Raw genomic sequence first — 57,671 nt, 5'->3', positions numbered from 1 at the left:
AGCATTACAGAACAGTGGTCAAAAAGGTCATCGTGTTGATTACTCATTAGATATGGTGGATGGCAAGCGCACGATTGAATGGGCAAAAACATTGGGGAGCCTAATGAGCTTTTGTTTAGTTGTTGATGAATCAGAGCTCGATAAACTTGCTTTTGGTATCATGGATTCACTCGCTGACTATATTGCTAATTGGCTCGAGCGTATAGATGAAACTACAGGTTTAAATGCTGTTGTTTTAGCTGGCAGTGATTTTGCCAATGAAGTGTTGACTGAACGTCTATCACTCCGTGTGGGTAAAAACTTTACCATTACGGTTAACCGTCAATTAGAACTCGACGGTAGTAACCTAAGTGCTGGCGCGTTATATTTAAAAATGCGTCGTCGTTAATTAAATAAAAATAATAAAGCTCTACTGTTATAGAGCTTTATTATTAAGTTTACGTTCTAATATTTATATTCAATGGTTATTTTAAATTATGATGAACATCTATAGATGATGCATTAAGGCTTTACATGCTTTATCGCCACTACTTAACATCAATAAGTTTTTAAATTGGCAGACTTCAAACCAATTCGTTCCATGTTGATCTAATACCTCTGCTTCAAAAACATCTAAAGTAATATTATTACTACGGCTATATTGATATAACTCAACCTTTTCACCTTCCCATCCATCCATTGCACCTATAGATTTAAAATTTAATTCTTTTTCCTTTTTAAAACCCCAACTAACTGTTTCATCGATATTTGTTAAAACAGCCTCATCGTTAAAGCCAATGGCACTAAAATGCAGTGGGCCAACATCAACTTTTGATTTATCTTTAAACTGACTTACTATATAAGCTGAATCTTTTTTATTTTTCGCTTGAATTAAACAGTTATGATAACTATATATGGATTTAACTTTTATCGGTTTATTATTAATAATAAGATCAGTGTTATTCATATTTAAACACGTTTCTTTGTTCTCTTGAGTAAAAAATGTAATCATATTAAAATCGGCATCATAAGCTGCAACACTATTTCCCATATTACTAATTACCATAGGAAATAAACCAACTTTATTGCTTTTCCATACCTCTGAATTAAATGATGCTGCATTTCCCTTAGTTGTTAAAAGAGCAAGCACCATCACTATAATTATATTTCGCAATTTTAATCCACTGTCAAAACTCAATTGATTGTTATACTTCATATCCATCCTATTTCTTACTTTGATAGTGTAACCAAAACTCACGCCATACCTCACCAGGCTGTCCAGAACCAATACAGTGATCATCAATCCTTATTACAGGTTTAAGTTCTTCAATAGAATTAGAGACCCATACTTCATCAGCTTTTTTCAATGTGTTTGCATCAGGGGCTATTTCATAGACTTGATAACGCAATTCTTTAGCTATTTGAAGAATGATATGCCGCGTAATTCCCGGTAAAATATTATCAATCGGAGGAGTATAAATGACCTTATCTTTGACCATAAACAAATTACTGCTAGCAGCTTCAACTACGCATCCATTACGGATAAATAACGCTTCATCCTGTGGTCTCCCCTCTAAATAAAGTTGCTGATATGCCATCACATTCGCTAATAAGCTCGTTGCTTTTATATGACAATTCTGCCATCGCTTATCAGTTTGTAATGTTGCAGAACAACCTGGATATGAAAGATCAACAGTAGAAGTAAATGGAGTTGTAAAGATCAAAATTGACGGCGCAACCTTGATAGGAAAACGATGATTTCTCGATTCTTCAACTCCTCGTGTTACTTGGATATAAATCATCTGAGTTGCTTCAACTTCAATAATTATATTACTTATCAGCTCTCTCCAATAGAGTAAGCTATAAGGTGATTTAATACCAACTGCACTTAAACCATTCAATAAACGCTGAAGATGAAGTTCGCCCTCTAGCATCTTTCCGCCATATACAGGTATAACCTCATAAATACTATCACCAAATAAAAAGCCGCGATCAAACGGTGATATCGCAACTTCATTTAAAGGCATGTATTTACCATTAAAAAATGCCAAGCTCATATTATTCCTCTCAGTCATTCTTATAATCATCAAACTACCTAATGGCATAAGATTATGCGATGATTATGCTATGAACAAACGACTTATGGTTATTCAATCATGACAAAAAGTTATACTAGGCATCGTTATCAACAGCTACCATCACAGCAATCCATCCGTGTTTTTGAGTCTGCGGCACGCCACTTGAACTTTACACTGGCGGCAGAAGAACTTTCGATTACACAAAGTGGTGTTAGCAAACAAATAAAAGGTTTAGAACGATTTTTAAATACATCTCTCTTTATAAGAAAAGGGCAAAAGATTGATTTAACAGACACTGGACGTTTATTTTATACAGGCTGCATAGAGGCATTAGACTGCCTTCAACAAGCTATTGACACGATTCAAGGGCAAGCTGGTCAATTACGCTTACAGGCACCGCCAACCTTTGCGAGTCGCTGGTTAATTCCACGTATGGAGCTACTTCACAAAAACCTACCTGAACTATCACTGCATATCGAAACGACGTGGTTACGGACTATCCAAGACTATATTCAAACAGAGCCCAATCAATTAGTCATTCATGCTTGTATTAATTACCCATTTAATAATTTGCGAACTGAATTACTACGCGAAGAATCGCTATTTGTCGTCGTTTCACCTGATTACCTTGCACGCAATGGTCAGATAAAGTCAGCACAAGATCTTGTTAATCATACTTTACTGCATACTCGATTAGATGGTCACATTCATTGGGAAGCGTGGGCTAATGCTATGCACCTCCATGATTTAGATACAACAATAGGTTATGAGTTTGAAACATTGGATATGGCATTGTCTGCTGCAGAAAATGGTTTAGGCGTTTTAGTCTGTGACTTTCTATTTGCTTTTGAAGCACTCACTAATGGGCGCCTCGTCATCCCGTTTAGCATGCCAATAGTAACAGGATTACGATATGTGCTTCTCAGTCAACCCAATAGACACTATCAGGCATTACAGCAGAATTATCTTAACTGGCTATATCAACAAATTAAGCAAGATAATCAAGAAATGGAACAATACCTTATAGATCTCGGCTTCGATACTTCTGAGCGTAGAAAAGGCATTTTATGAACATAACGTTAGTCACATTAAGATTAGCTTGCTCTAAAAGCAGCATGGTGCAAGATAAAGAAATCAAATGAATATTTATAATCAGTCATTCATTTAATAATGAGAACAGCTAAAATATCGTCATTATTTTGACGAAGATTGTGTATTAATTACAAATACGCAACATGATCAACATAAAAAACTAGACACCAAGGCACCAAGATCTCAAAATAATTATAATGTGATTTTAATTATCTTTAGAATCATCTAGATTGATTTCATACCTAGCCGGTAATTAGGCCCTTTGCCTAGAAATAATCAGAATGCATTGATTATTAAGCCTCATTTAACGATGGGGCTTTTTTTTACCCCTATCAAAGCCATGATTTCCCTTGCATTTAATATGGCTTATTTTTCATTTAATAGCATAATGTAGCAACACATCTTTCTTATATCACTACACTTTATAGTGATAGAAAAGTCAAAATAAATAGTCAGCCAATACTCACGCGTAGCTTTAACTTGTTAATAAAAGGTAAATTCATTAACTGGTAATATAATCTTGAATTGCATAACGACGTTACCCTTGAAATCTCTTAAACCAATTGAAAGATATTTAATCAAAAATATTTTCAATTGTACTCACAAAGGCTCCGTAATAATTTAAGTGACATTGTCACATGCAAAATCATAAATATAGACATTAGACTTTATAATAGTCCCTAAGTGTTAATGGTTATGGGTTAGAAATTCTCTTCTCGCGCGCTATATTCCTAAAGCTCACTAAGAACTCGAGATTTGAGATGATTCAAACAAGGTTATGCGGCACAAATCAATCTTGCATCAATTGGATTGAATAACAAATAACAAACAGAACGAATAAAAAAGGCAGTACCGATTAAATCAGTACTGCCTTTTTATTAGAAAACATCTTTAAACGTGATGTTACTCAAGTTCTAGCTGCATTAGCATTAAATCTTCTCCATCAATAACCTGTGTACGATTACTTTGGCAATGGTTGCAAATAATGCTGCGCTCGTTATGGGTGGTTTCTTGACCACACTCGAAACATGATAATACTAATGGTTGGAGCTGCATTTCAAATATAGCGTCATGACAAACCCCTTCTAACTTAAAGGTTTGAAAGGCTGTGTCTAATAACGCAGGTTCAACACCACTTAAAATGCCGACTTTTATAGCAACACGAGTCACTTTAGTCGCCTCATTATCTTCTGCATGTTGTTCGCATTGTTCAATTAAAGCACCAACAATGGAATATTCATGCATTAACAGATCCTCGGAAGTAACTCACCTTACGGTAGATCTAAATAACGACGACTGCCCCATCCGCTAGTTAAAATTACGCGACCTGCATAATCGTCACTGACTTCACCGATAATGGCAGCATCACCACACGCAGCAAATGCGCTTAATACTTCTAATGCTTTTTCTGCTTGTTCTTGTGGTAGTGCGATAATAAATGTTCCTTCGTTTGCAAGATCAAACGGTTCAAAACCGTATAACTCACAAAGCCCACGTACCTCTTCACTAACAGGCACATCATCTTCAACCACATTGATGCCAATGTCAGACGCCTGCGCCCATTCGTTAAGTACCGCAGACAAACCACCACGCGTGGCATCACGCATTGCATGAATATCAAGATCAGCGGCAATTAATGCCTCAACAGCAGGCCATAAGGTATTGCAATCACTGATAAGTTCAGACTCTAGCGTTAGCCCTTCACGTGCCATTAAAATAGCGGCGCCATGTCGACCAATATCACGAGAAACAATGATTGCATCACCCTGTTTTAGGTTACGTACCGAAATATCAGGTTGAGTAATAGTGCCAACACCAGTGGTATTGATGAACAAACCATCCGCACAACCTTTCGGCACAACTTTAGTATCACCACACACGATTTTAGCGCCAGAAATACTGAGCTCATTTGCCATGCTATCAACAATCGTTTTTAGATTAGCAACATCAAAGCCTTCTTCGATGATCACACTGCAACTCAAATACTGAGGTTTTGCGCCCATCATTGCAAGGTCGTTCACCGTACCTGCAATGGCTAATTTACCGATATTGCCACCAGCAAAAAACAATGGCGAAACCGTAAAAGAATCAGTAGTAAAAGCTGTTTTACCATCCAGTGTTAAAACCGCAGCATCTTCTTCATTACGAAGGATGTCGTTATCAAACGCTTTAAAGAATAAGCCTTTGATTAGCTTATTCATTTCCTGACCACCGCCACCATGACTTAATTGAATCGACTTGGACGTAGATAGGGTTGTTAAATCAATATCAGTCATTATTAAACACCTCGGTAACGGAAATAAGCATTACATGCACCTTCAGAGCTCACCATACAGCTACCTAGTGGTGTTTGCGGTGTACAACCACGTCCAAAGACTTTGCAATCTTGAGGTTTAGCTAGGCCGCGAAGAATATCACCGCATTGACATGCTTTATGATCATCAATCGGTGTCATAGGTAAGCAGTCTGCAAAAATAATTTCAGCATCACGGTGTTGATAAGCAGCATTGAGTTTTAAAGCTGAGTTAGCAATAGGCCCTAAGCCACGCCAGCGGAAACTATCACGCACATCAAAACAACGTTTAACCGCTTGTTGAGCAATCATATTCCCCTCTTCTGTTACTGCACGCGTATATTGCACATCGAGTTCCGGTTCGCCTGCGATTTTTTGTTTAGTGATACGTAGAATAGATTCCATGACATCAACGGGCTCAAAACCTGCAACCACAACAGGTGTATTGTATTTATCTACCAATGGACGATAAATCTTCGCCCCTTCAATCACACTCACATGTGACGGACCAATAAATGCATTCACTTTAACCCCTGGATCAGCCATTACCGCATCAACTGCTGGCGGCACTAATACATGATTAATGTGAAAATAGAGATTATTGATTTGGCGTTGCTCGGCCAGCTCAACTAAAACTGCGGTCATAGGTGTTGAGGTTTCAAAACCAATGGCGAAGAAAACCACCTCTTTATCTGGGTTTTCTGTCGCAATAGCTAAGCAATCAAGCGGATCGTAGATCGGTCGAATATCACAGCCTTTAGCACGATATTGCGCCAAACTACCTTTTGAACCCGGAACGCGGATCATATCGCCAAGGGTAACTAAAATAACGTTGGGTTGGCATGCCAGTGCGGCGGCATGATCAATACGCTCTTTGGGCATGACACAAACAGGACAACCGGGACCATGAATAAAATCAATATTCTCAGGCAGTAACTGCTTTAAACCATACTTCATGATGGTATGTGTATGGCCGCCACACACTTCCATCACTTTTAAAGGCTCTGGTAATTGTGGCGCAATGGCTTTTATTTGCTCGGCTAAACTCAGTACAGTATCAGCATCACGAAAGCCTTGATATAGCTGTTTTAATTCAAAACTCATAATGCTAATGGCCCTGCTTCTGCTAACAGTAAGCGATACATTTCTAAACTTTCTTGAGCATCTTTATCATCAATTTTGCTCATCACAAAACCAATATGGATTAATACATAATCCCCTAACGCCAAAGGCTCAGTTAATAGATGACAGCTTACTGTTCGCTTAACTCCCATGGTATCAACCGTGACACTATTTTCTTCTGGATGTAACTCAACAACCTGAGAAGGAATCGATAAACACATGATAATTATCCTTCAATAAGATTGTTGTTAATCCATGATACAAGCGGTTGGAAGCTTTCAAGATCGTGGGTTGATAATGAAATAACTTCAACATTAGGGTTAAGTTTTTGTAGTTGCGCTTTTGCTTCTTCAATACTGAAATCAAAATACGGTAATAAATCACACTTAGTGATAAGAACTACATCAGCGCGGCGGAACATCACTGGGTATTTTTCAATTTTGTCATCGCCTTCTGGTACTGAGAGCAAAACGATATTTTTATGAGTACCCACATCGTAACTCGCTGGACAAACAAGATTACCGACGTTTTCAACAAAACAAATATCAAGATCATCTAATTCAATATGATGAAGTGCGGAATGCACCATAAACGCATCAAGATGGCAGGCCGAGCCTGTTTGAATTTGGTATGCATTAATACCCTGTGCTTTTAATCGTTCAGCGTCGAGTGATGTTTCTAAGTCACCTTCAACAACTGCATATTTCAGCGGCGTATACTGATGCAGATGTTCTAATAGCGAAGTTTTACCACTGCCAGGGCTACTCATTAAATTAAATGCAGTCACATTTTTTGCATTAAAATGTGCACGATTATGTGCCGCTTCTACATCATTTTTATCTAGGATTTTATGAATAACTGATAATGTTTTTTTATCATTAAGCTGAGGGTTTGCTTGTAATTGGTGATGATCACCACCAGCGAGTGAACAACCGCAATCTTGACACATAGGAGCTCCAACCAACATCAGTTTACCGACTAAAAGAGATAAGAGGTAAACATTAAAATACTAAAAGGTATAAAGTGGTTATTTAATCAACCATAACCAAAAATTTATCTTTAATTATCTATGCTATAGAAGAATATTGCAATTGTATGACGATTTATTTGTGTAGAACTATGATTTACGATATTAGTAATAAAAGTTAATGCGCAAGCAATACGAGCAATTGTCAGATTATATTCAGGCTTACTGACTATCATCTGACAATACAGATTGAAACGCATCGTATATTAGCGATATCAACATAATTAAAGAGAAATTCATATGCATACTAAAACATCAAGCTTAAAATCAAAGCTACTAAAAGCTGCTGTTCCTCTAGCACTTGCATGCGTATTTACCGCAGCTCCTGCTATGGCAAAAGAGACTGCCGTTGTTCCAGCTGCTGCTCCTCAAATTACAGCTCAGCAGCAAAATATTGCTAACCGTATTGGTGTAATTCAACAAGAGCTTGCGGGTATCCGTCATCAGACTCTTCAATCTCACCCTGAATTAGTGAAAGAGCTAAAAGCTTACGAAACAGCTTTTAACAACAAAGTAAAAGAGAAAGGTTACAACCCAGAGAAGCTAATCAAACGCGCTCAAGAAATCCAACTTGAAGCACGTAAAGGTGATTTATCTAATGCGAAGCGTACTGAGCTTATCAAAGAATTTACCAGCATTCGTACGGAATTAGCGAAACAACAGAAATCTATCCTGTCTGATTCTGCAATTAGCAAGCAAGACAAACAAGTACAAAAAGATGTACTTACAGCGATGAAAAAGCAAGATCCTAAAGCAGAGAAACTGCTTACTGAATTAGATAGCTTAGTGAAACAATTTAAAAGTTAATTATTACTATTAATGAATAAAAAAGGATAGCCATGGCTATCCTTTTTTTATTTATTAGCTTTTCTATAAATTATTAATGACAAAAAAGTTAAAAAAAAAAATCATATTCTCATTGCTAATAAACATTATTATTACTAAGGTTAATCACGAAAGAGCTTAATAACTACCCCAACTGTTACAATCATTCCAACAGAAAGGTAATATTATGATTTTATTAGTAAAACTATCAATATCAATATTGTTATTCACCTTTTCAGCATTCTCCTATGCTATATCTCCTCCCATCAATCCCCCTGAAAAATATAAATATAGCGTTCAGGTTGATACCTATAACACAAATACATTAACAAGCATCAACTGCCAAGGTACGTTAATCAGTCCTAGTTGGGTATTAACCGGATTAAAATGTATTGAAAATGACAGTTCAGCTAAAACCTATGTCGCTGCTATGGCTGATTACTTCGATGTGACTTATCTAATATCAGTCAAAAAAGCCTATAAATTTAAGAAGAAAAAATTTGTTCTTCTTCAATTAGATGAACCTATTACAACAAGTTCAAACGTTATGCTCTCAGACATTACCCTTTTACGTGAACCTCTTTTACCTGAGCATGGTCGTTTTTCAGCAGAAATTGTTAAAGACCGCTACGAAAGCACAACATTTAACATCAAAGGTAAAAAAAAGAAAACGCTTCGCCATAATACAAGACCTGTTGAATTCGAGAAAGATTTGAAAGGTAGTGCATGGGTAATAAAAACGCATAACTTGGGTGATGTACAAATTGGTTTGACTCACACTCGTTACCTAGCAATTCAAACAGCCAGTATTGCGAATAAAATCGACCGTATTATTCGCCAAAACTCTGGTGAAACAGTCAATTGGATTGATCGCCAAACGTTATTAGATACGCTTGCTTGTGAAGCTGAAGGTACCTGCGTTGAACGTTAATCCTGAGTGTCCTGAGGGTGTACTAGATTGTGGTGATGTATGTGATTGGAATAATTGCTCTGTTCCGGAAGTGATCACAGTTGAATCTACAGCGTATCGTGCACCATACATCATCAACAATGGCGTAATGACGATTAATAACCGACTGCTAATGAGTTAAACATGTTGTTTATAAGCTCTTTCAATTAACTCAAAGCAAAAAAAGAGTGGCTATAAAGCCACTCTTTTCTTTTATTCTAATAAGTTACAAGCACAAAGGTTTATCTTGACTTAGCATTCTCATGCCTTTAACAATTTTAAATAACCAATAAAACGCAGCTACAATAGCAATGGTACCACCTACAAATGGCAGAACATTTAACACACTATTCATGACATCGTGAAGCATTGAACCTTGCAACCAATAATCAGCGCCGGCAGCTATACCCGTTGTTGTTGCCGCTGTTACACCCAATAACACGAAAAATGTAAAGAACAAAAAGAAGCTACGGATAATGGAATAATAGTGACTATATGTTAGCTCATCAGTACCTTTGTTTAATTGGTACCCTGCATAAATGATTGCCACAATACCTGAGGTAAGCAGTGTAAACGGAGTAAGAAAGCTTGCAATATACGCAAACCACACGCCTTTTTTATTATCTTGTGTCATAACGTTAATCCAAATCTGCAATAAAGGTAATGATTTCCCTCCGATTATCACAGGTATTTCAGCGACTTCAAGTATCGCTGAAAATTAGAATGATCGGGATCAAAACAGGCTATTTACACTTCACTAAAGTCTGCTATAACACCCTAAACAAACAAATGCCCGTACATTTCTGCACAGGCATTTATAAGAGAGTGGCTTGAAATGCTATAGTTTTTCTTCTGCCGACTCGATCTCACTGCCGTCTTTAACGCGACGGTGACCTTCTTGTAGATGAACAAAATCTACTAAATCATCACCACTCACTTGGAATGCTTGGCCAAAGCCTTTAACAAATAAACCTTGAGTCGGTGCTAAACGGAACAATGAAAAGTCTTCTAAACCACTTAAGCCTTCTACAATTTCACCGAAACGAGTTTGCAACGCAGCCACCCCTTGATGCCAACGCTCAGATTTACGCTCAATCACACTTACATCAGCTTCAAAGGTTAGACGCTTACGGGCATAAAGTACTTTAGATGCAGATTCGTCTTCAATCATCATTAAAGAGACTTGCGGATTTTCAAGTAGATTTCTTGCATGTTTAGCAATTTGGCTAATTAGCACATAATAACCATCATCAAGCAAAGCAAACGGTGCATAGCTCACATTGGGTTTACCGTTCGCATCTACCGTTGCTAATTGTAGCGTTTGGCATGCTTCGCGGAATTCTTTAATCTCAGGACCAAGGCGATTTTGCAAACGTTCCTGTTTTACTTCACTCATGATATTTCTTCCTCAATTTGACTAGCTTTATTTTGACCTAGTTCTTCGACTAAATTTATTTAATTTGTTTTAACAACTTAAATTTCTCAATTTGCTCTGGGAACAAGTTACGTTGTTTGTCTCTACCTAAATAGACTTTAAATACACATTCACCTGTTACGGCAAAAAAACCGATGAAGTAACTTTCCTGCCCCATAAAGGGTTTACTGACGAGCGCGACGTCCGAGACATGCTCTAAACGCAAGTGACCATGTAACTCGCCCTCTTTACCCATTAAATTATAATATCCACGCGCCTCTTTGCCTTTCGGGAATGCTGCTTTTACTTCAAAAATAGAGCCCATTGAATGCACAATCGTAGTCACCGGTCCCCATTCAGGTAACGATTCTAAAATTGTTTTTGCTAAATGGCCTGGCAATAAGCACACCATCTCATCAGGGTAAGACATAACAATCTCACCTTCTGTTACGCCTAATTGCTCTGAGATCGAAACAGCATGAAGCTTAGGATTTTCAGCTAATAAAGCAGCGACTTTCAATTTCAATTCTTCACGAGTGTATTGCTCAAACACCTTGGTTTTCCTTCTTTTAGATATTTTTCTATATAGCTTGCTTCTATAGAAAAAAACTATTTATTGCGTCCATAAATTCTATGCATTTTTACTTTAACCTTTGTTACTTACACGCTCTTTATTGAGCAAGTCTAAGTTTTACATTATCGGCTAGCTTTGCTCATGATATTAATGATTAAATAATATTGCAAATGATAATTGATATTATTCGCATTTCATGGATAATGAGGTTATACGTGTTATAAACGTTAGTATTACATTTATAAAATAAACCTAACCCATTGAATAAAATTAATTATATTAAGAAATACACCATGCTAAAAACCGCAATTAAACATTTAGTTCACATTCCTTCATCTGTTCAATAAGGCTTATATTGTGAATATTAAACGTTATCTCATTGCTGGCTGTGCTTCTATTCTCTTTAACAGCCTTATTGTGTCAGCAATGCCAGAGAAGAAGATCATTACAGTCCCTCTTGAACAGTCGACAAGCGTGGCCGTCAACTTAGTATCACTGCCTAATATAAAGCCAGAACCCATCATTGAACCTGCTAGGGTGCAACCACCCGCCGTAGTGACTCCTCAACCTGTTGCTAAAACTACGCCAACACCAAAAACAACAATGAAAAAGTTGGTAAAAAAATCAGAACCTGAAAAGAAAACACTTAAGGCTCCTATTCAAACCAAGAAGAAAGCCCCGAAAAAAATAGAAAAGAAGCCAGTAGTAACGAAAAATATTCAGAAGAAAGTTGAGAAAAAAACAGCGACTAAAAACGTAACAAATGCCCAACGAAAAACTGAGAAATTTGAACTTAAACCAACAAATTCTAGCAAGCCTGTATCATCAAAACTGGCATTAAATAAGCCAGCTACAGCTAAAAAAACAACGGTTGGAGCAAATTCACCTCAACTTGTCTCAAAACCCACGTTTGCCACTAAACCTTCCCCTGTGAAGTATCCACGATTAGCAAAACGTCGTGGAATTGAAGGCACTGTCTTAGTTGAAGTACTGATTGCAAAAGATGGTCATCAAGTTAAACAGAAATTGATTAAATCGTCTGGCGCTAGTGTGCTTGATAATGCGGCACTTAAAGCGATTAAAAAGTGGCGTTTTTCACCCCATATTGTTGACGGTATTGCTATTGCACACCGTGTTCAAATTCCCGTTCGTTTCAAATTGGATTAAATCATGCCTTTTATTGACAACCTTAACCAACAACTTGGCCTAATGGCCTGGCCTCTTGTTATTTGTTCTGTGCTCACTGTTATGATTTTAATTGAGCGTCTGTTTCAAGTTTTGTTATGTACCGGTGTAGGCAAAACAAAAGTTACAGCACTCCTTGCTCGACAAAATCGTCACGACGAACACGCGCTTGATAAGTTAACCGAAGAGCTAAAACAGCAACGTCCTTTGCTTTATAAAGGGATTGCGATGTTAATTGCGCATCGCAATTTCACGAAACCCTTACGTGAAGATGCCGCTGCTATTTGGTTAATACAAAAACGTACTGAATTACGTTCAGGTTTACGTCTATTAAGTCTGATTGGTGTTATTAGTCCGTTACTTGGTTTACTCGGTACAGTACTTGGCTTAATTGATATGTTTACTGGTATTTCCCATTCCACAGGCTCTGTGACTCCCAGCGACCTTGCTGATGGCCTTGGTCTTGCTATGCGAACAACGGCTGCTGGTTTGATCATCGCACTACCTGCCATTACTGGTGCACAACTACTTGGGCTATGGGCAGATAATATTACGGCTAAATTAGAACACAGCTTAAACCGTTGTAACCTTTGGCTTGAAGGAATGAATGTTGACGCTGAAAACGGGAAAACATCAGCCTGTGATACCTGTGAGCAAAACCCTGCCGTTAATGGGACTGCATCATGATCAAAGCCAACAGTAGCGTTTTCCAAACTGAGGAAATGAATCCAGATCTGACTCCATTACTGGATATTATTTTTATTGTCATGGTGTTTTTACTGTTAACTGCCACAGTAAAAATTAAAGCCCTCGATGTTGATTTACCACAAACAGCAACGAAAACATTACAGACAACCCAAGCCGATCCTATCGCTATTAATTTAGTCTCAGAAGCACCTTATTGGGCACTACAAGGTAAGAAAATCAATCAATGGGATGACTTCAAAACAGCCTTGTTGCAAGAAGTGAAAGCTAACCCAACGAAACCCGTTGTGGTTGGTGCAGATAAAGCAGCCTCTGTTGAACAAATGCTCAAATTACTCGCTTTCTTGCAAGAAAATAATATCAAAGCGACTCAGCTACTTATGGAAGAATCAAACAATGAATAAACACTCTCTATTAAAAACCTCTTTATTGACGCTAGTGTTAGGACTTAGTAGCTACGCACAAGCAGATACTGACTCAGCAGCTGAGAAAAATAAAATCATCAGTGCTGGTGCTTCAGTTACTCAAATCATTAACGCCCTAGGTGCTAAAGATCAATTAGTCGCCGTTGATTTAACAAGTAAAGGATTTGTGGATAAATCTACCCCTAAAGTAGGTTACCACCGCCAGCTTTCAGCAGAGAACTTAATGTCTTTATCTCCAACTCACCTTATTGGTTCTGATGAAATGGGGCCACAGAGCACGCTTAACCTGCTTGAGCAATCAGGTGTTGAAGTTGACACTGTTAATTCAGGGGAGACGGTCAAAGATCTACTCATACGTATCGATCAGATTGCTAAACTCACTGATCATCAAGATCGTGCTGAAAAGCTGAAACAGAAACTTAATGTTCAGCTCAATAAAATTAATACTGTTACAACCAATATTAAGACCCCTAAAAAAGTCTTGTTCTTAATGATCCATGATGGACGCCCAATTACCATTGCTGGAAGCAATACCACAGCAGATAGCATCATTACACTTGCTGGTGCTAAAAACCCTGCAGCAGCATCAATCAGTAACTACAAGCCTATTTCAGGTGAAGCTATTGTTACCATGCAACCAGATATTATTTTGTTGAGCACGCGCACTGCCAGTAAGATCAAAAACATGCAAGATCTTATTGCCAAAATGCCATTGATTGCCGCAACACCAGCTGCAACAAATAATGCATTACTTACAATAAAAGGTACTGCGCTAATCGGTGGTTTAGGGCTCGAAAGTGTTGATGAAGCTTTAAAGCTTAATCAGGCTATTTATCCTTAAATTACGCCTCTATCATCCCTATTTATTCGTGCGTAAGGTTGTTGTTACATGCATGCAAAACGCTTCTCAGCCCATCATATTTATATATTAAGTACAGCTTTACTTATTTTTGCTGGGCTTTCATCTATTGTTATTGGTCCTATGGCGATCAGTTATAAACAAAGTTTGTTAGCACTATTACCTGGTGATCATGAACTTGCTAAACATGTCAGCCTAGTGATCCATCAAATTCGTTTACCACGTACCCTACTCTGCTTTGCTATTGGTGCAATTTTAGCGATATGTGGCGCTGTACTACAGGGACTCTTTCGCAACCCGCTTGCTGATCCGGGGATCATCGGTATCACTGGCGGTGCAGGCTTAGGTGCTGCATTAGCCATTGTCTTATTTGCTCCACTCACCGCGTCATTCCCTCAGCTTTTAAACTTCGCTATTGTGCCTATTTTTGCCTTTGTTGGCGGCGCAATCAGCACAATTTTAGTTTATCGCCTTGGTACTGATAAAAACGGGACATCGGTGATGATCATGCTACTCGCTGGTGTCGCAATAACCGCGATTTCAGGCGCAGGATTAGGGTTACTCAATTATGTTGCCGACGATCAAGCCTTACGTGACTTATCATTGTGGTCAATGGGTTCACTGGCTGGCGCAACATGGACAGGCATTATTCTAGCCTATTGCACATTCGGTTTACTGTTTATCTACTTTTATCGTCATACCAGCAATTTAAACGCATTGTTATTAGGCGAAGCTGAAGCTCGACATATGGGTGTTAACACGCAAAAACTAAAGCGTAATTTAATTATTACGTGTGCTGCGGGAGTGGGTATTACTGTTGCCGTTTGTGGACCAATTGGCTTTATTGGGTTGGTTATTCCTCATGTGGGTAGAATGCTAACAGGTCCAAATCATAAAACCTTATTACCAATTTCAGCTTTACTTGGCGGATTAATCCTCTTGGTTGCCGATATGATTGCTCGAAGCGCATTCTCACCGCAAGAACTGCCGGTTGGGATCATCACCGCCATGTTAGGCGCGCCTTTCTTTATCTATTTGTTAGTCAATCAAAAGAGTCAGATGTCATGATGTTAAGTAATTCAGAAAAGGTCGATTTTACAGTAAGTAGCGACAAAGTCTGTGTTATTCAGGCTCGCGACTTATCATTACAATTTGGTGATAAAGTCCTACTAGATCATCTTGATATTGATATTCATGCAGGAGAAGTCACCGCATTACTTGGGCCAAATGGTGCAGGTAAAAGTACCCTTTTAAAAGTCTTATGTGGTGAAATCACACCAAAATCAGGCACGGTCTCTTTCTTTGATCAACCTCTTAATAATTGGGCTCGGGAGGAATTGGCATGTCACTTAGGTGTACTCCCACAACATAGCGCATTATCTTTTGCCTTTACCGCTAAAGAAGTTGTCGAGCTAGGCGCAATTCCTTTGCAACTCACGTCGCCTGAGCTGAAAGATGCGACAGCATCAAGCATGCAATACGTTGATATTAGCAATTTAGCTAAGCGTCTCTACCCCACCTTATCGGGTGGTGAAAAACAGCGTGTACATCTTGCTCGAGTTTTAACTCAACTGAGTAAAGCAGGTGATAAATGTATCTTAATGTTAGATGAACCAACCTCAGCACTCGATCTCGCCCACCAGCATCACACCTTACAAATTGCCCAAAATATGGCTATGCAAGGCGCTGCTGTGATTGTGGTATTGCACGATTTGAACCTTGCAGCACAATACACTGATCGGATGATTTTCCTTAATGAAGGAAAAATAAAAGCCGATGGCACACCAACAGAAGTGCTTACTCCTGAAATAATAGATATGTTATATGGTTGGCCCGTAAGTGTTCATACCCATCCAACGGCTGATTTTCCTTACCTTTTATCAGCCAATCATTCTGCTTTTTAATGTGTTAACTGTTTATGGCTATATGTAGACAGTAAAATATCGCTACTAGCATGACAAACATCGAGTTTTTACGTTTAATGATCAATTAATTCAATCAAGTTGAATAGAAAGATTGCACAACGCAAAACACACAGTAAAATGTGAGCGCAAGCGATTACACATGTAAAAAGTGTAAGAAAAGTTTCTATCTTCTAATGCCGCATTTTACTGCGGCTTTAGCTGTTTATGATCCAATGTAATTGCAATACCCAATAACTCGGTATCAAAACCTTTGTCAGATCCAAATCTGACCATGATAAGAAGAATAAATATGGCAACCATTAAAGACGTTGCACGTATGGCTGGTGTATCAACTACAACAGTGTCGCACGTGATTAATAAAACACGCTTTGTTGCAGAAGCAACGCAACAAAAAGTATTGGCTGCAGTTGATGAACTAAACTACGCCCCAAGTGCAGTAGCACGTAGCTTAAAATGTAACACTACACGTACTATCGGTATGTTGGTCACTAAATCAACGAACCCATTTTTTGCCGAAGTTGTGCATGGTGTTGAAGAGTATTGTTATGGTGCAGGTTACACACTAATCCTATGCAACACTGAAGGTAACTTAGAAAAGCAACGCGATTACCTTCGTATGCTTTCTGAAAAACGTGTTGATGGCCTATTGGTAATGTGCAGCGATCTGGATCAAATGCTACTCGATTTACTTGAGCGTAAAAATGATCTGCCTATGGTTATCATGGACTGGGGCCCAGAAAGTCCACACACAGATAATATTCTAGATAACGCTGAAAACGGCGGTTACATCGCGACTAAACACTTTATTGAAAATGGTCATAACAAAATTGGCTGTTTATCTGGACAAGTTGATAAATCTACTTGTCAAGAGCGCCTAAAGGGCTTCCGTAAAGCGATGACAGAAGCAGATCTCACTGTTAATAATGATTGGCTACTTGACGGTGATTTTGAGTGTGAGTCAGCCGTTGAAGCTGCCCAGAAGTTTATCGCAATGGAAGATCGCCCTACTGCTATCTTCTGCTTTAACGACATTATGGCAATGGCTCTGATCAGTACCTTTGAGCAGGCAGGTCTGCGTGTTCCTGATGATATCTCAATCATTGGTTACGATAACATTGATCTTGCGCCCTACTTTGCGCCGCCGCTAACAACTATCCACCAACCTAAACGTCGTTTAGGTAAAAAGGCTATCGAAATCTTGCTAGAGCGCGTGAAAGACAAGAATCATGAGCGCCAAACTTTTGAGATGACACCTGAACTTGTTGAGAGAAAATCGGTTAAAGATCTCAACTAATAAAATTTATCTTTCTATGTTAAGGAAAAGCCGATAAGTTAACCTTGTTGGCTTTTTTTTACTGATAAAAAAACAATCATGAGTATTTATAATTATTAAGCTTATTTAAATAAGCCAAGAAAAATACCTGAACCAATATCACACTTTTGAGGGCTTAGATTTAATATTAAAAGTATTATTTAATATAACTTTATATAGTCACGAACTGGCAAATTAATTGAAAGATTAAGACGCAAAACCACCGGCCTAAAAATTATGTTAATAATTCAAGGTAGCGGGGTTACCGAAGGATTATTATTGAACCGACAATATGATGACGTAAACTTAACAATATATTGACAGTATCAATGTATAGATTAATTAATCTATTTCCTCGCTCTTAATGTTTAGGTGACACTCATATTTTTTCACCGAGTAGAAGCATGGATAAACCAATATTAAAAGATTCATTAAAATTATTTGACCATTTTGGTTCAATAAAATCACGGTCGATGTTTGGCATTTTTTCTGGTGATACAATGTTTGCATTAGTTGTGAACGATAAACTTCACTTACGTGCAAATGCTGAAACTGAAATGGAATTCAAACAAGCTGGCTTAGAACCCTACGTTTATAAGAAACGTGGTTTCCCTGTTGTAACCAAGCACTATGCAATACCCGATCAATGGTGGGATGAACCCACAAGGATTGTAGCTCAAGGTAGGTATTCACTGGATGCAGCAGAAAAAGACAAGCAAGAAAAGGAGAGTTGCATACCTGACCGAATTAAAGATTTACCTAATCTACGATTATCAAATGAGAGAATGCTCAAAAAAGCAGGCATAAACACTATTGAACAACTTCTAACAGTGGGCTCTCTTGGCGCATATAAAGCACTTCAGGAATCACAGAAAAGTCCATTGAGTATTGAACTGCTTTGGGCATTGGAAGGCGCAATTAGCGGACAGCATTGGTCAGTTATTCCTGAACAACGTCGAAATGAACTATTATCTGCGCTATCGTAAAAATATAAGTTATCCAAAATATACAATACTTAGGAATAAAAGGTTCTCATTCTTTTATTTCTAAGTATACCTTTCAGATATAATTTTATCATTATCCTTACTTCTCCTTTTATAAACTTTAATACTTATTTAGTTTATCTTCATAGTGATATAATTTTGCAATTATCTTAATTCCTCCCCGTTTTAAATTCCTTGATTTATATAAATGATAATTATATTTATTTATATTCCATGCTTAATTATTAGTTAATACAACCAATAACATATCTTTTCACTGAGAGAGAACTTAACGTTTTAAATTTTCTTATCTCCTGCTGCTTTTTTCATCAACCAATTGAAGAAAAAGAAATATTTATCATTAAATGAAATACAATGTCTTTTCTCAAGGTCTACATGTTTACGACTGCTACTGACTAAGATCGTATAAAACCCTATTTTTAGGACGTTTTTTAAGGAGAAACATGCGTATTTCGATCAAAAAAATTGATTCTTTATGGGTAAAGCCCTTGCTATGGCTTCAAGCCCGCCATTATGGCCAAGCATTAAACCCAGCCAAGCTATGGGGACGTAAACCTACCTTATTCTGGTTAGTCGCTGGATTTTTTGGTTTTCTCGACCGAAAAAAGTCACCAATTCAAGATGTCATGCGATCTTTAGTCTGTGTGCGTGTTTCACAATTAAACGATTGTGCCTTTTGTGTTGATGCCAATGGTATGAAGCTCGCCGAACGTTGTGATTCAGAAGATAAAATTAAAGCTCTCGCCAATTGGCAGCACTCACCGCTGTTTACAGATCAAGAGCGTGCTGTATTGACTTACACTGAAGCGATGACGATAACAGGTAAACGAGTAACAGATGAAATGCTTGTCGCACTACAAGAATGGTATAGCAGCGATGATATTATTGAGCTAACGGCTTTAGTTAGCTTTCAGAATTTGTCCGCGAAATTTAACACTGCGCTCGATGTGCCAGCGCAAGGCTTTTGTTCTCTTCCTATTACGCCTAACGATATTGCCCAAGATAACGTGCAAGCATCAGATAAAAACATAACGAAGAAGGATCAGGCAAGTGAATAAGAAAAAAACGCTATTGCTACTGGTCATTGTCAGCCTTATTGCGTTATGGCTACATTTTGACCTAGGCCAATACCTTACCCTTGAGTTCATCAAGCAAGAGCAATTAGCCCTACAAGCAAAAATTGAAAGTCAGCTTTTCACTGCTTACTTATCTTTCTTTGTACTCTATATTGCCGTGACAGCCCTTTCCTTACCCGGCGCTGCAATTTTAACGCTGCTTGGAGCGGCATTATTTGGCTTTTGGCCTAGCCTTATTATTATTTCTTTTGCCAGCACGATAGGTGCAACATTGGCTTTTCTATCAAGCCGCTACATTTTACAGGACTGGGTACAGCAGCGGTTTGGACAACGCCTCACTACCATTAATCAAGGGATTGAAAACGAAGGCGCATTTTATCTATTAACGCTGCGTTTAATCCCTGTGGTGCCGTTTTTTCTGATCAATTTACTGATGGGTTTAACTCCGATTAAAACTCGTACCTTCTTCTTTGTCAGTCAGCTTGGCATGCTGGCTGGAACCGCTATTTATGTGAATGCCGGTACCCAACTGAGTAACATTAATAGTTTGAGTGAAATCATCTCATTTTCAGTATTGATATCTCTTGTATTACTCGGGATCTTCCCACTGCTCGCAAAAGCTCTTATTAACTACATCAAAAGCCAAAAGGTTTATAGCGGTTGGCAAAAGCCTACAGCATTTGATCAAAACCTAGTGGTGATTGGTGCGGGTGCTGGCGGTTTAGTTAGCTCCTATATCGCGGCAGCCGTAAAAGCGGAGGTCACATTAATTGAGCGTCATAAAATGGGTGGCGACTGCTTAAACACAGGTTGTGTGCCATCTAAAGCATTGATCCGTGTAGCTCATAGTGCTTATGAGCTGCAACAGGCACAACAATTTGGTATTGAAGCTAAAATTGGAAAAATTGACTTTAAAGCTGTTATGGCACGTGTTCACAACGTTATCAAAGATATCGAACCGCATGATTCAGTTGAACGTTACAGCAAGCTTGGTGTGCATTGTGTCCAAGGTGACGCGACGATTTTGTCGCCTTGGGAAATAGAAGTTAACGGCAAAGTGATCACCACTCGTAACATTATTATCGCAACAGGAGCTTCCCCACTGTTGCCCAGTATTTCAGGCTTAAACACAGTTAATCCATTAACGTCCGATAACCTATGGCAACTAGATACTTTACCTGAAAAATTATTGATTTTAGGTGGTGGTCCTATTGGTTGTGAATTGGCTCAAGCGTTTAATCGTCTTGGCGCTTCTGTCACCTTAGTTGAAATGGCAGAACAGTTACTTAATCGTGAAGATAAAGACGCGGCCGATTTAATCTATCAAAAACTAACGCATGAAGGTGTTAGAGTTCTTCTTAAACACAAAGCCATTAGTTTTGTAGAGAAAGGGGCTGCGCAATATCACCACGTTAAGCTTGATGATCTTACGACAGAGCAAACGATCGACGTTGAATTTGATCAGGTTATTGTAGCGTTAGGTCGCGTTGCTAATACCAAAGGCTTTGGTTTAGAGCGCCTAAAATTAGCAACAAACCCACAAGGTACTATCAAAGTTAATCACTACCTACAAACGCAATATCCTAATATATACGCTGTGGGTGATGTGGCAGGTCCTTTCCAATTAACTCATGCTGCAGCGCATCAAGCATGGTATGCCTCAGTTAATAGTTTATTTGGTACATTCAAAAAGTTTAAAGCTGATTACTCGGTATTACCTGCCGTTACATATACTGCGCCAGAGTTAGCTCGAGTTGGTCTCAATGAAAAAGAAGCTATTTCACAAAATATCGATTATCGAACATATACTTACCCTATATCCGATTTAGATCGTGCAATTGCAGATAATGCTGCTGAAGGTTTCGTTAAAGTCCTAACGCCACCCAATAGCGATAAGATTTTAGGGGTCACGATTGTCGGTCATCATGGTGGTGAACTACTGGCAGAATTTACCTTAGCAATGCGCTATAAACTGGGATTGAATAAGATTTTATCGACGATTCACCCTTATCCCACCATGAGTGAAGCCACTAAATATACGGCTGGTGTATGGAAACAAGCCAACGCCCCACAAAAGTTATTGGCAATAGTTAAGCGTTATCATCAATGGATGCGTAAATAAGTCACTCGATACAAGGAATTAAAAAGGACGAAACTCTGATGATGAAAAAAAATGTATTAAAAACCTGGTCAAAAGGTATCGCGTTATCGTTAACAATTTCTAGTTTCGCTTACGCTGAAGAAACGAAAGCACCTGCAAATGAAAGTCAAAGCTGGCAACAGATTGAACATAAAGCCAAAGGTCAAACGGTCTACTTCAATGCATGGGGTGGCAGTCAAGAAATCAACGACTACTTAAAATGGGCCGATAAACAATTACAAAAACGTTACAACGTATCTCTAAAACAAGTCAAAGTCACCGATATCGCTGAAACGACCCAACGCCTTCTGGCAGAAAAAACAGCGGGGAAAAATACCAATGGTGGAGTTGATTTAGTTTGGATCAATGGTGAAAACTTTCGTTCAATGAAGCAACACCACCTCTTGTACGGCCCTTTTACTCAACAACTGCCCAATTGGAAGTATGTTGATACTAAGCTACCTATTGATCAAGATTTCAGCGAGCCTACAGAAGGCTATGAAGCGCCTTGGGGGGTTGGGCAATTGGTATTCATTTACGATACCACTAAGTTAAAAAATTCACCACAAAGCTTTAAACAACTATTAGCATTGGCACAGGAAAACCCAGGTAAAATTAGCTACCCTCGCCCGCCAGAGTTTCACGGCAGTAGCTTTTTAAAAGCAGCCTTGCTTGAACTCACAACAGATAAACAAGCGTTATACCAACCTTTGTCGTTACCAGCTGAAAAAACGCTATTTGATAACGTGACAGCACCGCTTTGGCACTATTTAGATCAGCTTCATAAAGTGGCATGGCGTGGCGGTAAACAGTTCCCAGCGGGCACTGCAGAAACCGTACAACTGCTTGACGATCAACAATTATTAGTAGCTGTTACCTTTAATCCCAACGCCGCCTCAGCTGCAATTGAGAACGGTAATTTAACCGAAAAAGCAAAAACCTATGCCTTCAAGCAAGGAGCATTAACGAATATTCACTTTTTAGCGGTACCGTGGAATGCATCAGCAAAAGAAGGGGCACTGGTTGCGATAAACTTTTTAATGAGCCCAGAAGCACAAGCGCGTAAATCAGACACCAAGATTTGGGGCGATCCAACAGTGCTAAAAGCTGAAGCCTTTAGCCAATTAGCTGAACCTTATAAGAGTCAATCTTTTGAGCTTTATCCATCTATTGCTGAGCCTAACCCTACATGGCTAATGGCTATTGAGCATGAGTGGCAAAAGCGTTACGGACACTAAGCTTTATAATTGTTGGTTTAACTCTTATTAAAACAGCCAGCCCATTACTTTGCTCTGCTTATTAATCAGCAAACTCGGTGATGTACTGGCTTTTTTATTAAGCCTTTTCTAATTCGATTTGTGTGTTAGGCTCAAACTCTTTATTTATCATCCAGCATGCTATCCACGCTGTAATGGGCGCCACAATAATAAGTGACAAACTGCCAATTAACGTTCGCGCAATTTCTGCTGCCACGACTTTCATGTTAATGATTTGCATCACATCATTACCACGACTTGCAAACAGCATAATCATTGTCAAAAAACTGCCTGAATAGGCTAACAATAAAGTCGTTGTCATCGTACCGATCACCGCATTGCCAACTCGAAAACCTGATTTAAGCAAATCCATTTGATTCATTTCTGGCGCATTGATTTTTAGCTCTTCCATCGTAGCAGCCATTTCCATGGCGACATCCATTGCCGCCCCACTCGCACCAATTAAAATGGCTGCATACAAAATATCTAGCATGTTTAAATACATGCCCGTTTCAAACAATAAGGGTTGAGCTAACGGTTGTGTCATACCGTCTAAATGGAGTAACTTGCCGACCAGCACACACAAGATCATAGTAACAATTAATCCAATAATCGTGCCTGCCAATGCCGACTTTCCTTTTGCCGTCCAGCCCGCAACTGACAAAATGATCAAGCTACACAACATTAATAAACACACGGCAGTTACTAACAAAGGTGAATAACCTGCCATAAGTCCAGGGATCAGAAGCTCTACAATGATCACAATAGATCCAATGAACGACAGTAACGCTTTGGCACCTACTTTTCGTGCATAAAGTATCAAGCCTAAGCTAAAAGCGATTGCTAAACCGATTAATGCAGGAAGACGATAACGAGATATCACTCTTGTACGTGTGTGATCATTATCAGCTATCGCAACTAAAACGCTATCACCAACCTGATAATATTCATCATATTCCATCGCACCATTTATCAAATTATATGCGACGACTTTTTTATCATTACTCAGCGTTAAATCTAACGCCTGTTCTCCCAGTCGATTGCTGCCAATAATAGTGACTTTGCTGTTATCAACTGCAGTAACTTCGCCTACTTTGTATTGTGACCCAATCACACCTTGACTAAACATTTCACAACACGTCACCAGAAGAACGATAAAGGCTAAAATCACACCGCGCATGTTTGTTTCCAACTCTCTTTAAGGAAAACGAAAAAAGGCTGTCCAAGACAGCCTTTACCTAAAAATCAGTACTTAACTACCAATTTTTGTGTTCATTAATGTTGCTAATGTTTTCGCCACTTGGGTGTTATCTTCAAAGTTGCCAAACTTCTCAGCACCGACACCGACTGCAGAAAGCGGTAATTGTGTCGCGGTATGCGCATAGCTTGTCCAGTAAACACCTGCTCGTTGTGAAGTGATGTGCGCTACAGCGATAGCTACCGGATCATACCCACCATAAGTCGCGTCATTATGCGTGCTGTAACCATCAAAATCGGTGATGTTTTTAGCTCGAAGCTCATCATCAATATCCATCGCATGGTTTAACGTTTGCAGCTCTTCTGTAGTCAACAACTTCAAACCAAAGTGTTGATCAATATGCTTCATGAAGGCTTTACGATCGCCTTTATAAACACCTTGAAGCTTGTCTTCGATAGACTCATCAACACCTTTTAGCTTATCTAACTGTACAAAATAGTTCTCACCTAAGCCTAAGCCCATACCACCAGTTTCATGATCGCCCGCAACAATAATTAGCGTTTCATCTTTATGATGCTCATAAAAATCTACTGCCGCTTTTACCGCTTGATCGAATGCGATCGTATCTTGAATTACCGTTGATACATCATTGGCATGTGCCGCATGATCAATTCGACCGCCTTCAACCAACATGAAGAAACCGTCAGGATCGTACTTCAATGTTTCAATCGCTTTTGACGTCATCTGCGCTAAAGATGGCGTACTAAGATCTTTCTTACGATCAATTTCATAAGGAAGATGCGATGAGGCAAAAGAGGCGAAAACCTTTTGCGAGTTAGTTGGATGAAATGCTAAGAAATCAGACGACGAATCAGCACCAACAAAAGTGTGGTAGCCTTTTTGTTTAAACCCATCAACAAGGTTCTTACCATCTTTACGTTTACTGCCTTCACCATTAATAAAGTGACGATAGCCACCACCAGCAAAGAAATCGACATTCGATGCTAGGTAATCATTGGCAATTTCGTTTTCGTTATCACGGCTAATGTTTTTAGCAACAAAAGTTGCAGGTGTCGCATGTGTTAAACGTGTAGTGGTAACAATACCTGTTGCCATACCTTTGTCTTTAGCTGCATCCAATGTTGAGCGTAACTTATGCCCTTTTGGATCCATTGCAATTACGCCATTATCGGTTTTTACACCCGTAGCTAATGCTGTACCCGCAGCTGCTGAATCAGTCACTAAGGTATTGGCTGAATGAGTGGTAATGATCCCTGCTACAGGCATTGAATTAATAGCTAAACGTTGTGTCTCATCCCCATTTTGTTGCTGCAAGTAGTATTCACTGATCTGACGTTGGGCTGTGCCCATACCGTCACCAATCATAAAGAAAACATATTTCGGAGCATCTGCTGCATGAGCACTTAAAGAAAGAAGTAAAGATGATGCAATTAAAGTGGGCTTTAAAATAGACATTGCTAACTCGCTGTTTTTATTGAATGCGAGCAACCTACATTGCGTTTATTAAACAATTCTTACAAAACACATTATATTCTGTGAGGGTATTATGAATGGAATCAATATCACTTTTTTAACGCATCCATTCATGATGAAGCTGCTCACTGTCGCCTAAGTAATCGAGTAACCAACTGACCGCTGGGCTCAAGGTTTCCGTATTCCACGCTAAACAACAAGGACTTACTGAAGGCTTCACCGCGAGCTCTTTTTCCATCAGCTCTCCTGATTCAATTTTACTGATCGCCATATGGCTAGGAACAACAGAAATACCCAGCCCTGCTTGTAAACATTGAAATGCACTGTGCCAACTTGGCACCATGATCCGACGTTGGTTATCCATTAGCCAAGTCGTTCGTTTAGGTAAAGTTCGTGAGGTATCTTCTAAACAAATCGCAGGATATTGCGCTAATTCAGAAGGTTCTAACGGATGTGTTGCCATTGCTAAAGGATGATCTGGCGATACCACAAACTTCCACGTTAAAACACCCATATCACGATAATCAAAACTGCCACCAATTGGCACAGCAGCAGTTGCACCAATGGCGATATCAGCCCGCCCATCAGCTAAGGCATCCCATACCCCATTAAACACTTCCATTGTCAGGTGCAGCTCTACATCAGGGAAGTGTAAATAGAAATCTCGCACTAGGGTATTCACTCGACTTTGGCGTACCACGGTATCAAGCGCAACAGAGACATTTTCTGACCAACCATTTGCTACCCGTTGGGTTTGATATTTAATGGTATCCATCTGTTTAATAAGTTTGCGCGCTTCTTCTACAAAATACTCCCCAGCAGGTGTCAATTTAACCTGCCTGTGCAATCGAACAAATAATTCGACAGCTAATCGCTCTTCGATTAACCGAACTGTATAACTAATCGCACTAGGAACTTTATGTAATTCTTCAGCCGCTGCAGAGAAGCTGCCACAACGGGCAACTACGTCAATAACTTGAAGATCGTTGTATGAAAACATATCAAATCAAATTTTTTGAAAGCAATGTTGAAATATTAGCGTTTCACAGCGATTTAAACCAGTATTACACTACACATATGTCATATAGATATAGTTATAATAACAATGAATAAACAACACGCTAAACCATCAAAACTCACCCTATTTTGGTTCGCTTGCTTAAGCATGCTGGGCTTTTTAGCCACAGATATGTATTTACCTGCGTTTGAAATGATTCGTGCTGACTTTGCTACAACCCAATCTCTTATCGGCCTTTCGCTAAGTATCTTCTTACTCGGTATGGCATTAGGCCAACTGGTTTACGGCCCACTGTCCGATCGTATTGGACGTATTAAGGTACTACTTGGCGGTATTGCACTATTTAGCCTTGGCTCTTTAGCCTCTGCTTTTTCGCCAAACATTGAAGTGTTCTTATTAGCACGTTTCGCTCAAGCATTAGGTGCATGTAGCGCAACGGTTATTTGGCAGGCCGTGGTGGTTGACCGTTACGAAGGCAAAACTTCTGAGCGTGTATTCGCAACGATTATGCCGCTTGTCGCGTTATCTCCTGCATTAGCACCATTACTGGGCGCACTACTTGAGCATCACGTAGGCTGGCGCAGCATCTTTATTGCATTAGTCGGTTTTGGTGCTTTTTTAGCAATGCTAACACTCAAAGAAAAAGAAAGTGCTGTATTAGATAAAGAGCAAGAAAGCGTAACGGTTCAACTACGTAAAGATTATAGCCAAATCCTACGCTCTAAAAAGTTCTGGGGTAACATGGTTATTTTCGCAGCGTGCTCTGCGGCATTCTTTGCTTACTTAACAGGTTCACCATTTGTTATGTCTGCAATGGGTTACTCAGGTGCAGATATTGGCCTAAGCTACGCTCCACAAACCGTTGCATTCATCGTTGGTGGTTACGGTTGTCGTACTTTATTAAACCGTTACTCAGGTAAGCAACTTCTACCGTGGATTTTAGCGCTATTCTTTGCAAGCGTAGCAGTAATGTTTGTTATCTCTACGACAACAACAGTAACAACAATCTGGCCTATCTTAATCCCATTCTGCTTCCTAGCAGTAGCGAACGGTGCGATTTACCCGATTGTTATTAGCGCAGCTCTGTCTGACTTTAAAAACTGTAGCGCAACAGCTGCAGGCCTGCTTAACTTCATGCAGACTATGGTATGTTTTGCGGCTAGTGGTTTAGTTTCAGCATTCGCTGCACATGGTCTGCTAACAGTAACAACTGGCATGTTCATTACTGGCTTTATTGCAATCGTTGGTTTTGTCCTCGTCGTTCAAGCTCGTAAAGATGAGCAAGATGTTGAACTACAAACTGCGTAATATGCTTTAACCCATCTACATACTGGTTTAACAAAAGGGGGAGCTGATACAGCTCCCCCTTTTTTCTTCATTAACTCTGGCAGTTAAGAGTTCATTAACGTAATACTATTTAGCTTCATTACTTATCACATTAGTTTATGCCCATATATCGTAGACATAAAAAGCCCAGGCTACTAGCATTTTGACTAGTGAGTTACATTCCAGCGATAGTTTTTAGTGGCGCATTTGGCAACCCATACTTTTCAGATACATCTAACAACACATCAATTGTCGCCGTTACAAAAGCTGCCTTTACTACATCTTTGCTGGCAGTTCTTAATCCTGCCAACTCTAGCTCTACTCCCACAGGAAGCTCACTGTGTCTTTTATTTATTGGATCGTACTGAGGCGTAAGGTCATCTTTCTCGCCAAAACGAATAATCATACTTATAGTTTTGAATGGAGCTTCATTCAAGAATCCAATATCCTGGAGCATCGGCTCCAACTCATCACAAATCTCTCTCATTACGGGACCTGCTTCTTTTACTCGTCCCTTCATCAGAGAAACCCCACCAATCAATAATATTCTTTGGTCGGCCATAGTTTATTCCTTATCGATTAGTTTTGTTGCCTGGTAATTTATCTTGACCATACATGCTTCTGTATCTTTATATTAACTTGGTTTTATATGCTCTGGCCGAGTCTTTATCTGGTAATGTTTTCCGAATTTCAGAGGTATAACCAGGACCATCTATACGATTTAATGCTCTAACCTGCTTTTCGGCCCGCTTTGAAGCTCCATCTCTCAAGCGTGTTCCTGCAGCACTTTCACCTATTTTATGCACATTTCCGTAGGGACCTCTCACCGCATACACATGAGTTTCACCTTTATAAGAGCGGGAGTTTTTGTTTACCTTGTTTGTAACATTACTAGATCATCAGATCTTAAAAGCCTTCATATCGCCTTTTAATTGGTCCCAGTCACCACTCCTAAAAGCTGAAATAGCTTTTTGAGAATCGTCCCCATCATAGAATCCCGTGAGCGTAATACCCAGCTTGAATAGTACTATATAGCCATAGAACTTATAGGGATCGCCATCTCTCTGGCAAAGCGTAGCAAATAGATCGTCTTTCCAATTTAGTGTCAGATCGTTAACTTGAAACCGGCCCAAAATCTGCGGCAATAGAGTGCCTTCACGCACATGCTTGCTATTAGCATCGTACCGAACAATAAGTTCATCGTAATAGTATTCCAATTCATTTTCGTTATTAGTACGAATACTCACTGGCTTTCCGAGTTGATTAACAACCTCAGTTTCAGACATGCCGAATTTAACTGGGCCAAATGATTTATAAGCTTCGATCTTCATTACACCTATCCTATTTATTAAGCATGCCTTGTGATTTTGCATAGTCCAGCATTTGGCCCATTGCTTGATTGTACTTGGTTCGACTTCCAGAACCCTCAAGTGATGCACGACGAACATCACGTATTTCTTTTGCCATCGCTCCTCTCATGTTCCCAGAATTGATCATATCCGCAACTTCTGCTCTATAAATTGCTCCAGCGCGACCGTTCCTACCATTACTACTAGTTAGGTGATGGTATGTTTTAGACGCCAAACAAAAATATCTTAATAACCGCCGCTTTCATGTCGAATAGCACGCTCCTATCTTCCTTCTGGGAGGACTTCCAAATCATAAAATCTCGTAAAACTGACGCCTTCATTACCTTTACCTTAAACCTGATTCCACCAGCAATGGTCAATGTAGTCATTCATCTGACTCTTCCCGTGTCTAGCCTTTGCGAGTGTTAAAAGGAGCAATAATCTTCCATTTCCCTTTTGCACTTTTGATATAAATACAACGAATAAACGGCCTTTCTTACTTATGGCGTTAAAACTGAGGCAATACCTTAGGTTTCTCTATACCCTCTGCTTTCCATTTTAAATTCATAACTTGTCAATATCCCCGTCGCCAAGATTACAAAAAGCTACATTTCCATACAATCGAATGACAGAATCCCTCTTTAAAACAGTGTACATTTCGCTCCACCAATTCATTCGTTAACGGACCAGTACAATGTATAAACCACTTCTGCTTGTTACTTTTTCTTTCGTAATTACGCCGTGCGTATCACCCCGCATCAATTAAACAAAATTTGGTGTCGGTGCTCATTTTTTTCATAAATTTTCACGCCGAGCCAATAGTTTCGTGTTTTCCAAATTCGATGCACTTCTGTAATCAAGGAGGCTTATCTCTCGAGGCCCCTATTATTTAAGACTAAGCAATTAAAGGTCATATTTTGAAACCAGGTAAAACAGGTATACGTCGGATATTGGATGCAACCGGCTACTCACTTCAAGGGTTGAAAGCTGCGTGGATTCACGAAGCTGCTTTTAGACAAGAACTGATACTTACACTCGCACTATCTATCTGTGCATTTTTACTTCCTGTATCCATGCTCGAACGAACAATAATGATAAGCAGCTTACTGTTAGTCGTCATTGTTGAATTACTAAACTCCGCCATAGAAGCGGTTGTAGACCGTGTCAGTGATAACTGGAATGAACTCAGTGGAAGAGCCAAAGATATAGGTTCCGCAGCGGTTTTCGTTGCGATTGCTCTCGCCCTGTTTGTTTGGGCATCGATTCTTCTTTAATCACACCGAAACGGATCCATCATGAAAACAACTGAATTCCTTAATAGAGGTATCTCCTATGTTACCTTTACCCTTTTACTCGCTTTATACTTTGCTATTGTAGTAAACATTCCTATTTACAAAGAGCTAGTCAACATCTTCTCAAGCCTTGATCAAGTGAAGATCGGTTTTATCATTACGATTCCTATCTTCTTTTTTGCCGCGCTGAATTTCCTGTTTAACCTATTCAGCTGGCCTTGGATCAGCAAACCTTTCTTTATCCTATTGTTGATAACATCAGGTATGGTGAGCTACGCCAGCTACAACTATGGCATCTTATTCGATACAGGTATGATCACCAATATCGTAGAAACAGACACCAGTGAAGCCAGTTCATACTTAAGTGCCTACTCAGTTATCTGGACACTTATAATGGGAGTTGTACCTGCTCTTTTGGTTTTCAAAGTAAAACTCAAGCCTATAGGTGGTAAATGGCTTCGATTCACGTTAACTAAAGTCATATCAATGCTAGCTTCATTGGCTGTCATTGCCGTGATTGCAGGCTTATATTACCAAGACTATGCATCTATCGGCCGAAATAATAGCTACCTAAAGAAAATCATCATACCTACTCAGTATGTGTATGCCATTTCTAGCTATGTAAAAGAAAATTACCTTACGACACCAGAGCCCTACCGCGAAATTGGTACGGATGCAAAACAATCCCAACTTGCACAGCAACAAGCCAAAGAGAAACCGACACTGCTTGTCTTTGTACTGGGTGAAACGGCTCGTACTCAGAACTACCAAACCAATGGTTATGGTCGTGAAACCACCCCTTATACCAATATGTTAGATGTAGTTTCATTCAAGGACGTCTCCTCTTGCGGGACTGCAACCGCGGTTTCGGTGCCTTGCATGTTCTCTCAATTACCGCATAGTGATTTCGACCGTAGCAAAGCAGACAACCAAGATAATGCTATAGATATCATGCAGCGCGCTGGTATCGATTTTCTGTGGAAAGAGAATGATGGAGGTGACAAAGACGTTGCTCATAATATCAAAAAGATAGAAGTCGACCGCAGACAAAAAAATGAATTTTGCAACGGTAAAACCTGTTATGACATTGCATTACTTGACAAACTTGACGACCAAATTGCAAATATGAAAGGTAACCGCCTTGTTGCATTGCATCTGATTGGCAGTCATGGTCCAACTTATTTCCAACGTTACCCAAAAGACAAAGCGTTTTTCCAACCAGACTGTCCTCGCGCAGATATTGAAAACTGTAGCGTTGAGCAAATCGTTAACTCCTACGACAACACGATTCGCTACACAGACTTCGTCTTGGCTCAAACCATTGAGAAATTGAAAACGTTAGAGTACAAATACAATACTGCGATGATCTACGTCTCTGACCACGGCGAATCTCTGGGCGAAAATGGCTTGTTCTTACATGGCATGCCATATGGGTTAGCACCAGATTTTCAAAAACGTGTACCTATGATGCTTTGGATGTCTCCTGGCTTTAAACAAGCTAAACACATCAATACCGATTGCTTAGCACAAGAATCTCAGCAAACGGCAACGCATTCACACGATAATGTATTCCATTCGTTGCTGGGGATTATGGATGTTGAAACCAATGCCTATGACGGTAAGCTGGATATCTTTAAAACGTGTAGAGCTTCTTAACGAAAGCTCGTAATGCCCCATAACAAGATAAAATGAAACTAAAGCCTGACCACACGTGAGTCAGGCTTTTTATTTCCAATCTATTTAGCTTGATAGTCTACCTCTGCTAGACATGAAGCAACTCGCAAAATACAGAACTAGAAATGAAAGATCAGAATAAAAGCGTAAATAGAGGCAGGTTTCACAAACCATTGATTACATGATACTAAATTTAACATTAGTACGATGATATGGCTTTCATTCAGCACCAATCTATTGAGCGACTAAGGTATTTCAAATACTAGAGACGTACATCTCTTACATCAAAATATTAGCGACAGACTTTGCGAAATATTTTCTCGCTACAGTGTTAGCGAACTTGTTGTGCGATGATATAGAAGTATGCCCCCGAGTAGTTGTGCCGTATGAAATTTATTTAATCATAAATCCAGATTAAAAAGATGCAAAATTACTCGTGCCGGATTTCTATTTTTTATAATTGCCTCTATTAAAATCACAAAATTAAACTTTTTATCAACCAATTACGTAGTGATTTTTGTATGTAAATGGAGAGCAATTGATGACAAGCACACAAGAGTCAGTATCACGTATCATAGAGATGGCTTGGGAAGATAGAACCCCTTTTGAAGCGATTGCAATACAATATGGTCTGGATGAACAAGGTGTGATCAAGCTAATGCGACAACATCTTAAGCCAAGTAGCTTTAAACTATGGCGAAAGCGCGTATCAGGAAGAAAAACCAAACACTTAAAATTGCGTTCACCAGATGTCAGCCGTGGATATTGTCCGACGCAATACAAACAGCGTTAAACGCGTGCTATAGGGCTATTAATGAGCCCTTTCCTTCCATCTCTTACCGTTAATTTAATATACAGTTAAGCGTAGATCTTGACCTATCTGTTCTTTAAACTTACCGACGATATTAGCTTTTTGATTGGTAGAGGTGTCACGGTAATAGCTAAAATTGACCTTACCTACTGATTTAAGTTTTCCTTTATAACCCAAATCATAGTCAGTATCGTAGTAGTCGATATTGATAGAGCCTAGTGATATCAACTTTCCGACCATGCCATTTTTTTCGCCCCAACTTGACCAGCTTTCATACTTAAATGACTGACTTCCTAACGTTCTAATTTTGCCTCGATACTTTCCTTTTACTGTGTAGCCAGCATCAACCCAATACGAGATCTTAGTGTTACCAATTTTACTTAGCTTACCCACCACACCAGCATTTTTATAAATGCTATTATCCGGTAAATAACTAAAGCTGAGTCCATTAATAGATTTTACCTGCCCTGCACTACCTGACATCGAATTAGAAGTGTAATAATCAATCGCGTCAATTTTATAAACATACACTCGTGTATCACCGACATTAACTGCGGTACTGGGTTTTGATCGTGTATTCGGTTGAGCAACAAAGCTTTGAGCACGAGCGGGAGAACTAAATATGTAGATTGCATCAATGCTTTGGGTAATACGATAGACTTTGCTTCCTTCTGCAATAAAGAAAGTACTTATATCACCACGATTAAAATCCACATTAAAGCTGTACTCTTTAGCTAATAAGTACGATGGAAAAAACAATAAAACGAGCAACAATTTTCTCATACTATCACCACCTAAACTGTGAAAATTTTGTTGCTTTACCAGCAACCTATTTTAACGTAGCAAATAATGTTTAAGTCGCATTATTAATTGTGATAATACGTATCAATTTTTTTCAGATGGTTAGTTAAAACGGTTTCTATAACGATTGAAATATAACTACTAAGTATGAATATTTATTCAATTACATTTACCTTACTCATCGTTTATTTACAGAAAGCTACTTTAAGATTTTTATAATTAAATGCAATAAAGCGTTACAATGAAGGCGAAATATAATTCGCATCAAATTTGATTTTTAATTACTCATAAATATCACATATTCTAAGTTATTGACTAAACAATATATTAATTTTTCATTCATCTTTTTATTTTCCTTAATACAGATATTTATTGACTGAAATTAGTATTATTCTTATAAGTGAAAGTGATAAGCGATATCATTTCACTTATCGATCATTTAATAAATTCTTTTATCTATAAGTAATTGTTTGGAGGAATAAATAGTGGCAAATACTATTGCCTTACTAGGTAACCCTAACTGTGGAAAAACAACACTGTTTAATGCCCTAACTGGCGCAAGACAACGAACAGGCAACTGGGCTGGAGTTACTGTAGATAAAAAAGAAGGGAACTACTCTTATCATAAAAAGAATATAAATATAGTCGATTTACCTGGTATTTATTCTATGTCTTCATCCGATGTACAAGGTTCACTCGATGAGCGCATCGCTTGTGAATATATACTTTCAGATGAAGCTGATCTTGTCGTTAATATTATCGACGCTGCCAATATTGAACGAAATTTATATTTAACATTACAACTGCTAGAAATGAAAATCCCATGTATTATTGTACTTAACATGTTAGATATTGCTAAACAAAAAAATATAAATATCGATGCAAAAAAGTTGGAATCTGAACTCGGTTGCCCTGTTGTTTCTTTAGTTGCAAATAAATCTAAAGGACTCGAAGATTTAAAGGACTCGATTGAAAAGCATTTACAAACAAAATCACTGCCTCGTCTATTTACTCAATTTCCTCCCGAATTAGACCTGACTATTTCTCAACTTTCTGACGTATTCCAAGATCAACTAATCGTTAACAATAGAAAGAAGTGGCTTGCTATACGCTTGCTTGAATCAGATTCATCTGCCAACAAATATATCAACGGTACAGATATCGCCCCTTTTGTTTCTCAATTACAAGCCGATTTTTCAAACACACATGATGAAAATATTGACTTATTAATTGCTGATGCGCGCTACCAAACTGTCGCCGAGATCATTCATCATTGCATCTCAAGTTACCATGCAGGGCAACATAATCTGACTCAATTGATAGATAAGATTGTGCTTAACCGTTATTTGGGAATTCCGATTTTCCTCATTGTGATGTATTTAATGTTTTGGCTATCAATAAATATTGGTGGTGGGCTTCAACCTATTTTTGATGAAGGCTCTGCAGCAATATTCATTAATGGCACTGCATGGTTATGTTCGTCACTCGGGTTTCCTAGCTGGCTTACTGCAATTCTATCGCAAGGGCTTGGTGGCGGTATAAATACCGTTATGCCCTTTATTCCTCAAATTGGTTTAATGTTTCTTTATCTATCAATATTAGAAGATAGCGGTTATATGGCGCGAGCAGCGTTTGTTATTGATCGCTTTATGTCTACGATTGGATTGCCAGGAAAATCCTTTGTTCCACTTATTGTAGGGTTTGGTTGCAACATCCCCTCCATAATGGCTTCACGTACCCTCGATACACCAAGAGATCGTATCTTAACGTCCATGATGGCACCCTTTATGTCATGTGGCGCAAGGTTAGCGATTTTCGGCGTTTTCTCAGCAGCTTTCTTCCATGGTATGGGCAGTTTTATTGTTTTTTCGCTTTACTTGCTTGGCATTTTTGTCGCTGTCATTACCGGCTTTGTGCTGAAGAAAACCTTATTAACGGGTGAAGCATCACCTTATATTATGGAGTTACCAACCTACCACCTTCCAAGCGTTAAAACGACGCTTATCCACAGTTGGAGTCGCTTACGTGGATTTTTAGTCAAAGCGTGTAAGATCATCATTCCGATTTGTATGCTCGTAATGGCATTGAATAGCGTAAATTTTGAAGGACAAGTTATTGAAAACAATAACCAACAAAATTCAGCCTTATCAGAAATTGGTCGTTGGGTAACACCTGTATTATCTCCCCTTGGTGTAAATGAGCAAAACTGGCCAGCCAGTGTGGGACTATTAACGGGATTTTTAGCAAAAGAAGTGGTTGTCGGCACTTTAAATACCCTATACACCTCAGAATTAAGCAACAATCAAGCCGCAGATGATGGGCAATCTTTCCATCTACTGTCAGAGTTAAAAGTGGCATGGCAAGACACCATTGATGGTGTTGCCGATAGTTTTTCTTTATCAACACTTAAAAACCCGATAAAAGCCAGTGAAGCCGATGGCTCTATGGGAACAACCGCAATGGGTCAAATGCACAAAGAGTTTGGTTCAATGTCAGGTGCCTATGCTTACTTAATCTTTGTTTTACTCTACGTGCCTTGCGTTTCTACTATTGGTGTTATCGCCAAAGAAATTGGTCGAAATTGGGCTTGGTTATCGACAGCATGGGGAGTGGTTGTCGCCTACGCGCTTTCAATCGCCTTCTATCAAACCACGACTTTCACAGCACATCCATTAGAAAGCCTGCTTTGGTTGTTTTTCGCTTTTAGTATCGTCACTGCATTTATTATAGGGATTAAGCGCTTGTGTAATAAAGTCGATTGGCAAATGTCGATACCTGACTCGCCAGCGACACAAAACTGCGGAGGATGCCATTAATGATATCGCTAATTACAGTAAGAAATACGGTACGTGATGCAAAAGTCATTTCCTTTAGCCAGCTTAGAAAGCATTTGAAGTGTGAGACTCGTTGGTTAAGCGCATTATTAGATGAATTAATTTTACGTGGGAAAGTTGAGAAGTGTGATTCACCGCCTTCTTTGGCTTGCGGGAAACATTGCCAAAATTGTCAAACGCAGGCAACAGATACGGTGTACAAATGGTGTGAAAATAAAATCGCTATTTCGCTATGCTAATAGCTAAACCATAGTGAAAAAAGACCACATATGTGTGGTCTTTTTTATGTCTTATCTACACTTAGCGTATTAGGTAGAGCCTAAATGCTCGAAACATCTTTGATTCACTTTAGCTCATTTTTTGCTTGCTCAAACCATTGCAGTGTTTTTTTCCTTTGTGATTCGCCATACAATTGAACGAATTTTTTCGTCATGTAATCTTTAGGAGAGTTAAGGGCAATAATACGCTCTTCAACATACGATAAGGTTAAAGGTTGTTTACAAATAACAGTAATACAGTGATGCCACTCTTGATAAGTTTGCGGAATGATCGCCGTGTTCATAAAGCCTACCTAGTGATAATAGAAAATAGGATCAATCTTTGTATTGGATTTCTTTCATTTCCATCAAAGATTTTACGTCGGCACTGTACTCTGCGGTCGGTCTTATCAGTAATCGAGGAATACCTATCGGCTCACCGGACTCTAAGCAATAACCGTAATTACCTAAACGAATTCGCTCTAATGCCAATTTGATTTTGGGCAAAAGTTTTTGTTCACGTTCAACAATTCTTAAAGCAATACCAGATTGCTCTTCTAACGTTGCACGATCACTGACATCACTCAAATCACTCGCATCTGCCGTGTGCCCCATCTCCTCTCTCGCAGATTGAATGTGATGAGATGTCGACTCATAAAGATCTATCAATCTTTGTTTAAAGAAAGCCAATTGAGAATCATCCATGTAATGGTCTTCAGGCTCTTGCAATATTTGCTCTTCAGTTAGCATTCTAATTTCAGTATTGTTCATGTTATTTCACTCATATTATTAACAATCAAACAATCTAAAAGCTTGCCTTCCAATTCATCATCTAATGTATCTGCGATAATTTCGACACGGCTTTCAGCACGCTCATCAAGTTCAACTTCTGTGATTCCATCTGACGTTTTATTATAACCAAAGATCCCATCAGAAGTGATAAACACGGCTTTCATTCGCTCAACATTCAGTGTTTGAAAAAGCTGATGTAATGATTGACGTTCAAAGACTTTTTCAGAAGCAAAACGCCAGCCAATACTTTTGAAACCTTCACCTTGGTTAGTGGCTTTTATCACGCCACTTTCAGGTATCAGATCTTCCGATAGTGCTTCTTTAGATTCACTTGTCTGCCTATCACGATGGAGATAAGACGGCGGTAATACTTCTATACGTGTTTCACCATCAAATTCATTAAATGGGATCACACCATGTTTGGCAAAAATCACTCTCGTTGTTACGCTAGCAACTTGTGCGACAAAAGCTTTTAATTTTTCTTTATCCTCAGCTTGATAAAGATCGGTCTTGTTTCCTACCACTGTATCGGCAATCGCAATTTGTTGTCTAAAGGTGTCATGTGAAGTATAGCGAGGATCGGATAACTTTCTTGCATCCACTAATGTGATATTTTTCTGTAACGATAGGACATCACGATAGTATTCAGTAGAAAGCACTTGCATCACTTCTTTAGGATGACCAAGCCCTGTGGGTTCGATGATCAAACGATCAGGCTTTGCTTCTGAAAGTAATTGATTAAGCGCAATCTGCATTGGTAAACCAGCGGTACAACACATACAGCCGCCGGGTACTTCCTGAATAAAAATCTGTTGCTCGTTACCGCTTTGACCTTGCAGCAAACTACCATCGACACCAATTTCACCAAACTCATTAACTAGCACAGCCCAACGCTCAGAATCAGGTTTATTCTTCATCAAATGAAGAATAGCAGAGGTTTTCCCGACGCCAAGAAAACCTGTAATAATATTGGTTGGCACTGCTAAAATTGGCGATGATATATTAAAGCTCATTGGCGATCCTCCTGTATCCCTGAACCAGTTCATGGTTAGCAGATACAACCGATTCAGAAAATGCAGAATATTCAGGTGGGACTTTCGAAATACTATTTAAGTCAAAATCAGCACCAATATTGGTCATTGGCGGTACATGAAAACTTTCAGGCAGATCTAATCCATCTACAACGCAGTTATGTCGGATCACACACCCTTTACCAATGACGGCATTAAATACTACTGAGTTGAAGCCAATAAACACATCATCACTCACCTCACACGGCCCATGAATAATTGAGCGATGAGCAATAGAAGAACGCTCACCAATAGTGACTGCAGCCCCCGCTTTTGAGTGAATAACTACACCATCTTGAATATTAGTATCGCGTTTAATCACAATTGCGTCCATTTCACCCAGCTCATTCACTTCATCAGCACGGATTACGGCATAAGGCCCAATGAAAACGTTATCTTCTACAATTACTTTGCCACAAATAATCGCTGTAGGATCAATAAACGCAGTTTCAGATATCGTTGGCATATGCCCTGTTGGGTTTCTTCTTAGCATCTCTTTTCTCTTCACTATTGGCGCAATAACTCGCAACTTTAATTACCACCCACCTTTCAGCAAAATCGCACAGAAAATGGTTCAGTCACTACTAAAGCAGTAAATCAAATATTATTGTTATGTTATAACATAACAATAATGAGTTATCTAGATGCTACTCGCACGTATCTATCTATGGTGTTTATTCTAATAAACCTTGTTGAAAAACAAATGTTCAACATCTTAACGATGTCGCACTCTTATTATCGTTTTTCTCTCTTTAATACACCTCAGTGAGTCTCGTTCTCTCGCTGAGTATATTCTCAGCTTTTGCCAATCATAATTACACAAACACAACTTGAATAATTATCCAGTCAGAGTTTTTCTTAAATGGCATACCATTTGGACAGTTGTTAATATGCTATTACAAAAATTATTGCCAGCTATATTTAAACGTTAACCATTGGTTTTAAATAGAATATAAAACCATCAAAAGACTAATAATTAAACAAAAAATTAACAAATTAAATTATTTTTAATTTTTTATTGCATAGAATTCCAACTTAAGTAATATAAACCACAAGTGAGAACAAATGCAGAATAATCGCATGGGAATTCAAGTAAAAAACATTAATAAATTCTATGGTCAGCATCAGGTTTTACACGATGTAACCTTCGAATGTAATAAAGGTGAAACGCTGGTTTTACTTGGCCCAAGCGGTGCAGGTAAAAGCTCTTTACTTCGGGTATTAAACCTATTGGAAGATGCCTCTGCTGGCGAGCTGAGTATTGCAGAAAATTATTTCGATTTTAAAAAAACAATCGTTGAAAAAGATGGTTTAAAACTGCGTCGAAAAGTTGGCATGGTATTCCAACAATACAATTTGTGGCCCCACAAAACCGTGTTGGAAAATTTAATAGAAGCACCAGTAAAAGTGCTCGGTATCGATAAAGCTCAAGCGAAAAAAGAAGCATTAGAGCATTTATCAAAATTACAGTTAGCAGACAAAGCCGATGCATGGCCTTTGCAACTGTCAGGCGGTCAACAACAACGTGTTGCAATTGCACGTGCGTTGATGATGAAGCCAGAAGTGTTGTTATTTGATGAGCCTACTGCGGCGCTTGATCCTGAGATCACAAGCCAAATTGTACAGATCATCAAAACATTAAGCGGCACAGGCATTACCCAAGTTGTGGTTACCCACGAAGTGGATTTTGCAAAAAAAATCGCCAGTCATGTGCTTTACATGGAAAACGGCAAAATTATTGAACATGGCAGTAACGAGGCGTTTAGTCATCCTAAAACCTCACAATTTGCTGACTATTTAAAACATTAACGAATTATATCCCCCTTTATATATTCGTTCGTAAAAGACGCATGGAGTATCGCGATGAATAAAATTTTATTAGCTAGCATTATCGGTTTAGTTTCTTCTCAAGCTATGGCGCAAGACATTAAGTTTGCGATGGAAGCAACATATGCCCCTTTTGAATACATGGATGAGAATAATCAAATCCAAGGCTTTGACGTTGATATTGCTAAAGCCCTATGTAAAGAGATGGATGCTACCTGTACTTTTCATAACCAATCTTTCGATAGCTTAATTCCAGCTCTTAAATTCAAACGATACGATGCGGCTATTTCAGCAATGGACATTACTGAAGCACGTCAACAACAAGTGAGCTTTACTCAACCTTATTATGATAACGCTGCTGGCTTTATTTCAATCAAAGGTAAAGTCGCTGATGTCGCTGCCCTTAATGGTAAGCGTGTTGGTGTACAAAATGGTTCCACTCACCAGAACTATTTAACTGATCAAATGTCAGGTGTAACTACGGTTCCTTACACAAGTTATCAAGATGCCTTTATTGATATGAAAAATGGCCGTATTGATTCGGTATTTGGTGATACTGCAGTTATCGCTGAATGGTTGAAAAAAGACGATAACCTTGCGTATGTTGGCAAACCGGTGACGAACCCTAAATACTTCGGTAACGGTTTTGGTATCGCAGTAAACAAAAGCAACCAAGAATTGGTTAAACAGTTGAATACGGCACTCGCTAAAATTAAGCAAGATGGTCAGTATAAAGTTATTTTTGATAAGTACTTTGGTAAGTAAATTATGATGTTATCGGGATATTCTCTTTCCCTGTTAGAAGCTAGCTGGATGACTGTCCAGCTCGCTTTTACCAGTTTAGCGGTTGGATTAGTGCTGGCTATGTTGTTTGCTGGCGGTGAGATGTCTCGATTTCGCTTCGTGGCATGGCCGACGACAGCCTTAGTGACAGTATTACGAGGCTTACCTGAACTACTTATTGTTTTATTTATCTTTTTTGGTTCAGGTCAGGTTTTATTTTACATCACGGGTGATTATATCGAGATCAGCCCTTTTCTTTCAGGTGTTATTGCACTTTCGCTGATTTTTGCCTCTTATGCGGCGCAAACTATCCGTGGTGCTATTAAAGCAGTACCTAAAGGACAAAGAGAAGCAGCTAGTGCGCTTGGAATAAGCAAATCAAGAACATTTGTCGCGATTATAATACCGCAAGCGATCCGTCATGCATTACCGGGGTTAACTAACCAATGGTTAGTGCTATTAAAAGATACCGCATTGGTATCGCTCATCGGTGTGACGGATCTTCTAAAACAAGCACAGTTAAGCTCTGCAGCAACTCATGAAAGTTTTACCTGGTATGCAACAGCTGCGGCGGTGTATTTAGTGATCACTCTAATTACTCAACAAATTATTAAACGAATTGATGCGAAATATAGCGCTCAAGAAGGTTCAAGCAACAACAAAACGGTTGTTGAAGGAGCGATGGCATGAATGAACAACACTTTTGGCAATTAATGGATGGCCTTGCCACCAGCTTACAATTAACCGTTGCATCGTTATTAGTTGGCTGTACTCTCGCTCTATTAATGACGATGACATTGATTTTAAGAACGCCTGTTTTACATTGGTTAAGCCGTGGCATCATTACCCTATTTACGGGTACACCTTTGTTAGTTCAGATCTTTTTGATTTACTACGGACCGGGGCAATTTGAAGGTATTCGTGAAAGCTTTGTATGGCAATGGCTTAGCCAACCATGGTTCTGTGCGATGTTGGCACTAGCATTAAATACTGCTGCTTACAGTACTCAACTGTTTAAAGGTGCGTTTGATGCCATTCCTAAAGGTCAATGGCAAGCATGTCGTGCGTTAGGCATGGAAACCAAAACGACATTAAGGACCTTGTTACCTTTTGCCATTCGTCGTTCTGTGCCTGCTTATTCTAATGAAGTAATTCTGGTGTTTAAAGGTACATCGCTTGCTAGCACTATTACTATTATGGATATCATGGGCTACGCCCAACGTATTAATGCCCAGACTTACGATACGTTAACTGTGTTTGCAATTGCCGGTGCAATGTACCTTACCGTTAATGCATTGCTTTCTATTGTGTTTAGACTGATAGAGAAAAAAGCCTTAGCGTTTGAAGTGGCGAATTAAACTTCATCCTCACCAAATAAAAAAGCCGATAATACATTTTATGACTATCGGCTTTTTTAATTTCTAAATTTTAAGCTGAAGCAAATGATTCATTTTTCAATCTTTGTTGCTCTTGTGTTTTATTTGGAACAGCGTCTTTTACTTTTAAGAAAATACAAGGTATACCCATCGCTGCCATAAACCAGAACATATTTATTTCAGAATGATGCATTAGCCATCCGCATAGTGCAGATACTAGCGCTAATATAAAACCTGCAGGAATTGCATGGTATAACGACTGTAAAGAAACATAATTATGTTTCCGATTTTCTTCCACATAACGAACCGAAGATAAAATCGTACCAGAGAACGTAATACCATGTAGAATCTGACAGAAAACAAGAACATATATATCATTTGTCGCTGCGGTTAATCCCCAACGTACCACGACAGCAATTGCAGCAAGTCTAAATAATGTTGACACTTTCCAATTTGAGAACGCTTTACGACTAATTAAGTAAAAAACGATCACTGAAACTGTCGACAAACTCCATAAATAACCAATGGTATCCGAATCTAGCCCCTGTTCTTTCCAATAGACGGTACTAAAGAAATAATAGCCACCATGGCTACCCTCCAACAAAGATGCAACCAATAAAAACAACAGTGTTTCTTTACAACATAATACTTTGAAAATATTTTTTCTTTTTTGCTCATCATGGTGGCATACCATAGGTACTGTTGGCTTCATTAGAGTACCTAGTAAAGTTGCGCCTAAACCGATCGCTCCCATAACTGGGACAGAACTTACACCAAAGTTCTGAACAACCCATCCCATACAAGCCGACGCTACTGTTAATGCAACCGCTCCCCATAAACGAGTATATCCATAATCGAGTCGATTATCTCGAGCATAGTGATTTGATATCGCATCCGAAATAGCGACCGCAGGACCAATCGCTAAATTAAATAGTACGAGTAATAATGCAAGTACCCAGAATGTTGGCGTAATCGTACCTATCCAGATAAAAGCAATAAAACCGAGTAAGCTTAAAAACATTGACCAACGAAGGAATGGTATGAGATGCCCAACTTTGTGAAATAAAGGTGTTAATGTAAAGTTGATGACACAACGAGCGGCAAGACCAAAACCGATCAGCATCCCGATATCTGCATCTGAGATCCCTAATTTTTCTAACCATAATCCTCTAAAGGGTAAATACACCCCATACGAGAACCAGAACATAAATTGATAAGTGGACATCCAAACTGATGGTCGACAATTAAACATTCGCGCTACTACTCCTTTCAATGTTTCAGTAACAGTAACGAAAATAGTTATCATTAACAATTTGAAGAAATACCATTAAATATTCAAAAACAGTCACACGAAATGACTGCTTTTAGAACAAACGGGAATATATTTGGATTTATTCCTTTAATTAATGATGATATTTCTAAAAACTAATGTTGCGAAATTGTAAAATCATCTATCTTTATTAGTATACGTTTATATTACGGCTTCTATAAATAAAATAAAAAGGGGGATGAGCATGTCTTTAATCCTATGCATGAAGCGTTTTTTGTTTGTGGGTTTAGTTGTAACTCCTCTCATTTCCTATGCCGATGAAATGACACCGGAACAACAATTTGAGATCGGAAAACAAAAAGCTCTTGTTTGTATCACTTGCCATGGTGCCGATGGTATTTCTGCAACAGAAACCTACCCCAATTTACAGGGACAAAAGCAACAATATTTGGTCGCAGCACTTAAAGCATATAAACAAAATCAACGTGTTGATGGTTTAGCCATATTAATGCAGGGTTATGCAAAAGACTTAAGTGATCAAGATATGAAGGATCTCGCGTATTACTTTAGTAACGTAAAAACAGATTCCACTCATCAATCACAATAAACGGCAATAGTTTTTAAGGTTATGTCGATGGATACTCAGTATAATTATAAAATCGTTAAGTATTTTATGATCGCTAGTGTTAGTTGGGCGTTCATTGCTATGTTAATTGGTGTTATTTTAGCAGCACAACTTTATTGGCCTGCTCTTAACCTAAATTCTGAATACTTTCAATTTGGTCGTCTCCGTCCATTGCATACTAATGGCGTCATTTTTGGCTTTGTCGTTAATCTTTTAATGGGGACATCCTTTTATATTGTTCAACGCACCTGTAAAACCCCGCTATATAACAATACCGCTGCTTGGTCTGTCTTTTGGGGATGGCAATTTATCCTTCTTCTTGCCCTTATTACTTTACCGCTAGGTTTTACTACTTCGAAAGAATATGCTGAACTTGAATGGCCGATTGATATCTTAATTGCTGTTATCTGGGTGATGTACGCCATTGTGTTTTTTATGACTGTTGCCAAACGTACCGTTCATCATATCTTTGTTGCTAATTGGTTTTACGGTGCGTTCATTATTGTTATTGCGATGATTTTTATTGCTAACAACCTCGAATTGCCTGTCACGATGTGGAAGTCCTACTCTATTTACTCAGGGGCTGAAGATGCCATCGTGCAATGGTGGTGGGGACATAATGCGGTTGGTTTTTTATTAACCGCTGGCATCATTGGAATGAACTACTATTTCATACCCAAAATTGCTGAGCGCCCTATTTATTCTTACCGTTTATCTGTTATTCACTTTTGGGGCTTAGTCGGCTTTTATACTTGGGCAGGTACACACCATCTTATTTACTCTTCTGTTCCTGATTGGTTACAAAATCTCGGCATTGTGATGTCGTTAATTCTATGGCTTCCCTCTTGGGGTGGAGCATTTAATAGCATCATGACCTTGCTTAACAACAAGCAGAAACTTAAACACGACTACATTATGTGGTTCTTCTTTTCTGCCATTGTTTACTATGCGTTAGCAACTTTTGAAGGACCTCTATTAGCCATTCGCTGGTTTAATATGATTGCTCATAATACCGACTGGATTATAGGGCATGTGCATTCAGGTGCCTTGGGCTGGGTTGGCATGTCTGCCATTGCCGTATTCTATTACTTTATCCCTCGTTTATATGGTCACGAGCAATTGTGGTCAAACCGTTTAGTTAAATGGCATTTCTGGTTTGCGCATATTGGAATTGTACTTTATGCCGTTGCACTGTGGATTGCTGGGATCGGACAAGGCTATATGTGGCTAAAAGAAGATTCTAATGGTTCACTTAGCTATAGTTTTGTCGAAGCGATGAACTTCAGTGCACCGTGGATGTTAGTTCGCTTTATCGGTGGTGCGTTGTTTGTACTAGGTATAGTTTTAATGATTTATAACCTATACAGAACGCTAAAACAGCCAAAGCCTAGATCGGTTAAGCACCAGAATGCAGCAACAGAAAAGGTAGACACTCATGATTAATAAAGATTTTACCTCATCTGTAGTGATCCTCATTGTTTCAACAACTTTGGTTGCCGCCTTTTCATTCTTAGTATGGGTACTTCCTACTTTTTTTTACCAAGACAAGTTAATTGCTGAGTCAAGTGCGAAGCCGTTGACAGCATTAGAAGTCGCTGGTCGCGATATTTATATCAGTGAAGGTTGCCATACTTGTCATACCATGATGGTTCGTCCGTTAAATGCAGAAATTAAACGTTATGGTCGATATAGCCGAGAAAGTGATGACATTTATGAACATCCTAATTTATGGGGTTCAAAACGAACAGGACCAGATCTCACCAATCTTGGTCGGAAATATTCAGATCAATGGCATATCATCCACTTAAGAAATCCTCGCGATGTTGTACCAACTTCAATCATGCCCTCTTATCCTTGGCTCTTTGAGCAAGTGCTTGATGGTGAAGATATTGATGCAAAACTAATAGCGTTACGTAAGCTTGGTGTACCTTACAGTGATAAGGAAATTAAACAGGCACGACTAGAAGTAAATGGTAAAACAAAAGCACAGGCATTAATCGCCTATCTACAAAGTCTGGGACAAGATCAAGGAGTACGACCATGAGTACTTTTTGGAGTGGTTGGGTCATTATCCTAACCCTGATTTTTCTCGCAATAATGATCGTCGTTGTTGCGTATTACTGGAAGAAAAACAGTGCAGCCAACGCTAATCGAACGGTCGATACCTTTGATGGTATTGATGAAAACGATGCCGGCGTACCAAATCTTTTACTCCTTTCTTATCTTATTGCTTTCATTATCGCTGCCGTCTTCTTATTACTCTACCCTGGTATGGGAAACTGGCAAGGACTCATGAAGTGGCAATCAAGCAGTGAAGCTGCTTCAACCTCTCCCACTTCGTTAGTCAAACAAATTAGTCAATTTTCTAATGGTGAAGCATCATATCAAACCCTAAGCTCTTCTCCTGAAGTTGTGGTCGCTGGGCGTGCTTTATTTCAAACCCATTGTGCGGCTTGTCATTTAAATCAAGCACAAGGTCAACTTCATTTCCCTAATTTAAGTGACACTGTGTGGCTATATGGTGGCAGTGACGAAGCGATCCATCTTTCGATTGTTAAAGGTCGTAACGGTGTCATGGCTGGCTGGAAAGATATTCTGACTGAAGAAGAAATTGAGCACGTTTCATATTATGTCGCTTCGCTTGAAAAAAGTCGCATTATCGCAGAGCCTGCTATCAACCTTGAACTGGGTAAAACCGTATTTGATGCTAACTGTACGGCTTGTCATGGCGGTGATGCAAAAGGTAATACTGCGATTGGTGCGCCAAATTTAACCGATAATGTCTGGCTTCACGATGGCAGTGTTGAAGGCATTATTGCTACGGTAAAATATGGCTTAAATAATCTCATGCCTGCTTTTGAAGAGCAGCTCAGCGATACTGAAATTCAAGCATTAGGCGCTTATATTCGCCATCAAGGAAATAATCAAAACGAGAAACTCTCAGCACTTGATCCGGATCTGGTCAGTAAAGGGCAATATCTTGCTTATGCAGGAGATTGTATTGCTTGTCATACTAGTGAGGGTGGTGAACCGTTTGGCGGCGGTCTAGGGTTTTTAACGCCATTTGGTACGCTTTATTCAACCAATATTTCAGCGCATCCAACCTATGGTATTGGAGATTATACCTACGATGAATTTTACGACGCGCTACACAAAGGTAAAGGCAAGCATGGTTACCTTTATCCAGCCATGCCCTACTCGTCTTATCAGTATGTGACAGACGAAGACACCCAAGCGCTTTGGGCTTACATGCAATCGCTTAACTTTGTGAATACTCGAAATGAAGAAAATAAGATGATGTTCCCAAGTAATATCCGATTAGGGCTACTTGGTTGGAATATTGCCTTTCTTAATACCGACCCTCTGCAATACCCAGCCGATGCCACCGAACAATGGAAACGGGGTAAATATTTAACCATGGGGTTAGGTCACTGTACGGAATGTCATACTCCACGAAACGTTGCGCAAGCCTTGATAGAAAAAGAACTATTCCAAGGTAATTTAATTGACGGATGGAAGGCCCCGAATATTACTGCAACAGAGCTATATCAAGATCGCTGGGATGTAAAAACATTAACCGACTTTTTAAAAACAGGTCATTCAGATAAGGGAACCGCATTTGGTGGTATGGCGGAAGTGGTACAAAACAGTACTAGCTTCTTAACAGAACAAGACGTCGCAGCTATTTCGGAATACCTGATAACTGGTGATAAATATAACGAGTTAGATAGGTCAGTTCCTCAGCTCAACCCACAAGGTTTTGGTGATTTGATGCCAGCCAATGTTGATATTCAAACAGTTGAACTAAAACCGTTGAGTAGCAACGATCCTGAAAACGAAGCCAAACTATATGGTTTATATGTTCAAACTTGTGGCGCATGCCATGGTAAAGACGGAAAAGGTAGAAAAGGTATCGCCCCTACACTGCTTAACAACGGGATAATTATGCACAGTGATCCTTACGATACCATTGCCGTTACCATTCGTGGATTATCGCCAAACTTCATGGAACAAGACAGTAACTTTATGCCGATGAGTAGCTTTAATTCGGTGATCAGTGATGCCAACCTCGCGAAGTTAATTAGCTTTGTCCGCAATAAGTTAGGTGATAGAACTGTACCTGTGACCCTAGAAGAAGTGGCTGAGGTAAGAAAAGATTTAATTAAAGGTGGCTATGCTGGAAATATACATGCCACAACAACACCAGAACAAAATCAGCCGAATAGCATAATAGAATAAGCGATTATCTCAATGGAATATAACGCTTCTAATTGGTTAACATACCATCAAGCGTATCAATATTTACAATTAATATGCATTTTCTGTCTGCTTTTTATTGCCTAAGCAAAATTAATAGGTATTATCCAACTTCAATCCTTTGAGTAGAGGCGCGCTGCCTAAAAGTATCCAGATGGAGGGTGACACCTTTGAAGTCTGGGGAAAGGAGTCGGCGCCGAAGTGTTTGTTGTGTCGTCAACAATCGCTGGGTCTGCATTAAATAAGTGCAGAACTGCCATAGTTATTTTTTCTATGGAGCGCTACCCTAAGGGATAAGAAGTATTTTTTCTCCTGAAATTTGTTTCTCTATCCTTTCGGTAGATCTCCACCTAATATAGGTGTTTAAGAGATCCATGAATCTTGTTCAATATTCTGACTCCCTGTTATCTGTAATACCACCCTTGCTGGCTGTTGTTTTAGCTATCACTACACGACGTGTATTGTTATCACTTGGCCTTGGTATTGTTGCTGGCGCAATCCTTTTAAATGATTACAGCCCTTTAGCGGCGCTTCAATACATAGTAAATAAGGTTATTGGCCTTGTGTGGTCCGATGGTGCAATTAACCACAGTAACACAGATATGCTTATCTTCATGTTGTTATTGGGAGGCTTGATTAGCCTTATGACAGCTACAGGGGCAACCAAAGCATTTGCCGAATGGGGTGTTCGCCGCTGTAAAGATCGCCGCAGCGCAAATATGCTAACCGGACTAATGGTTTTTGCTTTCTTTATTGATGACTTTTTCCATAGTTTATCAGTCGGTCCAATTTGTCGACCAGTGACAGATCGCTTTAATATTTCACGAGCTAAACTTGCGTACCTACTTGATTCAACAGCTGCACCTGTTGTTGTAATTACTCCAATTTCTTCATGGGGTGCTTACATTATTGCTATTTTAGGCGGTATTTTAGCAACGAATCATATTACAGATATCAGTGCCATTTCATTGTTTGTTCAAATGATCCCAATGAATTTATATGCTGTATTTACGCTACTAATGGTTATTGTTGTTATTTTCTTTCAGCTTAATATTGGTCCAATGCGTCAACACGAAGCCTGGGCTGAAGAAGGAAAGCTTTGGGATGAATCAAAAGGTCACCCTAAAGGCCTTGAGATCACAACTGAATCGCAAGGTAAAGGTACTATGCTAGATATGGTACTTCCTATCCTTACACTTACAGTAACAAGCGTTATCTTTATGATCGTTAGTGGTGCTGAAGTACTAAGTGCTAAAGGTGAGGCATTTCACCTTATTTCTGCTTTAGAACATACAGATCTTGGTGCGTCCTTAGTTAACGCCTCATTATGTAGCCTAGCAGTCTCAATTTTATTAGCGCTTCGCTTAAAGCTATCAATGAAAACTTGGCTAACAGCAGCACCACAAGGTGTAAAAGCAATGCTACCTGCTATCATTATTCTACTATTTGCATGGACTATTGGTACTGTTGTAAGTGATATGCAAACGGGTCAGTATCTTGCGAGTTTAACGAAAGGTGGTTTCCCTAGTGAATTATTACCTGCGCTAGTCTTTGTTCTTTCATGTGGTATGGCATTTGCGACGGGAACAAGCTGGGGAACTTTTGGAATCATGCTACCACTTGCAGGTGATATGGCTGTAGCAACAGATGCCAGCTTATTAATGCCGATGCTATCAGCTGTACTTGCGGGTTCAGTATTTGGTGACCATAGTTCACCTATTTCAAGTACAAGTATCCTATCTTCAACAGGTGCAGGTTGTCACCACATGGATCATGTATTAACTCAGCTCCCATATGCTATTACTGTCGCTTTTGGTGCACTTCTAGGTTACTTAGCTATGGGTATTATGTCTTCAACACTTGCGGGTATTGCTGTAAGTTCAGTATGGTTCCTTGCGTGTTGTACCGTCCACCTACGCCGAAATAGAAAGTACCAACAACAAGCTGTTACCGCTTAAATATAGAAATTAGAGCACAATAATCTATCTATCCCCGTTCGTTTTAATACTCAATTGCTTTATGCTAAGTATTAAGACAATGGGGATTTTTTTGTTTAAACGTTAGGAAATAGAATGGAATACTTACATACCATGGTACGAGTGAGCAACTTAGATGCTTCACTGGATTTTTACTGTAACAAACTTGGTTTGGTAGAAATTCGACGTAAAGAAAGCGAACGTGGACGATTTACATTAGTATTTTTAGCCGCATCTAATCAGGCAGAAACGGCGAAAGAAACACAATCGCCTTTATTAGAACTAACTTATAACTGGGATCCAGAATCGTACACTGGTGGTCGTAATTTTGGTCACCTCGCTTTTGCCGTCGATAATATTTACGATTTATGTGCTCATTTACAAAATAATGGTGTTGTCATTAATCGCCCACCCCGTGATGGACATATGGCATTTGTACGTTCACCTGATGGTATTTCGATTGAACTGCTTCAAAAAGGTGACGCACTAGAAGCAGCCGAACCTTGGGTTTCGATGCAAAACCAAGGTGAATGGTAAAAAATAGAACTGCATGTCGGTATTATTTTAACTAGAAAGAGTAATTTACTAATACCGACCTTTTTAGAGTATTTTAAAGCACAATAATGCCAAGCTGACTTAATAATTGCTCTTGTTGCCAATCGCAAATTTTTACACCACTTAAATTTACACGTCGAATATCAACACCCTCTAAATCTACATGGCAGAGATCTGCGTCTTCTACAACGCATTGACTCCATTGTTCAGAGGAAAATTCACCGCGACTTAAGTCAGATCCTTTAAAGGATGTAGCCAGCAAATTAGCTCCGTTCCATCGGTTTTCAAAAAGTTCGCACTGCTCTAATTTTATGTCTTCAAAATTACTGTAACGTAAATTACAACCGGTTATATATGCAGAGCAAAATAATGTGTTATGGGTAATATAATTTGAAAAAGAAGCATATTGGAAATCAACACCTTGGAGATTAGATTGTCGCATTTCTATACCAAAACACTGCGCATTACGAAAACTAGCCATTGATAAATTACACTGCTTAAAACTCGCATCTTTGAGTTTTGAATAGGAAAAATTACAATCTTTGTCATCCCCTACATCAATAAAGTTACAATTGATAAAACTTGCTTCAACTAAATTTGCACGTGAGAAATCACAACGATAAAACTGACAGTTTTCAAAAATAGCCTCAGAAAATTCTTGTTTAGAAAAGCTTTCATCTTGGTAACACTGACCTACAACATGCATATATTTTCTCTTCTATTACTCTGCGACTGAATCAAACAGAAAAAAGCGCAATTACTGATGGCTCAATAATAGCGCTTTATAAATTCTATTATAACTTATTATTTAGTTACTTATGAGTATCGCAGTTCGAAGTTGCTGAAGGTACTTGTTTTACATCTTTAACATCATAAGTATTCTGTAGGCTACGGAAAACAGTCGCATTGTAGTAATCACCATTTTCAATACTAAACGTAATTGAATAGTTCATACCAGCAACAACTTGCTGTGTTACATGATAAATTTTACCTAGCTGATGATCGCCAGGGATTGCTTTAACGGCGTCTTTTGCTGCTTGTTCTACTTCAGGTGTTATATCACCTTGTGCCCAACCACCAACAATTGCGTGAGAAAAATTACAACTTTCTTGCATATTCGCCTCATCTGAAGATACGTTTTTTGCAGAATTACATGCAACTAACGCTACTGAACTTAAAGCAATTAGTAAAACTTTCTTATTCATCATCAAATCCTAATTCACGTTTTCTGTATATATATCAACAGAAAACGTGATAAAGTGCAAATATACTTTATTCGAACAGTGATTCATTACTTTAATCAATCATTAAGTGCAACTATATTTGCGTTTTATATAACATACTTGCGATAAGATTGTTGATTGATATCTTCAATCTCTACTGTGACACAAATATCATTTTGAAACATTGCTGCCACTTGATGCAAGATGACTTCAGATAGATTATCTTTTTGCTTTGGATCTCTACCTGGAAGTACCCTTACAGTAATATGAACAAAAGGCTTTTCTGTTGTCCCTGTACGATATAACTCATAAGGGATGGCACGGGTTTTTATATCTTCTTCATCAAAAAGCCCTGAACTAAACGTCGCGTAATGAGTTGTTGCCATTAATTCATTTAAATTAATCTCTGTTTCAAGATCTTTGGCATATTCAATAATGCAATGCGGCACAGCTTATCTCCTATCTATGAATAGCTTACTTAATGACACTAGCATATATAAATAAGATAACTCTTAGGTCGATCAGCTTTTTGATAATAAATACATTTAATAACTGAGTTCTTTTACTTTCTGTGATTCCTGTACACAAATAGCATTTTTTTTGTTGTGTTGTATAACCGAAAAAAACGATTAAAACGTTAATACTTTTTCTGCATTTAGCGTCCAACTTGCCAAATCGTCTAACGTTCCTATTTCACAGTCTTCAATGAGTAATGACTCTGACAATCCGCGCGCACAACAACAGGTTTTACACAATTTCACCTCGCTCCCTTGTGCAATAAGAATTTCAAGCATTTGTTGAATATCATAACCTTCTACCGGATTTTGCTGCTTCATTGCACACATCACAGCATCGGACATTAAAAACAATTTGAGACTCACAGGTTGTTCTTCCTGCTCATTAAGTTTAATTGCTAAGCGTAAAGCATTAAAAGGACGCTCAGAGCCATAAGGAGCGTCATTGATAACGATTAAAATAGTTTGCATCAAATACTCATATAAAAAAATTGATTATTATTATTGTCACACAAAATGAGTCTAAATGTTTAAAAATTTCGTTCACTATTTATCACGAATAGCAATAATCAATTAATATTACAGTTCAGATTTCTAATGTCTTTACGTCGCTGTGCGTTTACAAAACATTCAGTTATTGCACATTATTATCTCAAATTCACGTTATATGCATATTCTACTATTCTCAGCTCGAATAATTTGGCACATTACTGCCTCAGTTGATTTAACACGGTTATTTATACCAGCTGAAGTGTACTTAACCTTTAGAATGAGAACATAAAATGAGTCATCGTCTTCAACTAGCCCATGCACCATCAGTCCTATTTTTATTTGGTCTTTCTGGTGCAGGTAAATCTTATGTCGGTGATGTCATTGGTGCTCATGACGATTGGTTTGTTTACCATGCAGATGATGATTTAACTGATGAAATGCGTGAAGTTATTGGTGCGAACAAGCCTTTTACGGATGAAATGAGAGATGATTTTTTTATTCGTATTAGTCAAAAAGTAAATCACTTTCGTACTCTTTATCCTCGTATAGTGGTTACACAAGGTGCTTATAAAAAACAACATCGTGATTTCCTGCGTCAAAATATCGCAGACATAGATATGATTTATGTCACTGCAACAGACTCATTGATTCACCAACGTTTAGAGTATCGTATCAATGGTATTTCTAACAAAAGTGCAGACGCGATAAAGCATATTTTTGAAGCGCCAGATCATACTGTAAAAACAATTTTTAATTATGAAGGAAAGACTTTTATTATTGAGCAACTAAATCGTTTTTATAACAGTAATCAATAAAAATGCGGTAGTAAAAACTAATTATTTTTAGATTTACAAAATTTAGCATTACTACTGCCTAGTAACTTTCACTCGTAACCAACTTGAAATATTTACCTCATCACGTTTCTCATTATTTTTCCTTAACTATATGAACACTTTGGCATAGACTTATACCTTGTATGTCTATGTATTCATATTAAGGTATCAATGTGAATGGGTTAAAACCGTATCTTCTTGCCATTTTAGTACCTTTGGTTGCTATGGTGACTATTTTAAGTCTCTATTTTTATCAGAAAGATAGTGTTCAGCTTGCAGAGCATATAAAAGAAAATGAACTTCGTCAGTTAGAGTCTCTTGTACAAATTAGTCAATTGCATCTCAATACTATCACTGAAGATTTAAACCGTCTCACTTATCAATTGCAACTAAAACCTCTTCACGAACCATTACGGGTCTTGGAAAAAGCTTATGTACTAAAACAATTTAAGAGTACCCTTGTTAACTCAGAGCTCTATGATTCCATTCGATTAATTGACTATAAAAACAGCCAAGTTCTTCTCCTAAAAAAAATGAAAGATGGCTTTCATATTGATTACAGTAAAATCATTGAAGAACCACAAGAATTAAGAAATATTAATCATACATTTACTCTTAATAATAAAATAAGCTATATTTATAAACATCAAAATAAAGTATCATTTTATCAACATTTAAAATTTGAACACAGTAGTTGGGTTGTGCAGTTAAGTTACCACCAGATCCCTGTTAGTAATATGGCAAGTAATAAAGAGCGTACAAACTTTATTATTAATAAAGATGCACAATGGATTACTCAATCTTACTTAAATAAATCACTTAACCCATCAATGCATGATAATACAAGTTATAATGATGTACTTTTCTCTGTTGCATATCCTTATTTATGGAATACTGTAAAACGATTAAACCAAGGACAAACGATCATTGGTGACTATCTTTATACTTATACCCCTCTGATATTTAGGAATAAAAAACTAAATAAAAATATAGATAAAAACACATCTGAGTGGGTATTAGTTTCATCACTAAATTTAGATAAAGAACTAAACAACCTGTATTTTTCTAACTTTACTCGAATACGTTTAGCGGCACTTTATATTACTTTTTTTATTTTAATTACTAGCTCAGTATTGCTGGTTCGACGATTAATTAAAAATCGCAAAAATGAACAAATATTACGCAAGCAACGTGATGACAACCTTAAAAGATATACAGCGATAATTAAAAACAGCGAAGATGGGATTGTAGTACTCAATAAAAATAGAGAGATTACAGCGATTAATGACGCCGCTTTCAAAATACTTAATATTCACTCTCGTGCTTTACAAAAAACATTAATTAGCCTTTTTAATTCAAAACAAATTAAAGATGAACTTACAACCTTACTCAATACTATTGATCAATTACCTAACACCGAGCATTTAAAGACCCATATAAAACTTAAATATAAACGCTCAAAACATCTCGAAGTCATCGCAACTAAGCAAGTTAATAATGTTGAAGATAACATTTTACTTCATATCTCTGATGTGACTTATTGGGTTAATCGTGAGAAGAAATTACAAGCTTTATCTCGCGCAGCAGAGCAAAGCGCAGAATCCGTTATCATTACCGATAAAAATGGCTTTATTCAGTATGTAAATACAGCTTATATAAAAATGAGTAACAAGCCTTTAAATCAGCTTATTGGTAGCCACAGCTCAATTAGTATTAATGATTATATCGATGATAAGAATGAACAAGATGAACTCATTAGCAAATTGGTCTCAGGACAATCAATTCGCCATGTTATTACTAAAAAAAAGGATAACGATATAATTTATATGGATTATACCATTTCACCTATCCGCGGTGATGATGGCAATATATCTAACTACATAGCAACAAGCAAAGACATAACAGACAGAGTCAGTTATGAGAATAGATTACACCGTCTTGCACACTATGACGCATTAACCCAGTTACCTAATAGAACAATGTTTACTCAATATATTGCTCACAGTATGAAAGAAGCTATTCGGCATAAGGCTCAAATTGCTATCGTGGTGATCGATTTAGAGTTAACGAAACAACTGAATGAATCCATGAGCAATGAAGACATCGAAAAAATCCTTTTAATTGTCTCAAAACGGATTAAATCTAATTTACGTGAAACGGATGTTCTAGCCCGTATTGGGAGTGACGAATTTGGCATTTTAATCAGATCATTTCATGATTTACAAACAATCACGCAAGTGGCTGAACGATTACTAAAAAGTACTAATGCACCATTATCTATCGATAGCCAAGTACTTTCTATTTCAACTAACATTGGTATTGCATTAAGTTCAGATGCCGAATCAGACCCTAAGCTGATACAAAAATACGCACATATTGCATTATATCGCGCTAAAGGATTATCTGGAAGTAACTACTGCTATTTCACTGAATCAATGGAAGCAGAAAACATTCAGCGTTTAATACTTGAGTCTGACCTACGCAAATCTGTCGGTAGTGATCAATATGAATTCTTCTATCAACCTAAAGTGAATGCCAACACTCACACACTGTGCGGTGTTGAAGCCCTGCTGCGTTGGAAAAACAACGAAGGAGAATATCGTTCACCCCTCGATGTCATCCCAGTTTTAGAGTCATCAGAGCTTATTATCGATGCAGGGCGTTACTTGATAAACCAAGCATGCCTTCAATTAAAATCATGGCAAGACAACAAGTATTTCTTTGACATTGCAATAAATATTTCAGCAAGACAGTTATTAGAAGCCGACTTAGTTGAAACCATA

General features: G+C 38.5%; 60 protein-coding genes and 2 riboswitches (1 of these 62 only partly in view). Of the genes, 34 read left to right on the top strand and 26 right to left on the bottom strand.

Annotated features, from left to right (window positions below; genetic code table 11):
- Window positions 1–388: the 3' end of a hypothetical protein gene (locus SKA34_RS10355; protein ID WP_006645472.1), read on the top strand. It extends 1,355 nt beyond the left edge of the window; only the last 388 of its 1,743 coding nucleotides appear in the window; its start codon lies off the left edge, out of view; it ends in the stop codon at window positions 386–388.
- A gap of 99 nt (window positions 389–487) precedes the next feature.
- Here the strand turns inward: SKA34_RS10355 and SKA34_RS10350 are convergent, their stop codons facing one another.
- Window positions 488–1,201, bottom strand: a complete 714-nt coding sequence (locus SKA34_RS10350) for a hypothetical protein (protein ID WP_006645471.1) — start codon at window positions 1,199–1,201, stop codon at window positions 488–490.
- A 1-nt stretch (window position 1,202) separates the two neighbouring features.
- Window positions 1,203–2,066 carry an aminotransferase class IV gene (locus SKA34_RS10345; RefSeq protein ID WP_232284265.1) on the bottom strand — a complete coding sequence of 288 codons (864 nt, stop codon included), beginning with the start codon at window positions 2,064–2,066 and terminating at the stop codon, window positions 1,203–1,205.
- A 69-nt stretch (window positions 2,067–2,135) separates the two neighbouring features.
- Here SKA34_RS10345 and SKA34_RS10340 point away from each other — a divergent pair, with 69 nt between their 5' ends.
- Window positions 2,136–3,128 (top strand): LysR substrate-binding domain-containing protein, encoded by a 993-nt coding sequence (locus tag SKA34_RS10340; RefSeq protein ID WP_006645469.1) that lies wholly within the window; start codon window positions 2,136–2,138, stop codon window positions 3,126–3,128.
- A gap of 924 nt (window positions 3,129–4,052) precedes the next feature.
- Here the strand turns inward: SKA34_RS10340 and SKA34_RS10335 are convergent.
- From SKA34_RS10335 to hypB, 5 genes are read right to left on the bottom strand one after another with little or no spacing between them, the layout of a single operon-like run.
- Window positions 4,053–4,394, bottom strand: coding sequence for a hydrogenase maturation nickel metallochaperone HypA (locus tag SKA34_RS10335; RefSeq protein WP_006645468.1), 342 nt, complete (start codon window positions 4,392–4,394; stop codon window positions 4,053–4,055).
- A gap of 26 nt (window positions 4,395–4,420) precedes the next feature.
- Entirely contained in the window at window positions 4,421–5,425 is a 1,005-nt protein-coding gene (gene hypE / locus SKA34_RS10330; RefSeq protein ID WP_006645467.1) for a hydrogenase expression/formation protein HypE, read from the bottom strand.
- 2 nt (window positions 5,426–5,427) lie between these two features.
- Window positions 5,428–6,546, bottom strand: coding sequence for a hydrogenase formation protein HypD (gene hypD / locus SKA34_RS10325; protein WP_006645466.1), 1,119 nt, complete (start codon window positions 6,544–6,546; stop codon window positions 5,428–5,430).
- A complete protein-coding gene (locus SKA34_RS10320; protein ID WP_005368247.1) occupies window positions 6,543–6,785 on the bottom strand; it encodes a HypC/HybG/HupF family hydrogenase formation chaperone in 243 nt (80 codons plus the stop codon). The genes hypD and SKA34_RS10320 overlap by 4 nt, the downstream gene beginning before the upstream one ends.
- Window positions 6,786–6,790: 5 nt before the next feature.
- Window positions 6,791–7,513, bottom strand: a complete 723-nt coding sequence (gene hypB, locus SKA34_RS10315; RefSeq protein WP_006645465.1) for a hydrogenase nickel incorporation protein HypB — start codon at window positions 7,511–7,513, stop codon at window positions 6,791–6,793.
- 318 nt (window positions 7,514–7,831) lie between these two features.
- Here hypB and SKA34_RS10310 point away from each other — a divergent pair, with 318 nt between their 5' ends.
- The 3 genes from SKA34_RS10310 to SKA34_RS23205 all read left to right on the top strand — a co-directional run bounded on the left by SKA34_RS10310 (window position 7,832) and on the right by SKA34_RS23205 (window position 9,507).
- Window positions 7,832–8,398 (top strand): hypothetical protein, encoded by a 567-nt coding sequence (locus SKA34_RS10310; RefSeq protein WP_006645464.1) that lies wholly within the window; start codon window positions 7,832–7,834, stop codon window positions 8,396–8,398.
- 205 nt (window positions 8,399–8,603) lie between these two features.
- Window positions 8,604–9,347 (top strand): trypsin-like serine protease, encoded by a 744-nt coding sequence (locus tag SKA34_RS10305; RefSeq protein ID WP_006645463.1) that lies wholly within the window; start codon window positions 8,604–8,606, stop codon window positions 9,345–9,347.
- Window positions 9,337–9,507, top strand: coding sequence for a hypothetical protein (locus SKA34_RS23205; protein WP_006645462.1), 171 nt, complete (start codon window positions 9,337–9,339; stop codon window positions 9,505–9,507). Before SKA34_RS10305 ends, SKA34_RS23205 begins: the two co-directional genes overlap by 11 nt.
- An 84-nt stretch (window positions 9,508–9,591) precedes the next feature.
- Here SKA34_RS23205 and SKA34_RS10300 read toward each other — a convergent pair whose 3' ends face one another.
- The 3 genes from SKA34_RS10300 to hutX all read right to left on the bottom strand — a co-directional run bounded on the left by SKA34_RS10300 (window position 9,592) and on the right by hutX (window position 11,332).
- On the bottom strand, window positions 9,592–9,999 hold the full coding sequence (locus SKA34_RS10300; RefSeq protein WP_006645461.1) for a hypothetical protein: 408 nt from the start codon (window positions 9,997–9,999) through the stop codon (window positions 9,592–9,594).
- A 204-nt stretch (window positions 10,000–10,203) separates the two neighbouring features.
- Window positions 10,204–10,761, bottom strand: coding sequence for a heme utilization protein HutZ (gene hutZ / locus SKA34_RS10295; RefSeq protein ID WP_006645460.1), 558 nt, complete (start codon window positions 10,759–10,761; stop codon window positions 10,204–10,206).
- 55 nt (window positions 10,762–10,816) lie between these two features.
- The gene (gene hutX / locus SKA34_RS10290) at window positions 10,817–11,332 is read right to left on the bottom strand and encodes a heme utilization cystosolic carrier protein HutX (protein WP_006645459.1); all 516 of its coding nucleotides are present in this window, start codon (window positions 11,330–11,332) and stop codon (window positions 10,817–10,819) included.
- Between the two features lie 378 nt (window positions 11,333–11,710).
- On the opposite strand from hutX, the gene SKA34_RS10285 reads away from it, so the two are divergent.
- From SKA34_RS10285 to SKA34_RS10235, 11 genes are all read left to right on the top strand, one after another.
- On the top strand, window positions 11,711–12,520 hold the full coding sequence (locus SKA34_RS10285) for an energy transducer TonB (RefSeq protein ID WP_006645458.1): 810 nt from the start codon (window positions 11,711–11,713) through the stop codon (window positions 12,518–12,520).
- Between the two features lie 3 nt (window positions 12,521–12,523).
- A complete protein-coding gene (locus tag SKA34_RS10280; protein WP_006645457.1) occupies window positions 12,524–13,225 on the top strand; it encodes a MotA/TolQ/ExbB proton channel family protein in 702 nt (233 codons plus the stop codon).
- Complete coding sequence (locus SKA34_RS10275) at window positions 13,222–13,647, top strand: biopolymer transporter ExbD (protein WP_006645456.1); 426 nt, start codon at window positions 13,222–13,224, stop codon at window positions 13,645–13,647. The genes SKA34_RS10280 and SKA34_RS10275 overlap by 4 nt, the downstream gene beginning before the upstream one ends.
- A complete protein-coding gene (locus SKA34_RS10270) occupies window positions 13,640–14,509 on the top strand; it encodes a hemin ABC transporter substrate-binding protein (protein ID WP_006645455.1) in 870 nt (289 codons plus the stop codon). The genes SKA34_RS10275 and SKA34_RS10270 overlap by 8 nt, the downstream gene beginning before the upstream one ends.
- A gap of 48 nt (window positions 14,510–14,557) precedes the next feature.
- Window positions 14,558–15,595, top strand: a complete 1,038-nt coding sequence (locus SKA34_RS10265; RefSeq protein ID WP_006645454.1) for an iron ABC transporter permease — start codon at window positions 14,558–14,560, stop codon at window positions 15,593–15,595.
- Window positions 15,592–16,431: a heme ABC transporter ATP-binding protein gene (locus tag SKA34_RS10260; protein ID WP_006645453.1), complete on the top strand. Its 840-nt coding sequence runs from the start codon at window positions 15,592–15,594 to the stop codon at window positions 16,429–16,431. Before SKA34_RS10265 ends, SKA34_RS10260 begins: the two co-directional genes overlap by 4 nt.
- 310 nt (window positions 16,432–16,741) lie before the next feature.
- On the top strand, window positions 16,742–17,746 hold the full coding sequence (gene purR / locus SKA34_RS10255; protein ID WP_006645451.1) for an HTH-type transcriptional repressor PurR: 1,005 nt from the start codon (window positions 16,742–16,744) through the stop codon (window positions 17,744–17,746).
- A gap of 197 nt (window positions 17,747–17,943) precedes the next feature.
- A riboswitch (cyclic di-GMP riboswitch) is annotated at window positions 17,944–18,034 on the top strand.
- Window positions 18,035–18,168: 134 nt separating this feature from the next.
- Window positions 18,169–18,750: a TfoX/Sxy family DNA transformation protein gene (locus SKA34_RS10250; RefSeq protein WP_006645449.1), complete on the top strand. Its 582-nt coding sequence runs from the start codon at window positions 18,169–18,171 to the stop codon at window positions 18,748–18,750.
- 461 nt (window positions 18,751–19,211) lie between these two features.
- Window positions 19,212–19,826, top strand: a complete 615-nt coding sequence (locus SKA34_RS10245) for a carboxymuconolactone decarboxylase family protein (protein WP_006645448.1) — start codon at window positions 19,212–19,214, stop codon at window positions 19,824–19,826.
- A complete protein-coding gene (locus SKA34_RS10240) occupies window positions 19,819–21,966 on the top strand; it encodes an FAD-dependent oxidoreductase (RefSeq protein ID WP_006645447.1) in 2,148 nt (715 codons plus the stop codon). The genes SKA34_RS10245 and SKA34_RS10240 overlap by 8 nt, the downstream gene beginning before the upstream one ends.
- 38 nt (window positions 21,967–22,004) lie before the next feature.
- On the top strand, window positions 22,005–23,222 hold the full coding sequence (locus SKA34_RS10235; RefSeq protein WP_006645446.1) for an ABC transporter substrate-binding protein: 1,218 nt from the start codon (window positions 22,005–22,007) through the stop codon (window positions 23,220–23,222).
- A 97-nt stretch (window positions 23,223–23,319) separates the two neighbouring features.
- On the opposite strand, the gene SKA34_RS10230 is transcribed toward SKA34_RS10235, so the two are convergent.
- The 3 genes from SKA34_RS10230 to punR all read right to left on the bottom strand — a co-directional run bounded on the left by SKA34_RS10230 (window position 23,320) and on the right by punR (window position 26,932).
- Window positions 23,320–24,420, bottom strand: coding sequence for a YibE/F family protein (locus tag SKA34_RS10230; RefSeq protein ID WP_006645445.1), 1,101 nt, complete (start codon window positions 24,418–24,420; stop codon window positions 23,320–23,322).
- A 72-nt stretch (window positions 24,421–24,492) separates the two neighbouring features.
- Window positions 24,493–25,914 carry an alkaline phosphatase gene (locus SKA34_RS10225; protein WP_006645444.1) on the bottom strand — a complete coding sequence of 474 codons (1,422 nt, stop codon included), beginning with the start codon at window positions 25,912–25,914 and terminating at the stop codon, window positions 24,493–24,495.
- A 115-nt stretch (window positions 25,915–26,029) separates the two neighbouring features.
- The gene (punR, locus tag SKA34_RS10220) at window positions 26,030–26,932 is read right to left on the bottom strand and encodes a DNA-binding transcriptional activator PunR (RefSeq protein ID WP_006645443.1); all 903 of its coding nucleotides are present in this window, start codon (window positions 26,930–26,932) and stop codon (window positions 26,030–26,032) included.
- Window positions 26,933–27,037: 105 nt separating this feature from the next.
- On the opposite strand from punR, the gene punC reads away from it, so the two are divergent.
- A complete protein-coding gene (gene punC / locus SKA34_RS10215; RefSeq protein ID WP_006645442.1) occupies window positions 27,038–28,258 on the top strand; it encodes a purine nucleoside transporter PunC in 1,221 nt (406 codons plus the stop codon).
- 193 nt (window positions 28,259–28,451) lie between these two features.
- Here punC and SKA34_RS10210 read toward each other — a convergent pair whose 3' ends face one another.
- The 3 genes from SKA34_RS10210 to SKA34_RS23815 all read right to left on the bottom strand — a co-directional run bounded on the left by SKA34_RS10210 (window position 28,452) and on the right by SKA34_RS23815 (window position 29,743).
- A complete protein-coding gene (locus SKA34_RS10210; RefSeq protein WP_006645440.1) occupies window positions 28,452–28,838 on the bottom strand; it encodes an Imm39 family immunity protein in 387 nt (128 codons plus the stop codon).
- A gap of 337 nt (window positions 28,839–29,175) precedes the next feature.
- Entirely contained in the window at window positions 29,176–29,607 is a 432-nt protein-coding gene (locus tag SKA34_RS10200) for a hypothetical protein (protein WP_006645438.1), read from the bottom strand.
- Between the two features lie 10 nt (window positions 29,608–29,617).
- Window positions 29,618–29,743, bottom strand: coding sequence for a hypothetical protein (locus SKA34_RS23815; protein WP_006645437.1), 126 nt, complete (start codon window positions 29,741–29,743; stop codon window positions 29,618–29,620).
- Window positions 29,744–30,542: 799 nt separating this feature from the next.
- Between SKA34_RS23815 and SKA34_RS10195 the strand changes: the two genes are divergently transcribed.
- From SKA34_RS10195 to SKA34_RS10185, 3 genes are all read left to right on the top strand, one after another.
- Entirely contained in the window at window positions 30,543–30,899 is a 357-nt protein-coding gene (locus tag SKA34_RS10195) for a diacylglycerol kinase (protein WP_006645435.1), read from the top strand.
- A 21-nt stretch (window positions 30,900–30,920) separates the two neighbouring features.
- On the top strand, window positions 30,921–32,573 hold the full coding sequence (locus SKA34_RS10190; protein ID WP_006645434.1) for a phosphoethanolamine transferase: 1,653 nt from the start codon (window positions 30,921–30,923) through the stop codon (window positions 32,571–32,573).
- Window positions 32,574–33,132: 559 nt separating this feature from the next.
- Entirely contained in the window at window positions 33,133–33,384 is a 252-nt protein-coding gene (locus SKA34_RS10185; RefSeq protein ID WP_006645433.1) for a TIGR03643 family protein, read from the top strand.
- A gap of 54 nt (window positions 33,385–33,438) precedes the next feature.
- Here SKA34_RS10185 and SKA34_RS10180 read toward each other — a convergent pair whose 3' ends face one another.
- Window positions 33,439–34,185, bottom strand: coding sequence for a hypothetical protein (locus SKA34_RS10180; RefSeq protein ID WP_006645432.1), 747 nt, complete (start codon window positions 34,183–34,185; stop codon window positions 33,439–33,441).
- 503 nt (window positions 34,186–34,688) lie between these two features.
- Here SKA34_RS10180 and feoB point away from each other — a divergent pair.
- Window positions 34,689–37,019: a Fe(2+) transporter permease subunit FeoB gene (feoB, locus tag SKA34_RS10175; protein WP_006645431.1), complete on the top strand. Its 2,331-nt coding sequence runs from the start codon at window positions 34,689–34,691 to the stop codon at window positions 37,017–37,019.
- Window positions 37,019–37,276, top strand: coding sequence for a FeoC-like transcriptional regulator (locus tag SKA34_RS10170; RefSeq protein WP_006645430.1), 258 nt, complete (start codon window positions 37,019–37,021; stop codon window positions 37,274–37,276). Before feoB ends, SKA34_RS10170 begins: the two co-directional genes overlap by 1 nt.
- A 104-nt stretch (window positions 37,277–37,380) precedes the next feature.
- Here the strand turns inward: SKA34_RS10170 and SKA34_RS10165 are convergent, their stop codons facing one another.
- The 4 genes from SKA34_RS10165 to SKA34_RS10150 are packed head-to-tail and all read right to left on the bottom strand — an operon-like array spanning window position 37,381 to window position 39,649.
- Window positions 37,381–37,599 (bottom strand): hypothetical protein, encoded by a 219-nt coding sequence (locus tag SKA34_RS10165; protein ID WP_006645429.1) that lies wholly within the window; start codon window positions 37,597–37,599, stop codon window positions 37,381–37,383.
- Between the two features lie 31 nt (window positions 37,600–37,630).
- On the bottom strand, window positions 37,631–38,065 hold the full coding sequence (locus SKA34_RS10160) for a TraR/DksA C4-type zinc finger protein (RefSeq protein ID WP_006645428.1): 435 nt from the start codon (window positions 38,063–38,065) through the stop codon (window positions 37,631–37,633).
- Window positions 38,062–39,099 (bottom strand): GTP-binding protein, encoded by a 1,038-nt coding sequence (locus SKA34_RS10155; protein WP_006645427.1) that lies wholly within the window; start codon window positions 39,097–39,099, stop codon window positions 38,062–38,064. Before SKA34_RS10155 ends, SKA34_RS10160 begins: the two co-directional genes overlap by 4 nt.
- Complete coding sequence (locus tag SKA34_RS10150) at window positions 39,089–39,649, bottom strand: carbonate dehydratase (protein WP_006645426.1); 561 nt, start codon at window positions 39,647–39,649, stop codon at window positions 39,089–39,091. The genes SKA34_RS10155 and SKA34_RS10150 overlap by 11 nt, the downstream gene beginning before the upstream one ends.
- A 587-nt stretch (window positions 39,650–40,236) precedes the next feature.
- Here SKA34_RS10150 and artP point away from each other — a divergent pair.
- Genes artP through artM form a run of 4 tightly spaced genes read left to right on the top strand, consistent with a single transcriptional unit; the run spans window position 40,237 to window position 43,124 of the window.
- The gene (gene artP / locus SKA34_RS10145) at window positions 40,237–40,965 is read left to right on the top strand and encodes an arginine ABC transporter ATP-binding protein ArtP (RefSeq protein ID WP_006645425.1); all 729 of its coding nucleotides are present in this window, start codon (window positions 40,237–40,239) and stop codon (window positions 40,963–40,965) included.
- A gap of 54 nt (window positions 40,966–41,019) precedes the next feature.
- Window positions 41,020–41,748 carry an arginine ABC transporter substrate-binding protein gene (locus SKA34_RS10140; protein ID WP_006645424.1) on the top strand — a complete coding sequence of 243 codons (729 nt, stop codon included), beginning with the start codon at window positions 41,020–41,022 and terminating at the stop codon, window positions 41,746–41,748.
- 3 nt (window positions 41,749–41,751) lie between these two features.
- On the top strand, window positions 41,752–42,456 hold the full coding sequence (artQ, locus tag SKA34_RS10135) for an arginine ABC transporter permease ArtQ (RefSeq protein WP_039860222.1): 705 nt from the start codon (window positions 41,752–41,754) through the stop codon (window positions 42,454–42,456).
- Complete coding sequence (artM, locus tag SKA34_RS10130; RefSeq protein ID WP_006645422.1) at window positions 42,453–43,124, top strand: arginine ABC transporter permease ArtM; 672 nt, start codon at window positions 42,453–42,455, stop codon at window positions 43,122–43,124. The genes artQ and artM overlap by 4 nt, the downstream gene beginning before the upstream one ends.
- A gap of 70 nt (window positions 43,125–43,194) precedes the next feature.
- On the opposite strand, the gene SKA34_RS10125 is transcribed toward artM, so the two are convergent.
- On the bottom strand, window positions 43,195–44,394 hold the full coding sequence (locus SKA34_RS10125) for a 3-phenylpropionate MFS transporter (RefSeq protein ID WP_039860220.1): 1,200 nt from the start codon (window positions 44,392–44,394) through the stop codon (window positions 43,195–43,197).
- A 262-nt stretch (window positions 44,395–44,656) separates the two neighbouring features.
- Between SKA34_RS10125 and SKA34_RS10120 the strand changes: the two genes are divergently transcribed.
- The 6 genes from SKA34_RS10120 (at window position 44,657) to SKA34_RS10095 (ending at window position 51,807) form a co-directional block, all read left to right on the top strand.
- Window positions 44,657–45,019 (top strand): c-type cytochrome, encoded by a 363-nt coding sequence (locus tag SKA34_RS10120; RefSeq protein WP_006645420.1) that lies wholly within the window; start codon window positions 44,657–44,659, stop codon window positions 45,017–45,019.
- Window positions 45,020–45,046: 27 nt separating this feature from the next.
- Window positions 45,047–46,480, top strand: coding sequence for a cytochrome-c oxidase, cbb3-type subunit I (gene ccoN / locus SKA34_RS10115; RefSeq protein WP_006645419.1), 1,434 nt, complete (start codon window positions 45,047–45,049; stop codon window positions 46,478–46,480).
- A complete protein-coding gene (gene ccoO, locus SKA34_RS10110) occupies window positions 46,473–47,081 on the top strand; it encodes a cytochrome-c oxidase, cbb3-type subunit II (protein WP_005368320.1) in 609 nt (202 codons plus the stop codon). Before ccoN ends, ccoO begins: the two co-directional genes overlap by 8 nt.
- On the top strand, window positions 47,078–49,276 hold the full coding sequence (locus SKA34_RS10105) for a cytochrome c (RefSeq protein ID WP_006645418.1): 2,199 nt from the start codon (window positions 47,078–47,080) through the stop codon (window positions 49,274–49,276). Before ccoO ends, SKA34_RS10105 begins: the two co-directional genes overlap by 4 nt.
- Window positions 49,277–49,412: 136 nt before the next feature.
- Window positions 49,413–49,586, top strand: a riboswitch (Lysine riboswitch).
- Between the two features lie 82 nt (window positions 49,587–49,668).
- A complete protein-coding gene (locus SKA34_RS10100; protein ID WP_005368322.1) occupies window positions 49,669–51,252 on the top strand; it encodes a Na+/H+ antiporter NhaC family protein in 1,584 nt (527 codons plus the stop codon).
- Between the two features lie 114 nt (window positions 51,253–51,366).
- Window positions 51,367–51,807, top strand: coding sequence for a VOC family protein (locus SKA34_RS10095; RefSeq protein WP_006645417.1), 441 nt, complete (start codon window positions 51,367–51,369; stop codon window positions 51,805–51,807).
- 73 nt (window positions 51,808–51,880) lie between these two features.
- On the opposite strand, the gene SKA34_RS10090 is transcribed toward SKA34_RS10095, so the two are convergent.
- The 4 genes from SKA34_RS10090 to SKA34_RS10075 all read right to left on the bottom strand — a co-directional run bounded on the left by SKA34_RS10090 (window position 51,881) and on the right by SKA34_RS10075 (window position 54,034).
- Complete coding sequence (locus tag SKA34_RS10090; RefSeq protein ID WP_006645416.1) at window positions 51,881–52,531, bottom strand: Qnr family pentapeptide repeat protein; 651 nt, start codon at window positions 52,529–52,531, stop codon at window positions 51,881–51,883.
- Between the two features lie 106 nt (window positions 52,532–52,637).
- The gene (locus SKA34_RS10085; protein ID WP_006645415.1) at window positions 52,638–53,030 is read right to left on the bottom strand and encodes a cystatin domain-containing protein; all 393 of its coding nucleotides are present in this window, start codon (window positions 53,028–53,030) and stop codon (window positions 52,638–52,640) included.
- A 125-nt stretch (window positions 53,031–53,155) separates the two neighbouring features.
- Entirely contained in the window at window positions 53,156–53,497 is a 342-nt protein-coding gene (locus SKA34_RS10080; protein ID WP_006645414.1) for a 5-carboxymethyl-2-hydroxymuconate Delta-isomerase, read from the bottom strand.
- Between the two features lie 180 nt (window positions 53,498–53,677).
- Window positions 53,678–54,034 carry a DsrE/DsrF/TusD sulfur relay family protein gene (locus tag SKA34_RS10075; protein ID WP_006645413.1) on the bottom strand — a complete coding sequence of 119 codons (357 nt, stop codon included), beginning with the start codon at window positions 54,032–54,034 and terminating at the stop codon, window positions 53,678–53,680.
- A 311-nt stretch (window positions 54,035–54,345) separates the two neighbouring features.
- Here SKA34_RS10075 and SKA34_RS10070 point away from each other — a divergent pair, with 311 nt between their 5' ends.
- Window positions 54,346–54,870, top strand: coding sequence for a hypothetical protein (locus SKA34_RS10070; protein ID WP_006645412.1), 525 nt, complete (start codon window positions 54,346–54,348; stop codon window positions 54,868–54,870).
- Between the two features lie 191 nt (window positions 54,871–55,061).
- Window positions 55,062–57,671: diguanylate cyclase domain-containing protein (locus tag SKA34_RS10065; RefSeq protein WP_006645411.1), on the top strand; the 2,610-nt coding region annotated here is incomplete at its 3' end.

The sequence above is a fragment of the Photobacterium sp. SKA34 genome (assembly GCF_000153325.1).
Lineage (GTDB): Bacteria > Pseudomonadota > Gammaproteobacteria > Enterobacterales > Vibrionaceae > Photobacterium.
Note: the sequence above shows the minus strand (reverse complement) of the source record. Positions and strands in the feature narration are given on the sequence as shown.

Coding starts and splice junctions, on each gene's coding strand:
- SKA34_RS10350 (WP_006645471.1), bottom strand. CDS start 1,201: ATGGATATGAAGTATAACAATCAATTGAGTTTTGACAGTGGATTAAAA.
- SKA34_RS10345 (WP_232284265.1), bottom strand. CDS start 2,066: ATGATTATAAGAATGACTGAGAGGAATAATATGAGCTTGGCATTTTTT.
- SKA34_RS10340 (WP_006645469.1), top strand. CDS start 2,136: ATGACAAAAAGTTATACTAGGCATCGTTATCAACAGCTACCATCACAG.
- SKA34_RS10335 (WP_006645468.1), bottom strand. CDS start 4,394: ATGCATGAATATTCCATTGTTGGTGCTTTAATTGAACAATGCGAACAA.
- hypE (WP_006645467.1), bottom strand. CDS start 5,425: ATGACTGATATTGATTTAACAACCCTATCTACGTCCAAGTCGATTCAA.
- hypD (WP_006645466.1), bottom strand. CDS start 6,546: ATGAGTTTTGAATTAAAACAGCTATATCAAGGCTTTCGTGATGCTGAT.
- SKA34_RS10320 (WP_005368247.1), bottom strand. CDS start 6,785: ATGTGTTTATCGATTCCTTCTCAGGTTGTTGAGTTACATCCAGAAGAA.
- hypB (WP_006645465.1), bottom strand. CDS start 7,513: ATGTGTCAAGATTGCGGTTGTTCACTCGCTGGTGGTGATCATCACCAA.
- SKA34_RS10310 (WP_006645464.1), top strand. CDS start 7,832: ATGCATACTAAAACATCAAGCTTAAAATCAAAGCTACTAAAAGCTGCT.
- SKA34_RS10305 (WP_006645463.1), top strand. CDS start 8,604: ATGATTTTATTAGTAAAACTATCAATATCAATATTGTTATTCACCTTT.
- SKA34_RS10300 (WP_006645461.1), bottom strand. CDS start 9,999: ATGACACAAGATAATAAAAAAGGCGTGTGGTTTGCGTATATTGCAAGC.
- hutZ (WP_006645460.1), bottom strand. CDS start 10,761: ATGAGTGAAGTAAAACAGGAACGTTTGCAAAATCGCCTTGGTCCTGAG.
- SKA34_RS10280 (WP_006645457.1), top strand. CDS start 12,524: ATGCCTTTTATTGACAACCTTAACCAACAACTTGGCCTAATGGCCTGG.
- SKA34_RS10275 (WP_006645456.1), top strand. CDS start 13,222: ATGATCAAAGCCAACAGTAGCGTTTTCCAAACTGAGGAAATGAATCCA.
- SKA34_RS10270 (WP_006645455.1), top strand. CDS start 13,640: ATGAATAAACACTCTCTATTAAAAACCTCTTTATTGACGCTAGTGTTA.
- SKA34_RS10265 (WP_006645454.1), top strand. CDS start 14,558: ATGCATGCAAAACGCTTCTCAGCCCATCATATTTATATATTAAGTACA.
- SKA34_RS10260 (WP_006645453.1), top strand. CDS start 15,592: ATGATGTTAAGTAATTCAGAAAAGGTCGATTTTACAGTAAGTAGCGAC.
- purR (WP_006645451.1), top strand. CDS start 16,742: ATGGCAACCATTAAAGACGTTGCACGTATGGCTGGTGTATCAACTACA.
- SKA34_RS10250 (WP_006645449.1), top strand. CDS start 18,169: ATGGATAAACCAATATTAAAAGATTCATTAAAATTATTTGACCATTTT.
- SKA34_RS10245 (WP_006645448.1), top strand. CDS start 19,212: ATGCGTATTTCGATCAAAAAAATTGATTCTTTATGGGTAAAGCCCTTG.
- SKA34_RS10235 (WP_006645446.1), top strand. CDS start 22,005: ATGATGAAAAAAAATGTATTAAAAACCTGGTCAAAAGGTATCGCGTTA.
- SKA34_RS10230 (WP_006645445.1), bottom strand. CDS start 24,420: ATGCGCGGTGTGATTTTAGCCTTTATCGTTCTTCTGGTGACGTGTTGT.
- SKA34_RS10225 (WP_006645444.1), bottom strand. CDS start 25,914: ATGTCTATTTTAAAGCCCACTTTAATTGCATCATCTTTACTTCTTTCT.
- punR (WP_006645443.1), bottom strand. CDS start 26,932: ATGTTTTCATACAACGATCTTCAAGTTATTGACGTAGTTGCCCGTTGT.
- punC (WP_006645442.1), top strand. CDS start 27,038: ATGAATAAACAACACGCTAAACCATCAAAACTCACCCTATTTTGGTTC.
- SKA34_RS10210 (WP_006645440.1), bottom strand. CDS start 28,838: ATGGCCGACCAAAGAATATTATTGATTGGTGGGGTTTCTCTGATGAAG.
- SKA34_RS10200 (WP_006645438.1), bottom strand. CDS start 29,607: ATGAAGATCGAAGCTTATAAATCATTTGGCCCAGTTAAATTCGGCATG.
- SKA34_RS23815 (WP_006645437.1), bottom strand. CDS start 29,743: ATGGCAAAAGAAATACGTGATGTTCGTCGTGCATCACTTGAGGGTTCT.
- SKA34_RS10190 (WP_006645434.1), top strand. CDS start 30,921: ATGAAAACAACTGAATTCCTTAATAGAGGTATCTCCTATGTTACCTTT.
- SKA34_RS10185 (WP_006645433.1), top strand. CDS start 33,133: ATGACAAGCACACAAGAGTCAGTATCACGTATCATAGAGATGGCTTGG.
- SKA34_RS10180 (WP_006645432.1), bottom strand. CDS start 34,185: ATGAGAAAATTGTTGCTCGTTTTATTGTTTTTTCCATCGTACTTATTA.
- SKA34_RS10170 (WP_006645430.1), top strand. CDS start 37,019: ATGATATCGCTAATTACAGTAAGAAATACGGTACGTGATGCAAAAGTC.
- SKA34_RS10165 (WP_006645429.1), bottom strand. CDS start 37,599: ATGAACACGGCGATCATTCCGCAAACTTATCAAGAGTGGCATCACTGT.
- SKA34_RS10160 (WP_006645428.1), bottom strand. CDS start 38,065: ATGAACAATACTGAAATTAGAATGCTAACTGAAGAGCAAATATTGCAA.
- SKA34_RS10155 (WP_006645427.1), bottom strand. CDS start 39,099: ATGAGCTTTAATATATCATCGCCAATTTTAGCAGTGCCAACCAATATT.
- SKA34_RS10150 (WP_006645426.1), bottom strand. CDS start 39,649: ATGCTAAGAAGAAACCCAACAGGGCATATGCCAACGATATCTGAAACT.
- artP (WP_006645425.1), top strand. CDS start 40,237: ATGGGAATTCAAGTAAAAAACATTAATAAATTCTATGGTCAGCATCAG.
- SKA34_RS10140 (WP_006645424.1), top strand. CDS start 41,020: ATGAATAAAATTTTATTAGCTAGCATTATCGGTTTAGTTTCTTCTCAA.
- artQ (WP_039860222.1), top strand. CDS start 41,752: ATGATGTTATCGGGATATTCTCTTTCCCTGTTAGAAGCTAGCTGGATG.
- artM (WP_006645422.1), top strand. CDS start 42,453: ATGAATGAACAACACTTTTGGCAATTAATGGATGGCCTTGCCACCAGC.
- SKA34_RS10125 (WP_039860220.1), bottom strand. CDS start 44,394: ATGTTTAATTGTCGACCATCAGTTTGGATGTCCACTTATCAATTTATG.
- SKA34_RS10120 (WP_006645420.1), top strand. CDS start 44,657: ATGTCTTTAATCCTATGCATGAAGCGTTTTTTGTTTGTGGGTTTAGTT.
- ccoN (WP_006645419.1), top strand. CDS start 45,047: ATGGATACTCAGTATAATTATAAAATCGTTAAGTATTTTATGATCGCT.
- ccoO (WP_005368320.1), top strand. CDS start 46,473: ATGATTAATAAAGATTTTACCTCATCTGTAGTGATCCTCATTGTTTCA.
- SKA34_RS10105 (WP_006645418.1), top strand. CDS start 47,078: ATGAGTACTTTTTGGAGTGGTTGGGTCATTATCCTAACCCTGATTTTT.
- SKA34_RS10100 (WP_005368322.1), top strand. CDS start 49,669: ATGAATCTTGTTCAATATTCTGACTCCCTGTTATCTGTAATACCACCC.
- SKA34_RS10095 (WP_006645417.1), top strand. CDS start 51,367: ATGGAATACTTACATACCATGGTACGAGTGAGCAACTTAGATGCTTCA.
- SKA34_RS10090 (WP_006645416.1), bottom strand. CDS start 52,531: ATGCATGTTGTAGGTCAGTGTTACCAAGATGAAAGCTTTTCTAAACAA.
- SKA34_RS10085 (WP_006645415.1), bottom strand. CDS start 53,030: ATGAATAAGAAAGTTTTACTAATTGCTTTAAGTTCAGTAGCGTTAGTT.
- SKA34_RS10075 (WP_006645413.1), bottom strand. CDS start 54,034: ATGCAAACTATTTTAATCGTTATCAATGACGCTCCTTATGGCTCTGAG.
- SKA34_RS10070 (WP_006645412.1), top strand. CDS start 54,346: ATGAGTCATCGTCTTCAACTAGCCCATGCACCATCAGTCCTATTTTTA.